We start from the raw sequence: 56,404 nt of genomic DNA, 5'->3' as shown, positions 1-56,404 counted from the left end.
CCCGGCGGACCGGCCGGACGGCGCCGGGTCGCGCGCCGGCTGCGTTCCCTCCTCTGGCGGGTGCGCTTCGTGCTCGCCGCCGTCTGCTGCGGCCTCGCGGCCGCAGCCGTCGTGCAGGCGGTGCGACCGGCCCCGGCGCCCACGGTCGACGTCGTCGTCCCCGCCCGGGCGCTCCCGGCGGGCGAGCCCGTGGCCGCCGCGGACCTCACCACCGTCCCCGTGGACGTGGGCCTCGCCCCCGACGGCGTCGCCACGGACCCGGTCGAGCTCGTCGGGCGCACACCGGTGACCACGCTGCCCGCCGGGCTCCCCCTTCACCCGGGGCTGCTGCCCGGCGGCGGCGTGGTCGCGCAGGCCCCACGGGGGACCGTCGTGGTGCCCGTGCGCCTGGAGGACACCGCGGCGGGCTGGCTGCGGCCGGGCGACCGCGTCGACCTGGTCCTTACCGGCGAGGCCGCGCGGGCCGCCGGCACCGACCGTGCGGACGAGGGTGACGCCGAGCGGGACGACGCCTACCTCGCGCGGCGGGCGCTCGTCCTGCCGCGGCCGGACGCCGTCGAGCCGGTCGACGGCGGCCTGCTGGCGGGCGCGACCCCGCCGTCCCAGGAGGCCGACGTCACCCTCGTGGCGGTGAGCAAGGACGAGGCGCCGGGGCTGTCCGCCGCGTCCGGGGGGGGCACCGTCGGCGCGGTGCTCGTGCGATGACCGACCGCGGTCGCCGTTGCAGCCCGCCGCGTCCCCCGCGAGAATCGGCGACCGTCAGCCCACGCCCGGCTCGCCCGGGCCTGCCGCACCACAGGGGGAATCACGTGAAGAGCATGTTCACAGGCTTCAAGGAATTCATCATGCGAGGGAGCGTCGTCGATCTCGCCGTCGGCATCATCATCGGCAGCGCGTTCACCGCCGTCGTGACGGCGATGGTCGATAACATCCTCAACCCGATCATCGGCGCGATCTTCGGCAAGCCCGACCTGACCAACCTCTGGGACATCACGCTGCGCGGCGCGCACGACGGCGTCGGCCCCTCGGTGCTGTCGATCGGCGGCTTCCTCGACGCCGTCCTCAGCTTCCTCATCATTGCGGCCGCGCTGTACTTCGCCATCGTGATGCCGCTGAACAAGCTCGCCGAGCGCCGCGCCCGTGGCCAGGAGGAGGAGCCGGCGCCGCTGGCGCAGGACACGGTCCTGCTGCAGGAGATCCGCGACCTGCTTGCCGCGCAGTCCGGCCGCTCGCAGTACTGACCGCGGTACCGACGCCGCCGGCCGAGCCCGTCGAGACCTGGTCTCCGGGGCCGGCCGGCGGCGTCGTCAGCGTCGGCCCCAGTGCGGCGGCACGTCGCGCAGCAGGCGGTCGTCGTTGTCGTCGTGGCCGCCGCGGTCGTCGGCGGTCTCGCCCGGCACCGTCTCCCGCTCCGTGCCCTGCCGAACCGCACGGCGCCGCGCCCGCTTGCGCGGGGTCGGGTCACCCGTCGGAGTGCCGGACGCCGGGCCGGCCGGTGCGGTGGAGTCGCTCACCCGACCATTGTCGGGCATCGCCCGCGGGTCCGGTCAGGCCTCGGGCCGTGCCTCGCCCTCGTCCCCGGCGGGGGTCCGGGCGTCCGCCTCGTCCGCGGGCGCGACGCCGGCGGCCTCCTCGACGGCGGGGTCGGCAGCGGCGTCCTCGGCAGGGTCGGCGCTCGCGTCGTCGCCGTCCGTGGCGGCAGCCTCCGGCGCGCCCCCGTTCGCGGTCACGTCGTCCTGAACCGCCGCGCCGTCCGCCGGGGCGGCATCGCGGTCCAGGACGGTCGCGGCGTCCATCGCGGCGGTCTCGAGATCGTCGTTCCGCACCGCCGCCGCAGCCACGTCCTCGGCGGCGACCTCGACGACGTCGGGCGCGACGCCGAGGTCGACGGGCGGCTCGTCCTCGTCCGGGAGCACCGGCACGACGACCTCGCGCGGGGGCACGACGCCGCCGGCGGTGCCGATCCGCTCGTCGCGCACGCGCTGCACGAGCCGGCGCACCCGGTCGGCCTCGCCGTCGGGGTCGAGGAACGCGGCGGCGGACCAGACCTGTGTCACGACCCACCCCAGGCGCTCCAGCCGCTCGGCGAGCTGCCGGTCGCGCACTCGCACGGACGGCTCCGCGACGTAGGCGGCGTCGTCGGTCAGCACGGCGACGAGCAGCTCGCCCGGCAGGTCGGGGTGGCCTACGACCAGCGGGATGCGGTCGCCGTCCGTGGCGCCGTAGTCGGTCTCGACGAGGTAGCCGAGCTTCCACAGCCGCTCGCCGAGGTCGACGAGCAGGCGGTCCGGCGCGCGACCCACGTCGACGCCGTTGCCGAGCCGCACCTGGTCGGCGACGCCGGACCGGCGCTCGGCCAGCTCCAGCGTCTCGACGAGCAGCCGGGGGCCGGCGCTGCGCAGGCGCTCGGGGTCGAGCGCGTCGGCGGTGAAGCAGGACACGACGTGCAGCCGCTTGCGGGTGGCGCCCAGCGCGCCGACCAGCATGGCCTCTCCCCCGGCCTCGCCGAGCACGCCGAAGCGGTGCAGCACCCGTCCGTGCGGTGTCCGACCGAAGCCGACGGACAGGAGCACCGTGTCCCGCGACAGCCCGGCCACACCGGTGATGTCCGCGACGACGACCGGCTCGGGTCGCGAGCCCGAGAAGAACGGCGCCAGTGCGGGGTTGGACCGGACCTCCGCGAGCAGCGCCTCGCGCACCCGGTCCGCGTGCGCGGCCGTCACCGTGACGATCGCGAACGTCTCCTCCGGGCGGGTCAGGGCGTGCTCGATCGACACCTCGACCACGCGGTCCACCTCGGCCTGCGTGCTCTCCACGCTGCCCGAGACCGGGTCCGGCATGCCGGTGCCCTCCACGACGTCGAGGTGCACCAGCGGCTCGGCGCGCGGCAGGGGCGCCGGGCGCAGCAGCCCCTCGTACCCGTGCGCGGCGAGCAGGCGGGTCAGCTCCGGGTCGCGGCTGTGCTCGTGCGGCTGCAGCGTCACCGTGGGCAGCAGCGCGGACAGCTCGTGCACGCTGGTGCCGGACGCCGACCGCGGGTCGCCCACCACGACGACCTGCCGTCCGCGCGCGAGGGCGGGCACCACGACCTCCGTGGGCACGTGCTGCACCGCGTCGAGGATCACGACGTCGGCCGTGCGGTGCTCGGGGAGCAGGTGCGGCACCAGGGTGGGCGTCGCGACCAGCGCGGGGCGGAGGCGCCGCAGGACGTCGCCGTGGCGCTCCGCGAGGTCGCGCAGCGTCGTCAGCCGGCCCTCGATGAGCTCCGTGAAGAGGGCCTCCGCGGAGTCCCGGTCCTCGCGCATCGCGGTCCCGAGGTGCGCCCGTGCCGCCACGCGCACCGGCTGGGACAGCGCGGCGAGGTGCTCGCGGTCGAGGTCGCGGAAGCGTCGGGCGAGCGCGTCGAGCCCGACGCCGTCCTGCCCGGCGAGCACCGGGTCGCCGGCGAGCAGCTGCTCGAAGACGGACGACCACCAGGCGAGCTCCAGCTCCGCGGCGACGAGGTCGCCCGGCACGCGCCGGTCGGTGAGGTCGTCCACGAGGTCGCCCACGCCGGCGGTCCGCGCGGCGCGCAGCAGGCTGGTGCGCTCGGGCAGCACGGCCAGCGAGTCGGCGTGGCCCGCCAGCCGCTGCAGCCGCTCCGCGAGGCCGTCCAGGTCGAGGTCCAGGAGGTGGCCGCCCAGGGTGGTCGGCGCCAGCACGGGCTCGAGCGCCTCGAGGTCGATGCGCACGGCCTCGTACGTGTCCTCGATGGACGCGAGCCCCTCGGGGAGGGTCGGCCAGCCGCCGCGCTGCGCGTGCTCGGCCCAGACGTCGCGCTGCTCCTGCACCTGCACCAGCGCCTCGTGCAGGTTCGGGACCCGCACGCCGGGGCGCACCATGTCCTTGGCGCGCTTGTGCAGCCGGCGGCGCGCGAACCAGCCCATCTCGATGCCGTGCTCGGCCCGCCAGCGCCGCGACGCGGTCGCCTGCACGAGGTCGGCCGCCGTCCGCTCGAAGACCATCGGGTGGAACAGGTCGAGCGTGCTGCGCATCCCGCCGAGCATCGCGAGCTGCTCGCCCCAGCCGCGCACCGTCGTCGGTGTCGTCAGGCCCGTGACCTCGCCCGTGTACGCGAGCTGGCGGCGCAGCTGCGGCAGGGTGACGTCGCGCAGCCGCTCCACGCGCACCAGCGCCTGGCGGGCGTCGTCGTCGGTCAGCAGGTGCGCCCCGTACCAGGGCGTCGACGCCGGTCGCAGGGTGAACGCGCCCAGGGCGGCGGCCCGCTCCAGCCCGGTGGCGACCTCGCGGCGGCGCTCCGGCGTCAGCGCGAGCACCGACTCCGAGGCGAGCCGCACGGTGGTCGACGGCGCGGGCCGCTCGGCGGTCAGGCGCGCGAGCGCCTGCAGCGCGTCGTACGCGGACACCTGCCACGGCGAGCGCGGCTGGTGCAGCGCCTCGATGTAGCCGGTGAGCTGGGAGCGCGTGCCGATCAGGGCGTCGCGCACGCGCGCGGTGCCGTCGACGTCGACCTGCTCCGGCTCGCTCGCCATCGCGGACAGCAGCCGGCGCGTCACGTCCTCGCGCCACGTCGGGTGCGGCGGCACGTCGAGCAGCAGGCTCTCCAGGCCGAGGGACTCCAGCCGCAGCGCGAGCCGGTCGGCGGCGCGCCGGTGGCCGGTCACGTAGAGCACGGAGCGGCCCGCGGCGGTCGCCTCGCCGACGACGGCGGCGAGGGTGCCCGCGACGTCCGAGCCGACGGGGGCGTCGACGAACAGGTGCCCGCCCGTGGCCAGCGCGTCCAGGACGGACCGCTGCTGCGGGTCGAGGTCGCCCACGCCCCGCTCGCGCGTCGGGTCCGCGTCGCCCCGGCGCAGGGCCGGCAGCTCCAGCGCGGCCAGCCGCTGCGCCGCGTCGTCCACCCCGGCGAGCGCCGCCACCACCTCGTGCCGGTGCAGCGACGGCGCGAGCTGGTCGAGGTCGTCGACCAGCGCCTGCCCGGGGTGCACGAACGTGCCGACGAGCACGCGGCGGTCGAGCTGGAAGTCGTCCAGGACGGCCTCGCCCAGCGCCGCCACCCGCGCCAGCACGTCCGTCGGGTCGAAGCCGGCGAGCGTGAACGTCGCCTTGGCGAGCGCCGCCGGGTCGAGCAGCGCCCCGTGCGCGCGCAGCGTGCGCGCCACCACGGGGTTGATCTCGACCGTCGGCTCCAGCGTGAGGTCGTAGTCGGCGCCGCCGTCCCCGCGCGGGGTGAGCGTCACCGGCCGCAGCACGACCGGCGCGTGCACCACGCGGCCGGCGGGCGTCGCGGCGTCGGGGTCCGACGGCGTCGCGCGCGGCGCGGCAGCCGGCTCGCGGGCCGCCATCGACACGACGGGGATCGACGTCGTCAGCGCGGGTCCCTCGGCGTCCTGGTCCTCCGGCGCCGCGGGGCCTTCGGCGGGGCCGGTCGCCGGGGCGCCGTCCTGGTCGCTCGCGGGTGCTGCGCCCGGCTCCGCCCCGTCTCCGTCGCCGGGGTCGGCGTCGTCGGCCGGGTCGCCGTCCGCAGGGGCGGCCGCCGTCGTGCCCGACGACGCGACCCGCGCGAGCGCCGCGACGTCGTGCCGCTGCGGCCCGCCACCTCCGAACGGGACCTCGGGCCCGTCGTCGTGCTCGGTCCAGGTGGCGACGCCGATCGCGAGGTAGGTGGGCGCGACGCCGTACCGGGACGCGTGCTCGGCCGCGCGGGCCGCCACGGCCCGCGCCCGACGCCGCGCGGCGGGCAGCGCCTCGCCCTCGCGCACCAGGTTCGACAGGCGGGTCGGGCGCCCCGCGAACAGCCCGGCGACCCCGTTCGGGTGCGCCTTCGAGAGGTCGACGATCGCCTCGCCGAGGAGGCCGACGTCGGACAGGGACGAGCCGCCCACCATCTCCACCAGGGAGGCGCGCCAGCGGCGCGTCGCGGCCTCGACGGAGGCCGCCGCTGCGGACGACGCGCTCTCGCGGCGGCCGTCGGCGCCGGACGCCCCCGGCGGTCGCGGGGACCGACGGTCGCCGGCCTCGCGCGCGGAGGTGTCGTCGGGATGGTCGGGTCCCGCCGCCGGGCCGCCGTCCGCGCCCGTCCGCAGGGACGGGTCCGGCGCGGCGGGTGCCCCGGCTGAGGGGTCGACCGCGGTCGTGGCGGTGGATCGTCGGGCGGCTCTCACGCCAGCACGGTAGAACGGCCTGCCGCCGCGCCGGTGTCGGCGCGCCGAGGAACCGCCGGAGCACGCGCTTCAGGGGGACCCCGCGCGGGGCGCGAGGGACGGGAGCGTGTTGACGCCCCCTCGGCGGGGGGTCCGAAGGGGCGTCGGGCCGGGCTCGGCCCGGCAAGGGACAGCGCGCACCGCGCAGGGGGCGGGCGATGCGCGCTGTCACCGAGAGTGTGCCGCCAAGCAGGGGCGACGTCAATAAGGGACGAGGGCGAACCCTGCAACCCGTCTGAGGAAAATCAGAGGAGAGGCGCCTGCCCCGGGCACCTAGGCTGGGCGCCCGTGAGAAGAATGGTCGAGGCGGTAGCTCCCGCGCGCATGGGCACCGGGTTCCGGTGGCTGATGTCGGCGTCGTGGGTGAGCAACATCGGCGACGGCGTCGCCCTTGCCGCGGGACCGCTCCTCGTCGCCTCCCAGACGAGCTCCGCCATGCTCGTCGCGCTCGCCGCGATGCTGCAGCGCCTGCCCTGGCTCGTGTTCGGCCTGTGGGCCGGCGTGCTCGCCGACCGCCTCGACCGGCGCCGCCTCGTCATCGTCGCCAACCTGCTGCGCGCCGTCGTCGTCGCCGCGCTCTGCGTGGTGATCGTGACCGGGCACGTCAACATCGGCGTCGTCCTGGCGGCCATGCTGCTCATGGGCGTGGCCGAGGTCTTCGCCGACACCACGTCCCAGACCCTCCTGCCCATGCTGGTGCGGCCCGCCGACCTCGGCACCGGCAACGCGCGCCTGCAGGCCGGGTTCCTCACCGCGAACCAGCTCGTCGGGCCGCCGCTCGGCGCCGCGCTCTTCGCGGCCGGCGCCGCGTGGCCGTTCGCCACGCAGGTGCTGACCGTGCTGCTCGCCGTGCTGCTCGTGAGCAAGGTCGTCCTCACGCCCGTACCCCCGGCCGTCGGCGCCGACCCGGCCACGCCCCGCAAGGTGCGGCACGACATCGCCGAGGGGCTGCGCTGGATCTGGACCAACCCGCCCGTGCGCACGCTCGCGCTGGTGATCCTCGTCTTCAACGCCACGTGGGCGGCGCCGTGGGGCATCCTCGTGAAGTACTCGCTGGACTACCTGCACATGGGCCCCGTCGGGTACGGACTGCTCACCACGGCCGCCGCCGTCGGCGGGCTGATCGGCACGTTCTCGTACGGCTCGCTCGAGCGGCGGTGGTCGCTGTCCGCCCTGATGAAGGTGTGCCTGACGCTCGAGGTGCTGTTCCACCTCGCCCTCGCCCTCGCGACGACCGGCTGGGCCGCGATGACGATCCTGTTCGTCTTCGGCGCCTACTCCTTCGTGTGGGGCACCGTGTCCAACACGGTGCGCCAGCGCGCCACGCCCACCCGCTTCCAGGGCCGCGTCGGCTCGGTCTACATGATGTGCGTGTTCGGCGGCATCGTCGTGGGCAACGCGATCGGCGGCGTGCTCGCCGAGCACTGGGGCCTCACCGCGCCCATGTGGTTCGGCTTCGTCGGCGCCGGCGTCACCCTCGTGCTCGTGTGGCGGCAGCTCGCGCACATCGCGCACGCCCAGGCGGACTGACCGCGAGGTAGTACCGCGCCCCGCGAGGTAGTACGTGCCCCCGCGAGGTAGTACCGCGCCCCGCGAGGTAGTACGTGCCCCCGCGAGGTAGCAGGTGCTACTCCCCCGTCGAGCCGTCCGCCAGCTCCCGCACGACGTCGAGGTGCCCGGCGTGCCGGGCGTACTCCTGCAGCACGTGGAAACAGATCCACAGGAGCGTCGGCACCTCGTCGTCCACGGTGAATCGCCCGCCGACGGCCGCCCGCTCTACGAGGTCGTGGCTCTCCAGGACGTCGCGTGTCCGCGCGCCGCCCGCGTGCAGAGCGGCGACCAGCTCGTCGCGGCTCACGTCGTCGGGCACGTGCCAGGGGCTCTCCGGGGCGTCGTCGACGTTGTCGCCCCACGGGTGCGCGACCTGCTCGCCCAGGAACCCCCAGACGAACCAGCGCCGCTCCATGTGCACCAGGTGCGTCAGCAGCTCCAGCGGGGTCCAGCCCGACGGCAGCCGGCTCTCGCGCAGCTGGGCCTCGGTCAAGCCGTCGAGCTTATGGACCACCACCGCGCGGTAGTGGTCGAGGTAGGCGGCGAACTGCTCCGCCGGGTCGGCGGAGTCCAGGCGCGGTTCGACGTCAGGGGAGGTCACGACGTCAGCGTACGACCGCCCCAAGAACTCCGGCATCACTTCTGACGAAGGGTTCGACCTGGCCATATGAACATCTCTTTACCAAAGTGCGCCTGAGAGGATTCGAACCTCCGACCTACCCTTTAGGAGAGGGTTGCTCTATCCACTGAGCTACAAGCGCATGCCGCTTCGACGAAGAAGGCGACCCACAGCCTAGCGCCCGCGCCCCGAACCACCGGCATCGGTACGCGCCGACGACGCGACGGCCGCGTCAGCCGCTCGCGTCGGCAGTTCGGGTCCGGGTCGGCAGTTCGAACTGCCGACCCGGACCCGAACTGCCGCCCAGACGGAACCCTCGGGGCGACACGATCCGCCCGACGTCAGACCCAGCGCGCCGGGTCCGCGACCACCGACCGCAGCACCTCGCGCGCTCCGCCGGTGAGGGCGGCGTGCGGGCCGGCGGCGGCGGGGCGCACGTCGACGGGTGCGAAGGGCGCAGCGAGAGCACGTTCCTCGACCACCCCTCCGACGACGTGCCCCACCCAGCCGAACAGCTCGGCGTAAGCGCCGCCGAGCACGATGGTGGAGACGTCGACGAGGTTGACGAACGTGGCCAGCGCGGCGCCCAGGGCACGCCCGGCGCGGCGCACGGTGTCGAGGGCGGCGTCGTCGCCGGCGCGCAGCAGGTCGACGATCGCGTGGACCGGCGCCGACGACGGCAGGCCGGAGCCCCGCAGCAGCACCTCCTTGCCGGCGTACTGCTCGAGGCAGCCGGTGGCGCCGCACGAGCAGCGCGGGCCGGCGGGGTCGACGACGACGTGCCCGATCTCGCCGCTCCAGCCCCGCTCCCCCAGGAACAGGTGCCGGTCGACGACGATCCCCGCGCCGACGCCGACGTCGCCGGAGACATAGAGGAAGGACGGCGGCACGTCCCCCGCCAGCTCGGCCAGGGCGGCGAGCTTGGCCTCGTTCGCCACCTCGACGTCGAGCGGGTCGCCGTCACCGGTCCGCAGGTCGAGCTCCGGCACGGGCTCCACGGACGACCAGCCCAGGTTGGGCGCCACCTCCAGCCGCCCCCCGCGCACGTCGACGAGCCCGGGCAGCGCGAGCCGCGCCCCGGCGACGCGCATGCCGGCGGCCTCGACCTCCGCGACCACCTCGGCGGCAAGGGTCCGCAGCCGGGCGAGCACCTCGCGCGGGTCGGAGTCGTGCAGCGAGCCGGTGACGACGCGCTCGGCGACGACGTCCCCGACGAGGTCGAGGGCGCGCGCGCCGAGGTAGTCGACGTTCACCTCGAGCCCGAGCCCGACGACGGACCGTCCGGCGGGCACGAGCGGGACGGCGGGGCGCCCGGCCTTCTGCGCCGCGACCGGCGGCAGCTCGGCGACGAGCCCGCCGGCGACGAGCCGGTCGACGAGGGTCGAGACGGTGGCGCGGGTGAGACCAGTGGCGGCGGCGACGTCGGCGCGCGACGGTGGTGCGGAGGCCTCGAACACGGCCGCGGCGACGAGTCGCAGGTTCCGCTCGCGGAGGGTGTGCTGGCGCGACGCGGCCGCGCCGTCGGGCACGCGAGGAGCAGCTGCGGGCGTCGTCGTCGAGGTGGCTGGCACGTGTTGACTCTAGCCCAGCGACGCGCAATAGTTCAGCCGTACAACAAAACTCGACGAGGAGAGATCCGTGAGCGACATCAAGTACTCGTTCGGCCTGTGGACCGTCGGCTGGCCGGCCGCCGACCCGTTCGGCACCGCGACCCGCCCCGACCTGGACCCGGCGGACTCCATCCGCAAGCTGGCCGACCTCGGCGCGTGGGGCTTCACCTTCCACGACAACGACGTCTTCCCGTTCGGCGCCGAGGGCGCGGAGCGCCAGAAGCACATCGACGCGGTCAAGAAGGCCTCCGAGGAGACCGGTCTCGTCTGCGAGATGGTCACCACCAACACCTTCACGCACCCGATCTTCAAGGACGGCGCGTTCACCTCGAACAACCGCGAGGTGCGCCGCTACGGCCTGCGCAAGGTGCTCCGCAACGCCGACCTGGCCGCCGAGATGGGCGCCTCGACGTTCGTCATGTGGGGCGGCCGCGAGGGCACGGAGTACGACAACTCCAAGGACCTGCACGCCGCGCACGCCCGCTACGCCGAGGGCATCGACACCGTCGCCGCGTACATCAAGGAGAAGGGCTACGACCTGCGCATCGCGCTGGAGCCCAAGCCCAACGAGCCGCGCGGCGACATCTTCCTGCCGAGCATCGGCCACGCCATCGCCCTCATCGACACGCTCGACAACGGCGACATCGTGGGCCTCAACCCGGAGACGGGCCACGAGCAGATGGCCGGCCTCAACTACACGCACGGCCTCGCGCTGGCGCTGTACGCGGGCAAGCTGTTCCACATCGACCTCAACGGCCAGCACGGGCCGAAGTACGACCAGGACCTCGTCTTCGGTCACGGCGACCTGCTGAGCGCGTTCTTCACGGTGGACATGCTCGAGAACGGCTTCCCCAACGGCGGCCCGCGCTACGAGGGCCCTCGCCACTTCGACTACAAGCCCAGCCGCACCGAGTTCCTCGACGGCGTCTGGGAGTCGGCGAAGGCGAACATGGAGACCTACGACATGCTCGCCGCCAAGTCGAAGGCGTACCGCGAGGACGCCGAGGTGCAGAAGGCGTTCGAGCACGCCGGCATCTTCGAGCTGGGCGAGCCGACGCTGGCCGAGGGCGAGTCGTTCGACGCCTTCCTCGCCGACCGCTCCGCCTACGAGGACCTCGACGTCGACGCGGTCGCCGAGCGCGACTACGGTCTGGTGCGGCTGCACCAGCTCGCGCTGCGCCACCTCATCGGCTGACCAACCCACCCCGCCCGAGTGTTGTGGGCGCTCGTCTGGCGCAGTTCGCCCCGCGAACGACGCCAGACGAGCGCCCACAACGCTCTCCGGTACCCGACCCGCCTGAAAGAGACGCAACGATGCCCCTCGTCGCCGGCGTGGACTCGTCCACGCAGTCCTGCAAGATCGTCGTCCGCGACGCCGAGACCGGCGCCCTGGTGCGCTCCGGCACCGCGAAGCACCCCGACGGCACGTCGATCGACCCGCAGCACTGGTGGGACGCGTTCCGGTCCGCGGCGCAGGAGGCCGGCGGCCTCGACGACGTCGCCGCGATCGCCGTCGGCGGCCAGCAGCACGGCCTCGTCGCGCTCGACGCCGAGGGCCGCGTGGTCCGCGACGCCATCCTCTGGAACGACACCCGCTCCGCCGCCGCGGCCGAGGACCTGATCGCCGAGCTCGGCGACGGCGACCGCGAGGCCGGCGCGCAGGCCTGGGCCGACGCCGTCGGGTCCGTGCTCGTCGCGTCCCTCACCGTCACCAAGCTGCGCTGGCTGCGCGACGCCGAGCCCGAGAACGCGGCGCGCGTCGCCGCCGTCGCGCTCCCCCACGACTGGCTGACCTGGCGCATCGCCGGCTACGGCCCCGAGGGCGAGTCGCCGCTCGGGCCGCGGCTCGACGCGCTCGTCACGGACCGCTCCGACGCGTCCGGCACCGGCTACTACGACGCCGAGGCAGAGAACGGCGCGGGCGCGTACCGCCCCGACCTGCTGACGCTCGCCCTGGGGCGCGACGACGTCACGCTCCCCCGCGTGCTCGGCCCCGCAGAGGCGGGCGGCGTGGCGCACGCGTCGGTCGCCGGCGCGGACGTCGAGGGCGGCGCCCTCATCGGGCCCGGCGCCGGCGACAACGCGGCCGCGGCCCTCGCGCTCGGCATGACCCCCGGCGACATCGCGATCTCGATCGGCACGTCGGGCGTCGTGTCCGCGGTGGCGCCGACGCGCACCGCCGACGGCTCCGGCGCCATCAACGGCTTCGCCGACGCCACCGGCAACGCGCTCATGCTCGCGGTCACCCTCAACGCCGCCCGCGTGCTCGACGCCGCCCGCGCGGTGCTCGACGTCGACGTGCACGAGCTCGCCGACCTCGCGCTCGCCGCCCCGCCCGGCGCCGACGGCCTCGTCCTCGTGCCCTACCTCGAGGGCGAGCGCACCCCCAACCGCCCCGACGCCACCGGCACCTTGCACGGCGTCCGCCTCGCGACGTCCACCCGCGAGCACCTCGCGCGCGCCTACGTGGAGGGCATGCTCTGCGGCCTGGCCGACGGCCTCGACGCGCTGCGCGCCCAGGGCGTGCCCATCGAGCGCGTCATGCTCATCGGCGGCGCCGCCCAGTCCCCCGCGGTGCAGCAGGTCGCGACGCAGGTCTTCGGCCTCGCGATCGGCGTGCCCGAGCCGGGCGAGTACGTGGCCGACGGCGCCGCGCGCCAGGCCGCCTGGGTGCTCGCGGCCGCGGCCGACCCGGACGTCGCCGCGCCCGCCTGGTCGACGACGGTCGCCACCACGCTGGACGCCGACCCGCGCCCTGTGGTCCGCGAGCAGTACGCCGCCGTCCGCGACCTGGTCTGAGCCTGGTCCTCGCCGCGCCCCCGACGGGCGCGACGAGGACCCTGGCACGGCGGGAAAGCGATTACTAGGCTGGTGCCATGATCGACCTGCACCCGCTCGTCGAGCGCGCCGTCGCGCACGACATCGCCCTGCACACCCTCGACGTGCGCGTGGGCGACGACCGACGTGTCGCCGCCGTCGCACCCACCCGCGGCCACGACGTCCCGCAGCGGATGTTCTCGGTGTCCAAGACGGTCACCGGCCTGGCCGTCGGGCTGCTCGCCGCCGAGGGGCGGCTGTCCCTCGACGACCCGGTCGTGCGGCACTTCCCCGACCTCGTCGCGGGCCACCCGCCGCACCCGTGGCTCGAGGCCACGACGCTGCGGCACATGCTCGCGATGGTCGGCCCGCACCGCTCGACGACGTACAAGGTGCGCGGCGGAGGCTGGCTGGAGTCGTACTTCCGCGTGGAGCCCACGCACCCGCCGGGCACCCTGTTCACGTACGACACCAGCGCGTCGTACACGCTGGCCGCGCTCGTGGAGCGGACCACGGGCGGCACGCTCGCCGACTACCTGCGCCCGCGGGTGCTCGACCCGCTCGGCATCTCCCCCGGCCTACGTTTCCTGCCCGGCCCGGACGGCTTCAGCCACGGCGGCTCCGGCCTGATCGGCACGCCCGACGACCTGACCCGCCTGGCCCGGCTGCTCAACGACGGCGGCGTGCACGACGGCGCGCGGCTGCTCCCGGCGGAATACCTCGCGGCCGCGACGTCGCCGCAGTCGGACCCCGCCATGCAGACCTGGGGCGGGCCGTTCCGCGCGGCGTACGGGTTCCAGCTGTGGCTGCCGCCTGCCGGCGGCTGGCTGATGTTCGGGATGGGCGGGCAGATCGTCTACGGCGACCCAGAGCCGGGGGTCACCGTGGTCGTCACCGCCGACTCGCAGGCCGCGGCGAGCGGCGACCAGAAGCTGCTGGACCTCGTCCTCGACCACCTCGTCGGGCCCGCGCGCGAGCTGGCGCGGGCGGGCGGGGAGGCCGCCGCGCCACCGGCGGGAGCCGCCGTCACGACGCTCACCTGGCCCACCCCGAGGCACGACGCCGCGCACGCGCGTCCGCTGGCCGGCACCTGGACCGGCCGCACCCCGGGCTCTGGCCCGGCAGACCTGACGCTCGATGTCGACGCCGCCGGGGGCACGATCGCGTCGTCCGACGGCTGGTCCATCGCGCTCGACACGACCGGCCCGCTGACGACCCGGATCGGCGAGGAGCCGGCGGTCGTCACGGCGGGCTGGTCCGCCCCCGGCACCCTCGACGTGCGCGCGGGGACCCACGGCGACGAGCTGGCCACGCTCCGGCTCCGCCTGGCCCTGGCCGACGACGGCGCCCTCGCCGTCCAGTCGCAGGGCTTCGGCGAGACGCTCGACCCGCGGTGGACGTTCCACGCGGCCTACTCCCGCTGACACCACCCGATCGTCGTGGGCGCTCGTTCGGCGCTATTCGTCTCGCGAACAGCGCCGAACAAGCGCCCACCACGATCCCCGGGTCAGCCCTTGACCGAGCCGATCAGCGCGCCCTTGACGAAGAACCGCTGGATGAACGGGTACACCAGCAGCATCGGCAGCGTCGCCACGAAGATCACGGCCATCTTCACCGACTGCGCGGGCGGGACGACGTCGACGGCGCTCTCGTCGGCGTTCATGCCGGACGCGACGATGACGATCTGACGCAGCAGCACCTGGATGGGCCACTTCTCCGAGTCGTTGATGTAGAGGATGGCCGCCTGGTACGTGTTCCAGTAGTACACGGCGTAGAAGAGGCCGATGGTCGCGATCGACGCCAGGGACAGCGGCAGCACGATCCGCAGGAACACCCCGAGGTCCGAGCAGCCGTCGATGCGCGCGGCCTCCTCCAGGCTGTCCGGGATGCCCTGGAAGAAGCTGCGCATGATGACGAAGTTGAACGCGTTGATCAGCACCGGGAGGATCAGCGACCACAGCGAGTCGATGAGCCCCAGCTTCTGCACCACGATGAACGTGGGGATCATGCCGCCGCTGAACAGCATCGTGAACACGACGAGGAAGTTGATCACCCGCCGGCCCTTGAGGTAGCGCTTGGACAGCGCGTACGCCATGAGCGCCGTGACCAGCAGGCTGAGGAAGGTCCCGCCCACGGTGACGATGACGGAGACCCCCATCGCCTGGAAGATCGTCGACGTCGACAGGATGTACCGGTACGCGTCGAGCGTGAACGTGTGCGGGATCAGGATGAACGGCCGGGTCGCGATCTCGCCCGGGGTGGCGAGCGAGCTGCCCAGCACGTTGAGGAACGGGATCAGGCACAGCAGCGCGAAGCCCGTGAGGACGACCACGTTGACGACCTGGAAGACGCGCACCCCGACCGAGGGCTTGCGGGTCCGGCCCGTGGGGCGGAGGGGCCGTGCGGCGGGCGCTGCCGCGGCGATCTTGCTCATCTGGAACTCCCGGTTCGGGGCTGGTCGGAATGCTGGTCGGTCGTGCGCAGGGCGAAGAGCCCTGCGGTGACGAAGAACCCGAAGGCGATCGGGTACAGCAGGAGCTGGCTGCCGAGGAGGCAGGCGAGCCCGGCGGCGAGGAACCACCACCCGGTCGTGCGTCGGGCGGGGCGGCGGCGCGCGAGCGCGAAGCCGACGACGGTGAGCCCGAGCACCACCGGCACGGTGAGGCTGAACCACGCCGCGAGCGTGCGCGTGGCCTCGTAGGCGGCGTCGACCGGGACGCCCGCCGCGCCGGCGACCCCGCCGTCGGCGAGCAACGGGTAGAGCGTGTCGGCGAACGTCGCCTCGTCGACGCCGTTCACCACGAGGGTGAACGCGCCGAGGGAGAGCGTCGTCAAGGCCGCCGCCACCCCGGCCACCCAGAGCTCGACGGTGCGCCGGACGACGACCGCCGGACCGGCGGGCTCGGGCGCGGCGTCGCCGGCGGCGCGGCGGGCGGGCGTGTCGGTCATGGCCATGTCAGCCGTTCACCTCGGCGTAGGCGGCCGTGAGCTCCTGCTCGATGTCGCCCAGACCCTGCCCGCGGAGCTTCTCGATGGCGGCCTCGTAGTCCGCCATCTCGATCTGGCCCACGACGTACTTGTTGTAGGCGTCCTTGGCCGCGTCGTGGACCGTGGTCCACTGCCGGTCGTAGGCCTCGGAGGACAGCGACTGCGTCGGGTTGACGACGGCGTACTGCTCGTTCTCGAGCATCTTCTCGTTGCCCTCGTCGACGTACGGCTCGGTGCTCTTGTAGGTCACGACCTTCTCGGACAGCCGCGACGACGAGTAGGGCTGGACCTCCTGCTCCCAGGCGGTCTGGTCCTCGATCGTCACCACGCCGTCGGCGTCCTGCGAGTAGTGCGTGCCCTCGACGCCGTTGGTCATGAGGCCGAACGCCTCTTCGTCCAGCAGCTTGTCGGCGAACCCGAGCACCCGCTGGAGCTCGGCCTCGTCCTTCACCTCCGACTTCGGGAAGGACAGCCAGCCGCCGAGCCCGCCGGCCGTGTCGGTGAGGATCCTGCGTGGCACGTCGCCCGAGGTCATGTCGTTGACCAGCGCCCACGTCATGGGCGTCTCGGGGTCCGCGTCCTGCGCGAGCGCGAGGTAGCCCTTGGCCTCGAACAGGCCCGTGACCACGATGCCGCCCTTGCCGCGCGCGATGGCGTCCTGCTGGTTCGTCTTCTGCATCGTCACGAACTCCTGGTTGACCGCGCCCTGCTCGTACACGCCGCGGTACCACTCCATCGCCTGCTTGAAGGCGTCGCCGTCGAGCGTCGAGCGCACCTGGCCGGCGTCGTCCACCTCGAAGTCGTCGCCGGCGCCGAAGTACCCCGACAGGGACCGGAAGCCCAGGTCGAAGCTCTCCTCGCGGTCGATGAACCCGGTGGTGTCGTCCTTGCCGTTGCCGTCCGGGTCGTCCTTCGTGAACGCGACGGCGACCTTCTCCAGGTCCTCGATCGTGTGCGGCACCTCCAGGCCCAGGTGGTCCAGCCAGTCCTGGCGGACCACCACGCCGTAGCGCGCCTTGATCTTCTGGAACGGCACCCCGTAGAGCTTGCCGTCCAGGCGGGCCGCGTCCAGCGTCTGCGGGTCGATCTCGGCGAGGTTCGGGAAGTCCTTCAGGTAGGGCTCCACGTCCCAGAACATCCCCGACGTCAGCGACTGCCGCACGGTCGAGCTGTCGACCGGCGCCATCGACACCATGTCGGCGAGCGCGCCCGACGAGAGCGCCGCGTTGAGCTTCTCGGCCGACGACGCCGCCGGCACCCACTGGACCTTGAAGTCCTCGCCGGTGTGCTCCTCCAGCGCGGTCTGGATCGGGCCGTCCTCGTCCGGCGTCACGGGCGTGTGCAGCGTCGCCATCCACGTGATGGGGCCGCCCGCCGCACCGTCGTCGTCGCCGGACCCGTCGCTGCCGCACGCGGTCAGGGCGAGCGCGGCCACCGCGGCCGCGGCCGCACCCTTGGCGAACAGGTTCTTCCTCATGCGAGGTGCTCCTCTCGTGTCGCCTGCTCCGTCGCAGGCGTGCTCGACGCGCGGGAGACGCCGGTGTCGTCCCGCTCGATCCGGCCGGTCACGTCGGTGAGCCGCAGCGTGGGGCTCGCCTCGGCCGTCACCTCGGGGCCGACCGCCCCGACCACCCGCACCCGGGTGAAGGCGGAGTCGGCCACGTACCCGACACGGATGCCCGCGCGCGCCACCGCCTCGACCCCCGCCGCCATCGCGGGGACGCCCGGCACCGCGTCCTCGGCGAACGAGATCGCCACGTCGTCGAGGGTGATCTCGCTGAGCGGCGCCTCGGGCAGGCCGTACAGGTGCGCCGCCGCGGCATGCACCCCGCGGGCGGTCACGTGGGCCAGGTGGATCCGCCGGAACGCGGGCGTCCGGTCGTCCACCGGGTGCGGCGACCGGTCGCCGACCCACGGCTCCTTGCCGTCGGGTCCGCAGAAGTAGAAGGGGTTGATCACGAACGGGCACAGCACCCCGTCCATGATCACGTTCGCCACGCGCACGTCCTCGACGACGCCGCCACGCCCGCGGCGCGACTTCAGCCGGATCCCGCGGTCGGTGCCGGAGAACACGCAGCCGGTGATGACGACGTTGCGGATGCCGCCGCTCATCTCGCTGCCGAGCACCACGCCGCCGTGGCCGTGCACCATCGTGCAGCCGGTGATCGTGATGTTCTCGCACGGCACGCGCTCGGCGGTGCGCTCGGTGCCCGCCTTGATCGCGATGCAGTCGTCGCCGACGTCGATGTGGCAGTCGCTGATCCGCACGTTCCGGCACGACTCCGGGTTGATGCCGTCCGTGTTGGGCGAGTCGGCGGGGTTGTGGATCCGCACGCCGGACACGCTCACGTCCTCGCACAGCAGCGGGTGGACGGTCCAGGCGGGAGAGTTCGTGAGGGTGACGTCGCGGATCGTCACCCGGGTGCACTCGTGGATCCCGACGAGCGTGGGCCGGGGGTGCACGAGGGACTCCCGGTCGTGGCGGAACGTGTCCCACCAGGCCGCGCCGCCGCCGTCGATCGTGCCGCGGCCGGTGATCGCGACGTCGGTCTCGCCGTGCGCGTAGACGCACGGCTGGTGGATGGTGGAGCTGGCGCCCTCCCAGCGGGCCTCGACCGGCGGGTAGAGCGCGGGATCGGGCACGAACTCGAGCCGCGCGCCCGCCTCGAGGTGCAGCTCGACGTGCGAGCGCAGGCGCAGGGCTCCCGTGCGGTGGGTTCCGGCGGGCACCACCACGGTGCCGCCGCCCGACGCCGCGGCGTCGTCGATCGCGGCCTGCAGGGTCGTCGTCGCGAGGGTCTCGTCGAGGGTGTGCACGTGTGGCCTCTCGGTGGTGCCTGGTGCGGCGGGCGGGCGTCCGGCCTTCTCGGGGCCGGACGCCCGCTCACCGACTCGGGAAGGTCAGCCGTTCACCTTGGCGTAGGCCGCGGTGAACTCCGCCTCGATGTCGTCCAGGCCCTGGCCGCGCAGGTCCTCGACGACCGCCTCGTAGTCGGCCATCTCGATCTGGCCCGTGAGGTAGCGGTTGTAGGCGTCCATCGCCTTGTCCTCGATCGTCGACCACTGCCGGTCGAAGGTCTCCGAGCTCAGCGACTGCGTCGGGTTGATGACGGCGTCCGGCTCCTGCGCGGCCATCTTCTCGTTGGCCTCGTCCACGTAGGGCTTCGTGCTCTTGTAGGTGACGATCTTCTCCGAGGGGCGCGACGACGAGTACGGCTGCACCTCCTGCTCCCAGGCGGTCTGGTCCTCGATCGTCACCACGCCGTCGGCGTCCTGCGAGTAGTGCGTGCCCTCGACACCGTTGGTCATGAGGCCGAACGGCTCCTCGTCCATGAGCTTGTCGAGGAAGCCCAGCACCTTCTTGACCTCGGCCTCGTCCTTCACCTCGGACTTCGGCAGGGCGAGCCAGCCGCCCATGCCGCCGCCGGTGTCGGTGATGATGTGGTGCGGCTGGCCGTCGAGCGTCATGTCGTTGACGAGCGCCCACTTCATGGGCGTCTTCGGGTCGGCGCTCTGCGCGAGGTCCACGTAGTTCTTCGCCTCGAACAGACCCGTGACCACGATGCCACCCTTGCCGCGGGCGATCGCGTCCTGCTGGTTCTGCTTCTGGACCGTGACGAACTCCTGGTTCACCGCGCCCTGCTCGTACACGCCGCGGTACCACTCCATCGCCTGCTTGAACTCGTCGCTGGCGAACGCGGCGTGCACCTGGCCCGAGTCGTCGACGGAGAACTTGTCGCCCGCGCCGAAGTACCCGGTCAGCGAGCGGAAGCCGACGAGGAAGCTCTCCTCGCGGTCGATGAACCCGGTGGTGTCGTCCTTGCCGTTGCCGTCCGGGTCGTCCTTGGTGAACGCGACGGCGACCTTCTCCAGGTCCTCGATCGTGTGCGGCGTCTCCAGGCCCAGGTGGTCCAGCCAGTCCTGGCGGACGACGACCCCGTAGCGCGTCTTGATCTTCTGGAACGGGACCCCGTAGAGCTTGCCGTCCAGTTTGGCGGCCTCGAGGGTGTCGGGGTCGATCTTCGCCAGGTTCGGGAAGTCCTTCAGGAAGGGCTCCACGTCCCAGAACTGCCCGGCCTTGAGCGCCTGACGCACGGTCGTGCTGTCGGTGACCGTCAGCGACACGATGTCGGCGAGCTGGCCGGACGCGAGGGCGGAGTTGATCTTCTCCTCCTTCGACGCGTCCGGGACCCACTGCATCTTGAACTCCTGGCCGGTGTACTCCTCCAGGGCCGTCTGGATCGGGCCGTCCGCGTCCGGCGTCACGGGGGTGTGCAGCATCGACATCCAGGTGATCGGGCTGTCGTCGGCCTTGCCGTCGTCGTCGCCCGAACCGTTGCTGCCGCAAGCGGTGAGCGCGAGCGCGGCCACCGCGGCCGCGGCCGCTCCCTTGGCGAACAGGGTCTTGCGCATGGGTACTGCTCCTCTCATGACACCTGCTCCGTCGCAGGCGAGATCATCGGGTGGTGCAAGGAACGGTGGGTGGAGCCCGGGACCTCCGGGGACTCCTCCAGGGGGCGGAAGACGATGCGGGTGACCAGTCCGACGACGAACGCCGGGAGCCCGGCCCCGAAGAGCAGGAGCAGCGGCGTGGCGTACGTCCACAGCAGCCACCAGGCCGCGCCGACGGCGGCCGCGCCGATGATCGTCCAGTGCAGCGAGCCGAAGCCGATGAGCAGCGCTGCGGCGAACCGGCGCCGCGTGGTGGCGATGTCGGTGGCGGCCATGACGGGGAAGACGTAGGCGGTGGCGACACCGAGCACGACGAGCGCCAGCACGTTGACCGCCTGGAGGATCCACGTCGGGGCGAGGAAGACGTTGGTGACGATCACGCCGCCCGCACCGAGGACGACCGCACCGGCGAGCATCGCCTCGCCTGTCCGCTCGCGGACGTCGGCCACGAACGTGCGGGCGAGCGGGGGCGTCTCGCCGTGCCGCAGCCAGCGGTCCACGGACTTCGCCGTCGCGTACGACGCCGGGCCGAACCCGAGCAGGCCGAGCCCGAGGATCGTCGTCGCCAGCCACAGCACGCTCAGGGCCGCGACCCGGAAGATGCCGCGACAGATCGCGTCGATCCGCACGAAGCCCTCGAAGGAGAACATCAGTAGACGCCCTCCTCGCCGAACCGCTTGGCGAGGCGGTTGGCGAAGACCACGAGGACGAGGCCGACGAGCCCCTTGAACAGGCCGACGGCGGCCGCGTAGCTGAGCTGCCCGTTCTCGATACCCGCCGTGTACACGTAGGTGTCGAAGATGTCGGCGACGTCGCGGTTCAGGGAGTTCATCACGAGGAACATGTGCTCGAAGCCGAGCTCCAGGAAGTCGCCGATGGCGAGGATGAACATCACGATGATGGTGGGCCGGATGGCCGGCAGCGTGATGTGCCAGGCCTGGCGCATCCGGCCCGCGCCGTCGAGCTCGGACGCCTCGTAGAGCTGGACGTCGACCGCGGTCATCGCGGCGAGATAGACGATGGTGCCCCAGCCGGCGCCCTTCCAGATCTCCTGGAAGATGTACATCGGCCGGAGCCAGTCGGGATCGGTGAGGAACGGGACCGGGTCGAAGCCCCACGAGACCAGCAGGTTGTTGACGGACCCGCCGTCGGTCGTGAGCAGCACGTAGAAGATCGAGACGACGATCACCCACGACAGGAAGTGCGGCAGGTAGACGACCGACTGGATGCTGCGCTGGAACCACTTCGTGCGGACCTCGTTGAGCAGCAGCGCCAGGATGACCGGCACCGGGAACGCGAAGATCAGCATCCCCAGCGAGATCATCAGGGTGTTGCGCAGCAGGACGTAGAACGTGTCCTCGGAGAAGAAGCGCACGAAGTGGTCGAAGCCGACCCACGGGCTGCCGCCGATGCCGAGGAACGGCAGGTAGTCCTGGAAGGCGATGACGAGCCCGCCCATGGGCGCGTACTTGAAGAGGATGAAGTACAGGATCCCCGGCACTGCCATGAGGTAGAGCGCCTTGTGCTTCCACAGCGCCGGCACGCGCTTGCGGCGCGGGCGCGCGGGCACGCCGCCACCGGACGTCGTCGGCGTCGTCGGAGCCGCGGTCTTCGCGGCGGTGACCGCGCTCATCGCGCGGTCCCCTCGATCATCACAACCACCATTGGCGTGCCCCTCTGCTCGTCCTCGAGCTGTCCGCGCTCCTGGTGAAACGCGCCGGTAACCGGTTTCTCGGAAAGGTACCGGACAGGTCCCGGAATCGGCAAGCGCCTTCCACCGATCGGTGTCGAGATCGTGATCTGGCGCTCGCCGTGGAAGCACGAGACCGCCGGGTGGCCCCGTCTCGGCGAGGTAGCGGGCCCCGCGCCGAGGTAGTACCGGTCGCGGCGAGGGAGTACCCGGTCACGACGAGGTGGAACCGGGGCACCGGGAACGGGTACTACCTCGGCACGGCTCGAACTACCTCGCAGGGACGGGCGTGTAGGTGCGCACGCGATGGCGCAGGGCGCCCGGGCCGGACGACGTCGCCCACGCGCCGTCGTCGGCGATCTCCCAGGTCAGCGCATCGACGACGGGGGCGAACGCGTCGCCCTCGACCGCCAGGTCGATCTCGGTGACGACGAGCCGGTCGGCGAGCGCCAGGGTCGCGGCGTAGACCTCGCCGCCGCCCATCACCCAGACCTCGTCCCCGCCGGGGGCCGCGGCGGCGAGCGCCAGGGCCTCGTCGATCGACGCGGCGGTGACCGCGCCCTCGTCGGACCAGCCGGGCCGCCGCGTCACGACGACGTTGGTGCGCCCCGGCAGCGGGCGGCGCGGCAGCGACTCCCACGTGCGGCGCCCCATGACGACGGGGTGCCCCGCCGTCGTCATCTTGAAGTGCGCGAAGTCCTCCGGCACGCGCCAGGGGATCTCGCCCGCGGCGCCGATGACGGGCCGGCCCGCGGCGTCGTGCGCCTGGGCCCAGATCAGACCGATCACGTCGTCGCCGGGGTCAGACGGCGACCGGGGCCTTGATGCCCGGGTGGTGCTGGTAGCCGAGCACCTCGATGTCCTCGTACGCGTAGTCGAAGATCGAGTCGCGCGGTGCGAGGCGGAGCGTCGGGTAGGGGTACGGGTCGCGCTCCAGCTGGGTGCGGACCTGCTCGACGTGGTTGTCGTAGACGTGGCAGTCGCCGCCCGTCCAGACGAACTCCCCCACCTCGAGGCCGGTCTGCGCGGCCACCATGTGCGTGAGCAGCGCGTACGAGGCGATGTTGAACGGCACGCCGAGGAACAGGTCGGCGGAGCGCTGGTAGAGCTGGCAGCTCAGCTTCCCGTCCGCCACGTAGAACTGGAACAGCAGGTGGCAGGGCGGCAGCGCCATGTCCGCGAGCTCCGCCACGTTCCACGCGCTCACGATGAGGCGGCGCGAGTCCGGGTCGACCTTGATCTGGTCGATCACGCCCGCGATCTGGTCGACGTGCTGCCCGTCCGGCGTCGGCCACGACCGCCACTGCACGCCGTACACCGGGCCCAGCTCGCCCTCCGGCGACGCCCACTCGTCCCAGATCGTCACGCCGTGCTCCTGCAGCCACCGCACGTTGGAGTCGCCGCGCAGGAACCAGAGCAGCTCGTACGCGATCGACTTGAGGTGCACCCGCTTGGTCGTGATCAGCGGGAACCCCTGCTGCAGGTCGTAGCGGAGCTGCCGCCCGAACACGCTGCGCGTGCCCGTCCCCGTGCGGTCCTCCTTGTGCGTGCCGTGCTCCAGCACGTCGCGCAGGAGGTCCTCGTAGGGGGTGGGGATCGCAGCCATGCGGCAACCCTACGACCCTCGCGACACCGCCGGCGGCGCCGCGACGGCGCGTCGCTGCGGAGCCCGGACCGACCTTCACGGCGGCAGTTCTGTCTCGGGTCGGCAGTTCGAGCTGCCGAACTGAGCCCGAAGTGCCGCGCCGACGTCTCGGACGTCACACCCCGCGGCAGTCACGGAGGAGGGCGCTGCGCGGTCGACGTGGTGAGAGCGCCCGACGGGCGCGGCACAGGAGGCAGTGATGCGACGCATCGTGATCGTCGGTGGCGGCTACGCGGGCTTCACGACGGCCCGGGAGCTGGAGAAGGGCCTGCGGCGGGAGCTGCGGCGCGGGGAGGTGGAGCTGGTGCTCGTCGACCCACGCCCGTACATGACGTACCAGCCGTTCCTGCCGGAGGTGGTGGCCGGGTCCGTCGAGGCGCGGCACGCGGCGGTGGCCCACCGCAGACACCTGCGCCGCACGCGGCTGGTCGACGGGTCGGTGGTGCGCGTGGAGCACGCGGACCGGGTCGTGGTCGTGCGGCCGCGCTCGGGAGAGACGTACCGCCTGCCCTACGACACGGTCATGGTGACGGCGGGCGCGGTGACGCGCGTCTTCCCCGTCCCGGGCGTCGCGGAGCACGCCATCGGGATGAAGCACGTCGAGGAGGCGGTCGCCATCCGCGACCGGCTGCTGACGTCGTTCGACCGGGCGGCGAGCCTGCCGCGCGGCCCGGAGCGGGAGCGGCTGCTCACCGTGACGTTCGTCGGCGGCGGGTTCTCCGGCGTCGAGGGCTTCGGCGAGCTGCTGTCGCTCGCGCACGACCTGCTCCCCCGGTACCCGGAGATCGACGCCACCGAGCTGCGGTTCCACCTCGTGGAGCTCAGCGACCGCATCCTGCCGGAGGTGACGGACCGCCCGGGCCGGTGGGTCGTGGAGCAGCTCGAGCGCCGCGGCGGGCGCGTGCACCTCGGCACGGGCCTGGAGTCCGCGGTCGACGGGGTCGTCCGCCTCTCGACCGGCGAGGAGTTCGCGTCCGGGCTGCTGGTGTGGACGGCGGGCAACGCCGCGAACCCGGTGGTCGCGACGCACACCGACCTGCCGGTGGACCGCCGCGGGTACGTCGTCGTGCGGCCCGACCTGCGGGTCGGCACGGACGACGAGCCCGTCGACGACGCGTGGGCCGCGGGCGACGGCGCCGCCGTGCCCGACCTGGCCGTCGCGCGGCCCGGCGCGCTCGCCGTGCCCAACGCGCAGCACGCCGTCCGGCAGGGCCGGCGTCTGGCGCGCAACCTGGTCGCGAGCCTGCACGGTCGCCCCACGCGCCCGTACGTGCACGGCAGCCTCGGCGTCATCGCCACGCTGGGGCTGGGGTCGGGCATCTTCCAGTCCCGCGGGATCGTGGTGCGCGGCCGGCTCGCGTGGCTCGTCCACCGCGGCTACCACCTGCTCGCCGTCCCGACGTGGGAGCGCAAGGCCCGCGTGCTCGCGGTCTGGCTCACCGCCGCGGCCTTCGGGCGCGACGTCGTCTCCCTCGCGTCGGTGCAGACGCCCCGCGCCGCGTTCGCCGCGGCCACCACGCCCGACGACGCGCCCGACGACGTGAGAGCCGCGCAGGACGACGCTCAGGAGGCCGTGGCGTAGCCCGCCAGCTTGTCGGGGTTGACCTGGACGTACACGTGCTCGACCCGCCCGTCGACGACGTCGAGCGCCAGGAGCGCGAACGGCGCGCCGTCCAGGTCGACCACGACGGCGGGCAGGCCGTTCGCCTCGACGGCGCGCACCGTGCCGGCGTCCCAGAACTTGCGCCACACGTTGTCGAGGAAGAGCGACACCCGCGCGAGGCCGACCAGCTCGACGCGCGACGCGTGCACCCGCCCGCCGCCGTCGGGCCGCGCGACGACGTCGTCGGCCAGGTAGCGCTCGAAACGCGCGAGGTCGCCCTCGTGCGCGGCGGCCACGAGCTCGTCGAGCAGGCGCCGGTGCTCGCCGGGGTCGACGGGCACCGCCTCGCGCGTGCCGAGCCGGTCGCGCGACCGCCGGGCGAGCTGGCGTGCGTTCGCCTCGGTGAGGTCGAGGATCTCCGCGATCCGCCCGTACGGGTAGCCGAACGCCTCCCGCAGCACGTACACGGCGCGTTCCACCGGCGTGAGCCGCTCCATGAGCAGCAGGGTCGCGAGCTCGAGGGCCTCGGCACGCTCCGCTCCCAGCGCGGGGTCGTCGGAGGTGTCGACCGGCTCGGGGAGCCACGGCCCGACGTACGTCTCGCGACGGGCGCGCGCCGACGTCGCCGCGTTGATCGCGAGCCGCGTCGTCACGGTCGTGAGGAAGGCCGCCGGGTTCCGGACCTGGTCGCGGTCCGTGCCCTGCCAGCGGAGCCAGGCGTCCTGCACGACGTCCTCCGCCTCGGCGACGCCCCCGAGCATCCGGTAGGCGATGCCGAACAGCTGCGGCCGGACGGCGAGGAACGCGTCGAGCGCCCCGGCGCCCTCGGTGTCGTCGAGGGGGCCGGGGCGCTCGGGCGCGTCGGGACGCGACGTCATGCGGCCAACGCTACGCCCGCGCCCCGGCGAAGTCCGCGTACGTCACGGCGCCGAGCCGGGCGTCGCCCTGCGGCACGATCGAGTCGTCCGCGAGCACGGCCCCGAAGTACGGCGCGGCCGGGTCTGCCACCACCTCGCGGGCGTCTCCCGACGCCCCGAGCGCGGCGGCGATGAACTCGTCGAACCGCACCCGCTCCGGGCCGGCGACGTCGAGCACGACGTCGCGCGGCTGCCCCGCGGCCGCCTCGGCCACGAACCGCGCCACGTCCGCCGACGCGATCGGCTGGAACCCGACGGGCGGGATGCGCACCACGCCGTCGACCGTGGCGCCGTCGGCGATCCGCGGCGCGAACTCGAAGAACTGCGTGGCGCGCACGACCGTCCACGGGACACCGCCGGAGCGGATCAGCTCCTCCTGCGCCACCTTGGCCCGCAGGTACCCGGAGTCCGGGTTGCGGTCGGCGCCCACGATCGACAGCGCCACGTGGTGCCGCACGCCCGCGCGCTTCTCGGCGTCGAGCAGCGTGCGCGTCGACGTCGTGAAGAAGCGCAGCACGTCGTCGTCCGCGAACGACGGCGAGTTCGACACGTCCACGACGACGTCGGCGCCCGCGAGCGCCGCGTCCACGCCCTCGCCGGTCAGGGTGTCCACGCCCGTGCTGGGCGCGGCGGCGACCGCGTCGTGCCCGGCCTCCGTGAGGTGTGCGATGACCTGCGTCCCGATGAGTCCCGTCCCACCGACGACCACGATCTTCATGAGCCTGTCCTCTCTGCGGTGCTGCTGAGGTGTCCCTGCGGCGGGCGGCCCGGTGGCCGCCCGACACCCTGTCGACCGGGGACCGCGGCGGTCCGTGACAGGCGCGGTCGTGTGACCCCGGCCACACCGGAATCGGACGGGCGGCCCGCACGTTCTCCTCGGGACGTCCCGGACTTCCCCGGACGAGCAGTGGGAGGATCACCTCATGACGGACCAGAGCACCGCGCCCGACACCGCAGCCCCCGTGACGCCGTCGCCCACCGACCCGCTGTGGGTGGAGCGCACCGGCAACCGCACCTACCGCGGGCACACCGCCCGCGGCGCCAGCGTGGAGATCGGCCCCGTGGAGGCGGGCGCCGTCTTCACGCCCGGCGAGCTGCTCAAGATCGCGCTGGCCGCGTGCGCGGGCATGAGCAGCGACACGAAGTTCGCCCGGGTGCTCGGCGAGGCGTACGAGGCCGTGATCCGGGTCGAGGACGCGAAGGACCTGGACGAGGACCGGTACCCGGTGCTCACCGAGCGCTTCGAGATCGACCTGTCGGCGCTCGACGAGGCCACGCGGAACAAGACCCTGCTGCTGGCGCAGCGCTCGATCGACCGGGCCTGCACCGTGGGCCGCACCCTCAAGGCGGGCGCCCTGGTGCCGCCGGCCGTCTTCGAGCAGCCGGCCGGCGACGCGGAGGAAGCCGCGTCGTGACCGGGCGCGGCAGGGGTGGCGAGAGCCCGACGCCGGGCGACGAGGTCGTGCGCGCGGACGTGCCGGGAGACGGGGCGGGCGACGAGGTCACCGAGGTCCGGGACCCGGCCGCGCGCGGCGAGGAGTGGGCCCGGTACCGGCCGACGCCGCTGCTCGACGCGCTGCTCGACAAGGCCGTGACGATCCCGTCCGCCGCGATCCACAAGCACGTGGACCGGCTGCGGGCACGAAACCCCGAGGCCGACCCGGCCGGGATCGTGCGGATCCTGGAGAAGGAGTACCTGACCCTGCTGACGACGGCGGGCGGCGCCGTGGGCGCGGCGGCCGCGGCGCCGTCGGTCGGGACGGCCGCGGCGACGGCGCTCACCACCGGCGACGTGGCCACGTTCTTCGGCGCGTCGGCGGCGTTCGCGCTCGCCGTCGCCGACGTGCACGGCATCGAGATCGACGACGTGCCGCGCCGTCGCGCGCTGCTCCTGGCGACCGTGCTGGGCGACCGGGGTGCGAAGGACGTCGAGAACGCGATCGGCGGCTCCTCCGTGGCGTGGGGCAAGGTGCTGCTCACGTCCATGCCGCAGACGACGATCAAGCGGGTCAACAAGACGCTCGCCCGCCAGTTCCTCAAGCGGCAGGTCGCCAAGCAGGGCTCGCTCGCGCTCGGTCGGCTGCTGCCGTTCGGCGTCGGGTTCGTCGTGGGCATCGCGGGCGGGCGCGCGCTCGGCCACGGCGTCGTCGCGCAGTCGCGGCGCGCGTTCGGCCCGCCGCCCGAGCACTTCCCCCGCGTCGTGGAGCTGGTGCTCGAGCCGGGCGACGACGTCCCGACGCTGCGCGCGCCGGACGCGCCCCGGCGCACGTCGCCGAGCCGGTGGCTGCCGCGCCGCAAGGGGCGCGGCCGCACGCCGGAGGACGACGGCTCGTGACGACGCCCGCCACGCCCCGCGCCCACCACGTCGAGGTGGCACGCGTCGTCCCGGTGGAGGCGTCCGTCGCGTTCGCCTGGGTGGCGGACCTGCGCACCCACCCGCGGTGGATGATCGCCACCAGGCTCGAGGGGACGGCCGGGCCCGGCCCCGAGGTCGGCGACCGCTACACGATGGCGAGCGGCCCGGGCGCGCGGCGCGACCCCGGCGCCGCCCTGGCACGCCTCGTGGTCATCGACCGGATGGTCGTGGAGCAGCTGGAACGCCCCTCCACCGCGGCGGCGCGCGTCGGCCGCACCCGGCTGCGCAAGCTCGGCCCGGTGCTGCTCGGCGAGGCGGGCTTCGACGTCGTCCCGATGGACGCCGGCCGCTGCCGCGTCGTGTGGTGGGAGGAGGCGTACCTCGCCGGCCCGCTCCCCCGCGCCGTCACCGCGCCGCTGGTCGGGATCGCCCTGCGGGGCTTCATGCGCCTCTCGCTGGGCCGGCTCGCGCGGGCGCTCGACCGCCGGCGCTGACCGGTCGCGGCGACCGGCGCCCCGCCGTCGTGGGACGCCCTGCCGCCGCCGACCCACGGCCGGTATGGTCCGTGGGGTGAGCACCGAGGGTTCCACCGCGCCGTCGTCCACCACCCCGACCGCCCAGGCCGCCGACCTCGCCGAGAGGCTCGGGGACCTGCGCCGCGAGTACGCGGACCTGCAGGCCCGCGGCCTGAGGCTCGACCTCACGCGGGGCAAGCCGTCCGCCGAGCAGCTCGACCTCGCCGAGGCGCTGCTGGCTCTGCCGGGCGAGGGCCACCACACGGCCGAGGACGGCACGGACACGCGCAACTACGGCGGGCTCGCCGGGCTGCCCGAGCTGCGCGCCATCTTCGCCGAGCTGCTCGGCGTGCCCGTCGACCAGCTCCTCGCGCAGGGGAACGCCTCGCTGACGCTGATGTACGACACGATCGTGCAGGCGCTGCTGTTCGGCGTGCCGGGCTCCGAGCGCCCCTGGTCGCGCGAGGAGCAGATCACGTTCGTCTGCCCCGTGCCCGGGTACGACCGGCACTTCGCGATCTGCGAGGAGCTGGGCATCCGCATGGTCACCGTGCCGATGACGCCCGACGGCCCCGACGCCGAGGCCGTCGCCGCGCTCGTCGCCGACGACCCGACGATCAAGGGCCTGTGGGTCGTGCCGACGTACGCCAACCCGGACGGCTCGGTCGTCTCGGAGGCCGTCGCCCGGCGCCTCGTGTCGATGCCCGCCGCCGCCCCCGACTTCCGCATCTTCTGGGACAACGCCTACGCGGTGCACCACCTCACGGAGCACGAGGCGAAGTCCGCGAACGCGATCGGCCTCGCCGCCGAGGCCGGCAACCCCGACCGCGTGCTCCTGTACGCGTCGACGTCGAAGATCTCCCTGGCGGGCTCCGGCGTCGCGTTCTTCGCGTCGTCGCCCGCCAACGTCGCCTGGTTCACGAAGCACCTGGGCATCCGCTCCATCGGCCCGGACAAGGTCAACCACCTGCGGCACGCGCAGTTCTTCGGCGACGCCGCCGGCGTGCGCGCCCACATGCGCAAGCACCGCGAGATCCTCGCGCCCAAGTTCCGCGCCGTGGTCGACATCCTCGACGCGCGGCTCGGCGACGCCGGCGTCGCCACCTGGACCCGGCCCGACGGCGGCTACTTCGTCTCCGTCGACGTCGTCCCGGGCACCGCGGCGCGCGTGGTGCAGCTCGCCAAGGAGGCCGGCATCGCGCTCACCCCGGCCGGCGCCACCTTCCCGTACCACCAGGACCCGAACGACCGGAACCTGCGCCTCGCGCCGACCATGCCGCCGCTGGACGAGGTGCGCGTCGCGATGGACGGCGTCGCCACCTGCATCCTGCTCGCCGCGGCGGAGGCCGCCGCCGCGTCCTGACGGTCACCCACCCGGAGTGTTGTGAGCGGACGATTGGCCCTGTCGTGAGGCCATGACGGGGCCAATCGTCCGCTCACAACACTCCGGGCCTGCGGGATCACAGGATCTTCGCGCTTCCTCTCGGGGCGGGTCACGACGGCCCGCTGCGACCTGCACACGCCCGGCCTAGGCTGCTGGGGACGCCCGCGGCAGACGCCGAAGCCCGCGGCGCGCGGCCTTCGTGCCGGCGGGTGCGGCGGGCGTCGGACAGACGACCCCGACCTGGACCCGACGCTCCGTGACCTCCTCCCCCCGCAACTCCGCCCCGGGCGCCCCCGTCGACGACCCGCACGACGACGCGAAGGACGCCCCCGCCAAGACCCGGCTCTCGCTCACCCAGGTGGTGGCGAGCGCCCTCGCCGCGGTCAGCGCCACGGTGCTGATGTCCTTCTTCGGCGTCGCCGGGACGATCATCGGCGCCGGCCTCGCGAGCGTCATCACGGTCATCGGCAACTTCCTCTACACGCGCTCGATCGAGAAGACGCACGAGCAGCTCAAGCCCGTCGTCACCAAGGTGGTGGCGCGCACCGGCCCCAGCGCCGGGCGCTCGCGCACCGCCGCGATCCGCGTCAGCGGCACCGCCACGACGGCGCGCGGCACGGTGGTCAGCACGTCGGACGCCGCGGACACCCTGGCCGACGGCACCGTCGCCGGGGCGCAGCCGCTCGACGCCACCGCGCCGCTCGACTCGACGCAGGTGCTCGGGGAGACCCGGCCCCTCGGCCCGGTCGGCGCGGTCGGCACCGAGCTCGCGGCCGACGACGGCGCGGGGCCCGACGGCGGGACGGCCGCCGGCGACGACGCGCCCGAGGGCGAGGAGACGGAGCCGCGCAACGCCTGGCTGCGCTTCGTGGAGAAGCACGGCACGAAGAAGGTGCTGGCCCTGTCGGCGGCGGCCCTGTTCGTCGTCGTCATGGGCGTGGTGCTGGTCGTCGAGCTCGTCATCGGCAAGCCGCTGTCCGACGCCGTGCGCGGTCAGGAGGGGTCCGGCACCAGCATCAGCCGCACCTCGAACGGCTCCGACGACTCGACCACCGTGCCCACCCCGACGAGCCCCGCCGAGGACCCGACGAACGTGCCCGAGGACGACTCCGGCACGGGCACCGGCGACCAGGGGTCCGACGAGTCCACCACCGGCACCACCGACGGGACCACGGACCAGCCGACCGACGAGCCGACCGACGGCACCAACGGCGGGACCACGGACCAGCCGACCGACGAGCCGACGGACGGCACCGAGACCGACACCCCGACCGACGAGCCCACGGGCGGCACCGACACCGACGAGCCGGCGGAGGGCGCCGGTGACGGGTCCGACTCGTCGGACGGCAGCACGGACACCGGCACGGACACCGGCGCCGGCACGGGGACCGGGGGTACCGTCCCCGACGCCGAGCAGGACCCCGCCGCGACGCCGACCCCCACCCCGGCGTCCTGACACGGGCCCCGAGACGCCGAACAGGCGGTTGCTCCCGTCCTGACGCGCCGTGACGCGCGAGAACGGGAGCGACCGCCTGTTCGGAGCCCGGGAGGGTCAGTTCCCGAGCACGGCCTTGAGGAACTCCTGGGTGCGCTCGTGCCCGGGGTTCGTGAACATCGTCTCCGGGTCGGCCTCCTCGACGATCTTGCCGTGGTCGAACATCAGCACGCGGTTGGAGACGTCGCGGGCGAACTGCATCTCGTGGGTCACGAGCAGCATCGTGATGTCCGTGGTGCGGGCGATCTCGCGGAGCACGCCGAGCACGTCGGCCACGATCTCAGGGTCGAGCGCCGAGGTCACCTCGTCGAGCAGCAGGATCTCCGGGTCCATGGCGAGGGCCCGTGCGATGGCGACGCGCTGCTGCTGACCACCCGAGAGCTGGTTCGTCTTGAAGTCCCGCTTGTCGGTCATGCCGACCTGCTCGAGCAGCTCCTCCGCCCGCTGGACGGCCTCGGCCTTGCTCTTGCCGAGCACGTGGATCGGCGCCTCGATGATGTTCTCCAGCACGGTCATGTTGGGGAACAGGTTGAACTGCTGGAAGACCATCCCCACGCGCTTGCGCACCTCACGGCGGCGCTTCTCCGGGATGTCGACCCACTTGTCGCCCTTGTACTCGTGCGTGTAGGGGTCGCCGTCGATGAGGATGAGCCCGCCGTTCGCCTCCTCGAGGGTCATCAGCAGGCGCAGGATCGTCGTCTTGCCCGATCCTGACGGGCCGATCAGCGTCACGCGGTCGCCCTTCGCGACGCTGAAGTTCAGCTTGTCCAGCACGACGTTGTCGCCGAAGCGCTTGACGACGTCCTTGAACTCGATGGCGGGGGTGCCGTTCGAGGCGTTGGTCATGTTCTGGCTCCCAGGGGAGGTCGTGGTCGTCGGGTCAGGCAAGGCGCGCCTCCATCCGGCGGACGAGCAGCGACGTCGGGTAGCTCACCAGCAGGAAGAGCACCCCGACCAGGGTCAGCGGCTCGATGTAGGAGAAGTTCAGGGCACCGTACTGCTGGGCGGCCTGGTACATCTCCACGACCGTGATGGCGAAGAGGTACGGCGTCTCCTTGAACATGGAGACCGCGTAGTTGCCCAGCCCGGGCAAGGTGTTCCGGATCGCCTGCGGGAGGATGACGGCGCGCCAGGTGCGCCCCTTGGGCAGGTTCAGCGCGGTGGCCGCCTCCCACTGGCCGCGCGGCACCGCCTCGATGCCCGCCCGGTACACCTCGGACATGTACGTGGCGTAGTGCACGCCGAGCACGCCGAACCCGATGACGAGCGGCGGGACGTCCACGAGCAGCAGCCACACGAAGACGAGCTGCACCAGCAGCGGCGTCATGCGGATGAAGTCGACGACGAACCGCAACGGCGCGCGCACCCACCGCGTCGGCGCACGCATGGCCAGGGCGATGAGCAGCCCCAGGATCGAGGCGATCACCATGCCCACGACCGTCGCCTCGATGGTGACGACCAGGCCGCGCAGGAGTGCCGGCAGGACATCCCATGCCGTGTCCCAGTTCCAGATGGCGTCGTCGTTCATGCCACACCCCCCTTCACGCGGGCGATCTCCGTCGGGACGCCCGGCTTGAGGCCGAAGACGTCACGCAGGCGTGGGCGAGTGCCGCGGCCGAGCCGGCGCTTGGCCCGCTCCTCGGCCCAGTTCATCCCCCACGTGAGGATGTACGCGATCACGAAGTAGATGACGAGGCCGACGCCGTAGCTGAAGAAGGTGTCCCTCGTGTCCCGCTGCAGCTCGTCGATCCACCAGTACACGTCGTGCAGGGTGATGTAGAACGCCAGGGCCGAGCCCTTGAGCAGCTGGATCAGCAGGTTGGCGAGCTGCGGGATCATCAGGGCCCACGCCTGCGGGAAGATCACGCGACGCACCTTGTGGAACGTGCCGATGTTGAGCGCCGTCGCGGCCTCCCACTGGCCCGTCGGGACGGACTCGATGGAACCGCGCACGACCTCCGCGGCATAGGCGCCATAGTTGAGCCCGAGCGCGACGATCGCGACGGCGAGCGCCTCCATCTTGAACCCGAAGACCGGGAGCACGTAGAAGAGCCAGAAGATCTGGACCACCAGCGAGGTGCCCCGGAAGAACTCGATGACGACGCGGGACGGCCCGCGCACCCAGAGGGAGCGGGTACGCGAGCCGAACCCCAGCACCAGTGCGACGAGCATGGCGAGTGCGGCACCACCGATCGTCATCTCGAGCGTGACGACGACGGCGCTGCCCAGATTGGGAAGACTGTCGATCAGTGCCTGGAGATCGTCCGACATGTGGTCAGGAATCCAGCCCCAGCTCGTCGGAGATCTTCGCGAGGTCGCCCTCGCACAGCATGTCCGCGGTCAGGCCGGGCGGAGGGTACTCCGCCTCGGTGAAGCCGAACGGCTCCATGATCTCGAGCCACTGCTCCTTGTCCTCCAGGATGGGCTTGAGCTTCTCGTTGTACGCCTCGAGCAGCTCGGTGTCGCCCTTGCGGAAGACCTCGGCACCCGCGCCGATCTGCGGCACGTCGTCGATGGTCGCGACGAAGGCGTCGGTGGCCTCGACCGGCTCGTCCGTGCTGTCGGCGAGCGCTCGGATCGAGATGCCCGTCAGCGCGAAGGCGTCGGCACGGCCCGAGACGACGGCGTTGAGGCCGTCGGTCGAGTCGCCCACCGTGATCGTCTTGACCCCGGTCTTCTGGGCGTAGCCGTCCTCGATCGCGCCGCTCGTCACGGCGACGGTGAGGCCGGAGTCCTCCACCGACTGCCAGTCGGTGAGGTTGTCGGGGTTGCCCTCCGGCACCAGGAACGCCGTGGTGTACATGATGGTGGGCTCCGCGAACGCCGCCTGCTCGCAGCGCTCCGGCAGGATCGACATGCCCGCGCTCACGGTGTCGTAGCGCCCGGCGTTGAGACCCGGGATGAGCGAGTTCCACTCGGTCTGGGTGCCCTCGACCTCGTCGACCCCGAGTTCGCCGAAGACCTTCTTGTCCAGCGCGATCGTCGCGCCGGTGAGCTCGCCGCCGTCGTCGTAGCTGTACGGCTTCTCGCCGTTGTACGCGACGTTGACGGTGCCGGCGTCCTGGATCGTCTGGAGCGCCGAGCCCCCGTCGTCCCCCGATCCGCCGTCGACGCTCGAGCAGGCGGCCAGCGCGGTCATGGTGAGCACGGAACCGGCAGCGAGGATCGCCCGGCGGCGCTTCGTGGTCCTGGTGGACGACACGGTGTCTCCCTTCGTCGCCCGGCGGGAGTCCGCGCCGAGCCGTTGGTCTGAACGGTGCGACACGGTAGCCGCGATGCCGACGGTACGACAATCTATGTATCCACATGTCGGATTGTCTACAATCAGCGAGGGCGGGTCGCCAGGACGCGCTCCGTTCGGCGTCGTCGCAGGTCAGAGCGGCGTCGCCGCGACGAACGATCGTCGTGAACGAGACCGACATGCCCGAAAACGCCGGTCATGCCATGGTCACAAGAGGGTCACGATCTGGGCCGGGGCCGCGGCGCGGGATGATATGTCCCGGTCGGACGGTCCCCGGCCGCCCTGAAAGGAGAGCAGATGACCCCATCGTCGTCGCCGGCCCCCGTCGGCAGCGCGCCGTTCCTGACGCCGGTGACGCGCCCGTCGACGGTCGACCTCATCACCGTCGAGCTGCGCAACGCCGTCTACTCGGGCGCCCTGGCGGTGGGGTCGCCGATCCGCGAGGTCGAGATGTCGAGCCAGCTCGGCGTCAGCCGCGGGCCGTTCCGCGAGGCCGCGCAGCGCCTGGTGCAGGAGGGCCTGCTGCGCTCGGTGCCCGGCCGCGGGCTGAGCGTGGTCCGCATCGGGGCCGACCGGGTGCGCGCGCTGTACGAGGCGCGCACGACGGTCGAGACGTCGGCCGCGCCCCTCGCCGTCGAGCGCGCCACCCCGGCCCAGGTCGCGGCCGTCCGCGCCGCGCACGACGCCCTCGTCGACGCGGAGCGCAGCGAGGACGCCCGCCGCGTGGGCGACGCCGACCTCAACGTGCACTGGTCGCTCGTCGCGGCCGGCGGCAATCCGTGGCTGCTGCGCTGGATGACGACGCTCATCGTGGAGGTCCGCATCGCGAGCTTCACGCTCAGCGAGGACTACGCCGTGCGCAAGGACGCCGCCGAGTCGCACGTCGAGCTGGTCGAGCGCTTCGAGGCCCGCGACGCCGACGGCCTCGTCGCCGCGATCCGGACCAACCTCGAGGACGCCGTCGCCCGCCTGCTCGAGCCGGAGACCGTCGAGGTCGAGACGTTCGACGAGCCCCGCCCGTCCCCGGCGCCGCGCCTCGACCCGATCACCCCGACGTTCCCCGAGCCGTGATCGGTGCTCACGCCCCGTGCCGGGCGGCGAGCTGCGCGCGGCGCTCGCTCTCGTAGTCCTCGGCACGCCACGAGGTGACCCCGGCGACGACGATCCCCGCCGGCCGGCCGTCGTCGCCGGGCAGCACCTCGACCGGCTCCCCCGGCGCCCCGAACCCCGGTTCGACGGGCAGCCGCAGGGCGTCGCCGTCGACGACCAGGCGCTCGGCGCCGGCGAGCGGGTCCTCGCGCCGCGGGTCGATCAGCCACACGTCCCGGCCCAGCCGGAGGAGGTCCGTCAGGCCCCACAGGTTGGCGAACCGGCCCGTGCTGCGGCCCAGGACGGCGGCCTCCTCGGCCGTGGGTGCGCCGGCGTCGAGGGCGGTCGCGACCAGCGCGAACAGGCCGGTCGCGATCGCGTCGGCCGGGCCGTCGACCGCGTTCGTCAGCACGGACACGACGACGCCCCCGGCCGGGTCGGCCCAGGTGCGGCTGAGCTGGCCCGGGAACGCGCCGCCGTGCCCGACGACGCGACGGCCCTCGATCTCGCGCGCCTCGAAGCCCAGCCCGTAGCGCCGCGGCCGGGCGTGCGGGCGGTCGATCGCCGACTCGTCCCGCTGCAGCAGGCGACGCGTCTCCGGCCGCAGCAGGCCGGAGCCTTCGGCGTGCGCCGCGAACCACTGCGTGAGGTCGGCCGCCGTCGAGCAGAACCCCGTCGCCGCGGCCAGCGCGCCCGTGCGCACGGGCGCGACCGGCAGCCGCCCGTCGTCGGCGACGCCCAGGGCGGAGTGCCCGACGACGGCGGGCGCGGCGTCGTCGAGCTCGGGCGTGGTGCGCCCCAGCCCGAGCGGGGCGAGGAGGTCGTCGCGCACGTGCCGCGCGAACGCCGTCCCCGTGACCGCCTCGACCACCAGCCCGAGCAACCCGTAGGCGAGGTTCGAGTACTTGAAGCCCTCGCCGCGGCCGAGGACCGGCCCGTCGGCCCGCACCGCCGCCACCAGGGCGACCCGGTCCGGGAACGGCGCGCCGAGCTGCCAGAAGTCGGCGTCGGTGCCGTCGCGCCGCACGCCGCCGGTGTGGCCGAGCGCCTCGCGCAGGGTGACCCGCCCGACGGCGGTGCCCGCGAGGTCGGGCAGGTGCGCGTCGAACGGGTCGTCGAGGCGGAGCGCGCCGCGGTCCGCGAGCCGGGCCACCGCCGTCGCCGTGAACGTCTTGGAGTGCGACGCCACCCGGAACACGTGGTCCGTGCGCAGCGGCTCGCCGGTCGCGACGTCGGCGACGCCCCAGGCGCCCTCGAGCACGACGTCGTCCCCGACGCGGACCGCGTACTGCGCGCCCGGCACGCGCGCGAAGCCCGCCTGCGTGCCGACCCACGCGGCGAGGTGGTCGGGGTCGAACAGGTGGCGGGTCGCGGGCTCGGTGGTCATCGGCTCCGTGGTCATGGGCGACACCCTGCCACGGCCGCCGCGCCGCTCCTCGTCCGTCGCCGATGAGTTCGGCGTCGGCGGTCCGTCCTAGCCTGGGACGTGACGCACGTCACCGACATCACGGGAGATCCCATGTCCGCGTCAGACCCCGGTCCCCCGCGCGACGACCTCGCCGTCGACGCCCGCGGGCTCGTCAAGCACTTCACCACCCGCAAGCAGGTCACCAAGGCCGTGGACGGCGTCGACCTGCGGATCCCGACCGGCAGCGTCTTCGGGCTGCTCGGGCCGAACGGCGCCGGCAAGACCACGGTCGTGCGCATGCTCGCCACGCTGCTGCGCCCCGACGCCGGCACCGCGCGCGTGCTGGGGCACGACGTCGTGGCCGACGCCGACGCCGTCCGCTCCGCCGTCGGGCTCACCGGCCAGTACGCGTCCGTCGACGAGGACCTGACCGGCACCGAGAACCTGCTCATGCTGGCCCGCCTGTACGGGTTCACCGGGGCGGCGGCGCGGCGCCGCGTCGAGGGACTGCTCGACGCCTTCAGCCTGTCGGACGCCGGCCCCCGGCAGGTCAAGACGTACTCCGGCGGCATGCGGCGCCGCATCGACCTCGCCGCCTCGCTCGTGCTGGCGCCGCGCGTGCTCTTCCTCGACGAGCCCACCACCGGGCTCGACCCCCGCAGCCGCAACCAGGTGTGGGACATCGTGCGGGTGCTCGTCGCCGACGGCGCCACCGTGCTCCTCACCACCCAGTACCTCGAGGAGGCGGACCAGCTGGCCGACCGCATCGCCGTCATCGACCACGGCACCGTCATCGCGGAGGGCACCTCGACCGAGCTCAAGCGCTCCGTGGGCCAGGGGGCGGTGTCGATCCGGCTGGCCGACGCCGGCCAGCGGTCCGCCGCGGCGAGCGTCGTCGAGAAGGTGCTGGGCACCGAGCCCACCCTGCCCACCGATCCCTACGCGCTGTCGGCCCGCGTCCCCGACGACGGCGCCGACTCGGTGGCGCAGCTGCTGCCCGCGCTCGGGGAGGCGGGCATCGCCGTGCCGGAGTTCACGCTCGGCCAGCCGAGCCTCGACGAGGTGTTCCTCACCCTGACGGGCAAGCCGCTGCCGGCCGACGACGAGGCCGAGCCCGCCGACGCCCAGGAGGTGTCCCGATGACCGCGTCCGCCGAACCCACCGAGATCGCGACCACCACGCTGCGCCAGGCCGTCGCGCTCACCGAGCCGCCCTCGCGACCGTCCGCGCTCTCCATGACCCTGACGTTCGGGTGGCGCGCGCTGCTGAAGATCAAGCACGTGCCCGAGCAGCTGTTCGACGTGCTGGTCTCCCCCGTGATCTTCACGCTGATGTTCACGTACCTGTTCGGCGGCGCGCTCGCCGGGTCCACGTCCGCCTACATCCAATTCCTGCTGCCCGGCATCCTGGTGCAGACCATCGTCATCGTCACCGTGTACACGGGCTACACGCTCAACACGGACATCACCAAGGGCGTCTTCGACCGGTTCCGCTCGCTGCCGATCTGGCGGCCGGCGCCCATCGTCGGCGCCCTGCTGGGCGACACCGTGCGCTACTCCATCGCGTCGGTCATGACGATCGGGCTCGGCCTGATCCTCGGGTTCCGCCCCGACGGCGGGGTGGTCGGCGTCGTGCTCGGCGTGCTCCTGCTGCTCGTCTTCGCCTTCTCGCTGAGCTGGATCTTCACGATCCTCGGCCTGCTGCTGCGCACCCCGAACGCCGTGATGGGCGTGTCGATGATGGTGTTGATGCCGCTGACGTTCGCGTCGAACATCTTCGTGGACCCCTCGACGATGCCCGCCGCCCTGCAGCGATTCGTCGAGATCAACCCGGTCACGCACCTCGTCACCGCCGTGCGCGGGCTGATGGCCGGCACCCCCGACGGCGGCGAGATCGTCTGGGTGCTCGTCGCCTCCGTCGTCCTCACCGCCGTCTTCGGCCCCATCACCATGCACCTGTACCGCACCCGCCACTGACCCCGCCCGACTGTTGTGAGCGGGCGTTTGGCCCTGATTCGCGACCGAATCAGGGCCAAACGCCCGCTCACAACGGAAACCTGTGGATGACGCACCCCTGACTCCGTCTCCGCTCGCCACGCTGTGCCGATGGATGACCTCGTCGGCGACAGCGCGTCCCCGTTCACCGTGGCCGACGCCCTGCGAGCGGGCCTCAGCCGCAAGCAGCTCCGCGCCGGACGGCGGTGGGACGCACCCTTCACAGGCGTGCGGCTCCCTGCCGGGTCCGTCACAGAGCTGCACGACCGGTGCCGGGCCCTGCGCCTCACGCTCGACGACGACGTCGCGTTCAGCCACACGACCGCCCTCGACCTGCTCCGCGTCGAGCGCCCGTGGACCCACGCGGACGACACGCGCCTGCACGTGGTCACCATGCGCAGCGAGGACAGGACCGAACGCCCCGGCGTCGTCGCGCACTGGACCCGGCAGTCGTTCCTCGACACCGTGGAGATCGACGGGCTCCTCGTGACGTCGCCCGCACAGACGTTCACTCACGTCGCCTGCGAGCTCCGCCTGGCGGACGATGTGGTCGTCCTCGGCGACGCGATGATGCGGCGCAAGCACCGGCTGACGTCGCCGGCCGAGCTGCTCGACATCAGCGCGCGGACGCACAAGGTCAAAGGCATCGTCCAGGTCCGGGACGCGATCCCCCGGCTGCGGCCGAACACCGATTCGTCGACCGAGACACGCACGAGGCTGCTGCTCGTGGACGCCGGCCTCCCGTGTCCCCGCGTGAACGATGTCGTGTTCGCGCCCGACGGGACCTACGTCAAGCGGGTCGACCTGCTCTACCCGGAACAGAAGGTCGCGATCGAGTACGACGGTGACCACCACCGCACCGATCGCGAGCAGTGGCAGGAGGACATCAGACGCCGCCGGCTCCTGGAGGCGCTCGGCTGGACCGTCATCGTCGTCGTCGCGGAGGACCTCCGCCGGCCTCAGCAGCTCGTCGCCCGGGTCCGCGGCGCCCTGCGCGCCAAGTCGCTCGTGTGAGCGGGCGTTTGGCCCCGATTCGGTCACGAATCGGGGCCAAACGCCCGCTCACAGCGTCAGGCGGCGGAGGCGGAGTCCGTGCCGTCCTGGTCGAGCTCCTCGTCGCACTTGCGCGTCACGACCAGCACCGGGCAGGCGGAGTGGTGCAGCACCGCCTGGCTGGTGGACCCGAGCAGCAGACCGCGGAAGCCCCCGCGTCCGCGGGAGCCGACCACGACGAGGTCGGCGCCCGTGGAGAACTCGGTGAGCAGCTCGGCGCCCGTGCCGTCGAGCACGTGCCGCTTGATCGTCACGCCCGGGTTCGCCGCCTGGGCTCGGTCCACGGTCACGTCGAGGCCGGCCTTGACGTCGGCAAGGACGGTCTCGTGGTCGATCTGCGACGGCAGCCAGGCCAGGATCCCCGCCCCGCCCCCGAGCGGCACGCCGGCGACGGCGACGAGCTCCGCGTCCCACGCCCTCGCCTGCGCGACGGCGTGCTTCAGCGCGACCTCGGCCGACGGCGACCCGTCGACACCCACGACGATGCGGCGCACCTCGTGCACCGCGTCGCCGTCGCGACGCTCCGCGGCGTCGGTGCTGCCGCCGCCGTCGCCGCGGTAGGGCACCACCACCGTGGGGCAGTGCGCGTGCGCCGGCAGGGCCGACGAGACGGTGCCGAGCAACCGCTCGGTGAACCCGCCCTTGCCCCGGGTACCGACGACGGCGAGCGCGTGCTCGCGCGACATCTCGACGAGCACGCCGGCGGCGTCTCCCGTCGCCACGGTGCCGGTCACCGGGACCTCGCTGGCGGCGACGCGCTCCTCCGCCTCGGCGAGGACCGCCTTGGCGCCCTCCTGGATCGCGGTGTCGTCCAGGGCGGCGTACCCGCCGTCGAGCGACGCGGCCGTGAACGACGGCAACGAGTAGGAACAGACGACGTGGAGCCCCCATCCCACACGCCGCGCGTACGCGGCAGCCCAGTCGAGGGCGTGCAGGCTGGCTGCAGACCCGTCGACACCTACCAGGACGACCTCAGGCCGTGTCATCTCGCGCCTCCTGTCCGCTGGCGAGGAGCTCACCCTCGTCGTCGAGGGCGCCTGGTTCAAGCGTAGCGAAAGGATGGCGCAAGGCACAGCAAAGCGGCGCCCAGACACGTCGACCCCCGTGCTCGGGAGCACGAGGGTCGACGAGGTCCGGGTGCGGCTGGCCGCGTGGCGTCAGAACACGCGCAGGGCGACGGCCTCCGACTCGGACTGCCACATCTTGTGGTAGCCGGTCTCCCAGTTGATCGGGCGGGAGGCCTCGACGACCATCCCGTCGCCCGCGTAGATGCCGATGTGGCCCGGGCTCCAGATGAGGTCGCCCGGCTGCAGCTCGGAGAAGGGGATCTCCGTGCCGGCGTAGCGCTGGTCGGACGAGGTCCGGGGCAGGTCGATGCCGAGCTGGCCGTAGACGTAGGACGTGAGGCCCGAGCAGTCGAAGCCGGACGGGCTGGCGCCGCCGACGACGTAGGGCGTCCCGATGTAGCGCATCGCGATCGAGACGGCCTGCTGGCCGAGCGACGAGCTGGACGAGGTCTCGGCTGCCGCCGGCGCCTCGGTGCGCTCCGCGGTGCGGGAGACGGTCTGGGTGGAGCGCTCGGTGCTCTCCTCCTCGACGACCGGCTCGGGCTCGGGCTCCGGCTCGGGGGCCGGGGTGATCTCCGACTTGGAGATCGCCTTCTTGCTGATGGTCTCGACGTCGACCTTGGCCTTGGCCTCGACCGTGACGACCGGGGCGGCCTCGAGCGCCTCGCGGGCCTGGTCGCTCAGGGCGCCCAGGTCGACGGTGCTGAGCTTCTTCGCCGAGTCGGTGTCGACCGGGGCCGCCTGGGCGGCGCTCGCGCTGGCGAAGGTCGAGACGAGCAGGCCGCCGGCAGCTGCGGCGACGACGGCCCGACGACCGGTCACCGAGGAGCTGACGCTCTGGACCAGCCCGCCGAGCGGACGGCGCGCGGCACGGTGCCGGGCGCGCGTGGTACGTGCGTTCACGTGTTCCCTCTCCTGTCGCCTACGAGGTCAGCTGTCGGGTTCGGGTGGGAGAAACACCCGGCCTCACGGACCAGGTCCGTGCGACTTCACCCCAAGGACGCCGTGGAACAGCGCCCGAAATTGGGTCCCCCGCCCCTGCGTGCGGTCAAGGTCCCCGACCGGCTGCAGGGCTCGGCGTTCCGGTCGAGACCCGGCGGATCACCCGCCGAGTGGTTGACACCGTAGCGGACCCGGGAGTCGATGTCACGTTTCGGTCACAGCACCTGTGGACACCGTGCCGTAGGTCACATCCACCCAGGTCGAACCGGTTACCCGCGCACGACGAAGCCCCGCCGCGCACAGGGCGCGACGGGGCTCCGGGAGCGTGTCGGACGGACTCAGCCGACGCGGATGAAGGTGGGGTTGGACTGCCAGATGGCGCGGTACTTCACGACGTCGCCCGGCTTCGGGGCGTCGATCTGCATGCCGTCGCCGGCGTAGATCGCGACGTGACCCGGGGTCCAGACCAGGTCGCCCGGCTTCGCCTCGGAGGCGGAGACGACGGTACCGGCGTTGCGCTGGGCGGACGAGGTGCGCGGCAGGTTGATGCCGACCTGCGCGTAGACGTACTGGGTGAGGCCGGAGCAGTCGAAGCCGGACGGGCTGCTGCCGCCGGAGACGTACGGGACGCCCACGTAGCGCATCGCGATGGAGACGATCGCGGAGCCGTTGGCGGACGCCGGCGCCTCGACGGCCTCGCGCTCGTCGGAGCGGGACGCCGTCTCCGAGGACCGGGACGCGTCGTCGGTGGACGACGTGTCGGCGACCTGCTCGACGACGGGCTCCGGCTCGGGCTCGGGCGCCGGGGTGATCTCGGCCTCGGCCGCGATCTTGGCGGTGACCTTCTCGACGTCGACCTTGGCCTTGGCGTCGACGGTGACGACCGGCGCGGCCTCGAGGGCCTCGCGGGCCTGGTCGGTCAGGGCACCGAGGTCGACGGTGCTGAGCTTCTTGGCGGCGTCGGTGTCGACCGGGGCGGCCTGCGCGGCACCCGCGCTGGCGAAGGTCGAGACCAGGAGGCCACCGGCGGCGGCAGCCACGGCCACACGGCGGCCTGCGGCGCCGGACGGGGCGAGGGCGATCGGACGACGGGCGGCGCGGTGCCGGCCGTGGTTCGTGCGTGCGCTCACGTGTCTACCTCTCCTGTCGCCTGCGAGGTCAGCTGTCGGGTTCGGGTGGGAGAAACACCCGGCCGTCCGTTCCCGTGACCGGGCCCGTCCGGCTTCACCCCGAGGACGTCGTCTCCGACGCCCGAAGTGGGTCCCCCGCTCCTGCCGTGCGGATGTCCGTGGAGCTCGGCCGGTGGCAGGGTTCGGCGGTCCGGTCGAGCGCCCGCAGGATGAACTCCGGCGAGCGCCCCGACCGTACCGGACAACCCCGGGCGATGTCACGCTGCGGTCACGATGTGGCGTGCCGGCCCGGCGCAGGAGCCGGAACGCAGGTCAGCGGCTCGCGACGAACAGGTGCTTCGCCAGCTCCTCGGGCAGGTCGAGCACGATGCCGGACCCCTCGACCTCCACCGCGACGTCCTCGCCCGCGGTGCGCGCGACGATCTGCGCGCCCGGCACGAGGCCGGACTCGGCGAGACGCGCCAGCAGCTCGATGTCCACCTGGAGCGGCTCGGCGATCCGCTGGAGCACCAGCTCGATGCCGTCGCCGTCCGTCAGGCCCTTCGCCCGGCGCGCCTCGAGCACGCCCGGCAGGGACTGCACGCCCTCCAGGAACGGCACGTCCTGGTACTGCTCCCCCAGCTCGGACAGCCCCGGGATCGGGTTGCCGTACGGGTCGACGTGGGGGTGGTCGAGCAGGGTGACGAGCCGCTTCTCGACGAGGTCGCTCATCACGTGCTCCCAGCGGCACGCCTCGGTGTGCACGTGCTCCCAGTCGAGCTTGATGACGTCGGTGAGGAGCCGCTCGGCGAGGCGGTGTTTGCGCATCACGCGGGTCGCCTTGGCCTGCCCGGCCTCGGTGAGCTCCAGGTGCCGGTCGCCCGTCACGACGACGAGACCGTCGCGTTCCATGCGCGCCACCGTCTGCGACACCGTCGGCCCGGAGTGCCCCAGTCGCTCCGCGATGCGGGCGCGGAGCGGCGGGATGCCCTCCTCACCGAGCTCGTAGATCGTCTTGAGGTACATCTCGGTGGTGTCGATCAGGTCGGTCACGTCCACTCCCGTCTTTCGGCGCGGCCTAGTCTATTCGCACGCGTGGGCGCAGGACGGGTCGCGCGGCGCCGTCGTGCGCGCTCCCGACGAGACATCCTGCCCTGCCCCACCCACGACCGCTCCCACTCGCCCGGAACCGGAGACACCATGCCCGCTGCGTCGAGCCACCCGAGCCGTTCGAGCCACCCGAGCGTGGTCATCCCCGCGTCGCTGCTCCCGTCCGACGGCAGGTTCGGTTCCGGCCCGTCCAAGGTGCGCCCCGCCCAGGTGGCCGCGCTGGCCGCGGCGGGCGACCCGGCGGCCCCGGTGCTGGGGACGTCGCACCGGCAGCCGGCGGTGAAGGACCTCGTGCGGCGCGTCCGCGCAGGCCTCGGCGAGCTGTTCGCCCTGCCCGACGGGTACGAGGTGGCGCTCGGGAACGGCGGCTCGTCGGCGTTCTGGGAGGTCGCCGCCGCGTGCCTCGTCGAGCGCCGCGCGCAGCACGCCGTGTTCGGGGAGTTCGGCGGGAAGTTCGCCGCGGCGACGACGCGCGCGCCCTTCCTCGCCGACCCGGACGTGGTGTCGGCCGAGCCCGGCACCGTGGCGCACCTCACGCCGGTCGACGGCGTCGACGTGTACGCGACGCCGCACAACGAGACCTCCACGGGGGCGATGGCGCCGGTGCGCCAGGTGCCCGGCGCGCGCGCCGACGGGGCCCTGCTGCTCGTGGACGCGACGTCGGGCGCGGGCGCGCTGCCCGTCGACGTCGCCGACACCGACGTCTACTACTTCGGCCCGCAGAAGGTCTTCGCGGCCGACGGCGGCCTGTGGCTCGCCGCCTGCTCGCCCGCCGCGGTCGAGCGCGCCGAGCGCGTGGAGGCGTCCGCCGGGACGGCCACCGGGCGGTGGGTGCCGGAGTTCCTGTCGCTGACGACCGCGCTCGCGAACTCTCGCCTCGATCAGACGCTGAACACGCCGGCGGTCGCGACGCTGGTGCTGCTCGCCGAGCAGGTCGAGTGGCTCCTGGAGCAGGGCGGCCTCGCGTGGTCGAGCGCGCGCACGGCAGAGTCCGCCGGCGTGCTCTACGACTGGGCGGACGCGCGCGACTGGGCGACGCCTTTCGTCGCCGACCCGGCCGAGCGGTCCACGGTCGTGGCGACGATCGACCTGGACGACGCGATCGACGCCACCGCCGTCGTGCGCGCCCTGCGGGAGAACGGCGTCGTGGACGTGTTCCCGTACCGCAAGCTCGGCCGCAACCAGCTGCGCGTGGGCGTCTTCCCCGCCGTCGAACCCGACGACGTCCGTGCCCTCACGGCGTGCGTCGACCACGTGGTGGCGCACCTCGGCTGACGCTTCCGCCGGCGGCCCCACCCGGACACGCCTTGCATCGCCCCCGGTCAGCGGACGTTTTTCACCCACCAGGTCACGGGCTGATAACGTGCCGCCTCGTCACAGACAGGCGATGTATCCGGGAGACCCCGCATGCCGGAGATGCACCATTTCACCTACGGGCTGATCACCCCGCTGCTCGCGTACGTCGCGTCGTGCCTCGGCGCGGCGACCGGCTTGTCCGCGACGGCGCGCGCCCGCGCCGCGACGGACACGACGACGCGCGCGGCATGGCTGCTGGTGGCCTCCGTCGCGATCGGCGGCACGGGCGTCTGGGTCATGCACTTCATCGCCATGCTCGGCTTCACGGTCACGGACATGCCGATCAACTACGACGTGCCGCAGACGATCCTCAGCGCCCTCGTGGCCGTGGTCGTCGTCGCGCTCGGGCTGTTCCTCGTCGGCTTCGCGGGCGACCGGCCCCTGTGGCTGGTCTCCGGCGGCATCGTCGCCGGGCTCGGCGTGGCCGCGATGCACTACATGGGCATCGCCGCCATGCGCATGACCGGCCACATGGAGTTCTCGCTGCCCGTGGTGGGCCTGTCGGTGCTCATCGCGATCGTCGCGGCGACGGCGGCCCTCTGGCTCAGCGTGAACGTGCGCGGACGCGCCGCGACACTCGGTGCGGCCCTCATCATGGGCGTCGCCGTCAGCGGCATGCACTACACCGGCATGGCCGCGCTGACGATCACCGGGACGCCGGGGGTGCCGACGACCGGCACCACCGCCATCGACCTGCTCGGCCCGCTCATCCTCGGGATCGCGGCGCTCACGGTCGCGCTCATCTTCGTCGTCCTGATGTGGCCGAACGAGGAGGAGATGCGCGACCAGCAGGAGTTCGAGGCGCGGATGCAGCGGCGTGCCCACGGGATCACCCCGCCGCCGCGTCGCTCCTCCCGCCACGAGCCGGCCGCGCACCGGCACTGAGCGGTCGTCCGGGCGCCGTCCGAGCGGGTCAGGCCGTCGTCGGCACCCGCTCGGCGTCGGCGCGGCTCAGCTCGCGCCGCACACCGTCGCGCGTGGTGACGCCGTCGAGCACCTCGCGGTCGAGGTAGACGACCTCGAGGTGGGGCCGGGACAGCACCCGGTAGCGCACCCGCAGGTGCCAGCGCCGCACCGCCCAGACGGTCGCGCCGGCGGCGACGAGGAACGTGGCGATCGAGCCCACGAGGATCGACCAGCGAGGGCCCCACGCCTCGCCGATCCAGCCGACGATCGGCGACCCGATCGGCGTCGCGCCCTGGAAGATCATGATGTAGAGCGCCATCACCCGGCCGCGCATCACGGGGTCGGTCGAGACCTGCAGCGCGCTGTTGGCCGCCGTCATCATCGTCAGCGACGCCAGCCCCACGGGGATGCACGCCAGCACGAACGACGAGTAGGTCGGCATGAGCCCGAGCACCGCCGTCGTGACCGCGAAGGCGAACGCCGAGCCGATCACCAGGCGCACCCGCGGGCGGTCCCGGCGGGCGGCGAGCAGCGCCCCCGCGAGGGAGCCGATCGCCAGCACCGAGCCGAGGATGCCGTACTCGCTCGCCCCGCGGCCGAACTCGACGCGCGCCATGAGCGCCGAGGTGAGCTGGAAGTTCAGGCCGAACGTCGAGACGACGAACATCACGACCATGATCACGACGATGTCGGACCGCTGGCGCACGTAGCGCACGCCCTCGCGGATCTGCCCCTTGGCGCGCGGCGCCGCCGCCTGCGGCCGCAGCTCCCGGACCCGCATGAGGGCCAGGGCCGCGATCGTCGCCCCGAAGGTGACGCCGTTGATCATGAACACCCAGCCTGCGCCGACGGCGGCGATGAGCAGCCCGGCGACGCCCGGCCCGATGAGGCGCGCGGCGTTGAACGACGCGCTGTTCAGGCCGACGGCGTTGGGCAGCTTGGAGGCCGGCACCATGTCGGCGACGAAGGTCTGTCGCGCGGGGTTGTCCAGCGCGGACACGACGCCGAGCAGGAGCGCGAAGACGTAGACGTGCCACAGCTCCGCCCGCCCGGACAGCACGAGGACGCCCAGCGCGAGGGCCAGCACGCCCATCCCGCCCTGGGTGGCCATGAGGAGACGACGGCGCGGCAGCCGGTCGGCGAGCACGCCCGCCCACGGGGACAGCAGGAGGAACGGCACGAACTGGAGGGCCGTGGTGAGGCCGACGGCGATGCCGGAGTCGTCGCTGAGGTCGGTGAGGACGATCCAGTCCTGGGCGATGCGCTGCATCCACGTGCCGACGTTGGCGACGAGGGCGGCTGCGAACCAAATGCGGTAGTTCGTGTACCTGAGGGAGGAGAAGGTGGCGCTCATCGGTCGAGCTCCCCGGCTTGTTCGTCGCTCGCGGGGGCCACGGATCTCCTTCTCCTCGGGGTGTCGTCGACCGTGGCAACAGACTATCGAATCGTTCTATTCCCCGCCCGGGGAGTGACGCGTCCCACGCCTCCCGCCCTGTCCAGTACGGTATGCGCCGTGCGCACCGAGATGTCCCTTGCGGAGACCCTGAACGAACTCGGCCTCCTGGGAGGCCGGACCCTGCCCCGCTTCGTCACGTCCGTCGGCGGCGCCGGTGACGAGCTCGAGGTCGTCGCCGACGCACGGGGGGTGAAGAACCTGCCCGGCCCGCTCAAGCTCGCGACCCGCCTGGTGCCCGCCGTCCGGTCGCGGCTGCGTGTCGAGGGCTTCGACGGCGGGGTCGCCGTGCTCTCGGTCGACGCCAGCGCCGGCGGCCTGCCCGCGCACAAGCTGCTGGGGCTCGCGAAGAACCGCATCGAGTCCGTGCTGGCCGCGAAAGGCCTGCCCGCTGGGTCGGTGCAGATCCGCCCCGACGCCCGCATCGCGCTGGACGTGCAGCGGCTGCTCGCCGCCCGCTACCCGGGCACCGTCGTGCAGGGCATGACGTTCGCCGACGGCCGCGTGGCCGTCGACACCGCCGCCTGAGCCTTCCGCACCTTCCCGCTGTGGGCGGGCGTTTGGCCCTGTTTCCTGGCGAAACAGGGCCAAACGCCCGCCCACAACCCTCCGGGGGACGCCGTGCGGCTACTTGACGGTGGCGGGGAGCACCTCGAGGTCGTCGGCGTGCTCCTTGACGTAGCTGCCCGCCTCGTCCTTCGCGATCGCCTTCATCAGCGGGTCGAACCGCTCGCGGTCGAGGACGACGATCGACTGCCCGTCGTCGCTGCGGCCGGTGCCGGAGTACGGCGCGGTCATGAAGTCGACGTCGTTGGTGGCCAGCCCGCGCGCGCTCATGTAGAGGTTGCGCATCCGGTCGATGGTGAACCCGTCGTCCGCGGCGACCGACTTGCTCACCGTGGTGAAGAACTGGCTCATCATGCCGACGTCGTTCCGGTTGTTGTTGACCTTGGCGAGGATGGCGCGCATCCAGTTCTGCTGCCGCTGGACGCGGCCGAAGTCGCCGTTGTTCAGCCCGTGGCGCTGGCGCGTGTACTTCAGCGCCTCCTCGCCCGACATCATGTGGACGCCCTTGGAGAAGAAGACCTGCTTGCCGTCGCCGATGTCCTCCGGGACGCGGATGCGCACGCCGTCGAGCGCGTCCGTCATCGACGTGAAGGACTCGAAGTCGGTGACCACGAAGTGGTCGATCTTCACGCCCGTGAGGTCCTGGACCGTCTGGATCATCAGCGACGGGCCGCCGTAGGAGAAGGCCGCGTTGACCTTGGCCTCGCCGTACCCGGGGATCGGCACCCAGGAGTCGCGCGGGATCGAGACCACCTGGGCGCTCTTCCGGTTCGCCGGGAGGTGCACCAGCATGATCGCGTCGGTGCGCTGGGCGCCGGCTTTCCACTGCGACGGGTCGCCGGCGGAGATCCGGCTGTCCGAGCCCAGCACGAGCAGGTTGACCGCCTCGGTCTCCTCCTCCGCCTCCGGCGGGGACGAGACCTCGGCGAACGGGTCGCCGATCCGCTCGATGTTGCCGTCCAGGCTGTGCTGGAACCACCACGCCGCGCCGAAGCCGCCGGCGGCGAGCAGGAGCACCAGCACCCCGACGACGGCCAGCGCGCGATGGCTGCGGCGCGCCTCGGTGCGGGCGTGGCGGTACGGGGCGTCGGCTCGGCTCACAGGGCGGGATCCTACGGGCCCGGTCACGGAGAAGTTGTGTTCCGCTCGTGAGACTTCCCGCCGTACCATTCGCCGGGTGCGCCGCCGCAGAGCCGCGGGCACGGCGAGCGAGACGAGAGGCAGCACCATGCACGGCACCGGGGCGACGTCGTCGTCGAAGCGCTCCCGCGTGCTGCTGGTCACGCACCACTACCCGCCGGAACACGGCGCCCCGCAGCGGCGGTGGGACACGTTGACGCCGCGCCTCATGGACGCGGGCGTCGACGTCGCGGTCCTCGCCCCTCCCCCGCACTACCCGAGCGGGCGGCTGCAGGACGCGGCCGCCGACCACCGGCCGGGGTCGGTCTCCTTGGGCCGGCACGGCGAGCGCGTGGTCCGCACCCGGTTCCGCCCGCACGCCGCCGACCTGTTGTCACGCACGGTGGACCAGGCTGTGGCGGCCGCGAGCGCCGTCGTACTGGGCCTGCGGCACTTCCGGCAGCGGGCCGAGCGGCCCGACGTCGTGGTCGGCACCGTGCCCGGCATCCCGTCGATGTTCGCCGCGTGGCTGCTGGCACGGCTCCTGCACGCCCGCCTCGTGATCGAGATGCGCGACGCGTGGCCCGACCTCATCGAGCCCAGCGGCGTGCTCGACGCTCGACGCTCCGCCACCTCCCGCGCCCTCGCGGGGGCGCGCGCCCTCGTGCATCGCGCGGTGACGCGGCTCCAGGCGCGCGCGGACGCCGTCGTCACGACCACCGAGACGTTCGCGCAGGTGCTGCTCGAGCGGGGCGTGCGCCGCGTCGCCGTCGTGCGCAACGGCACGTCGTTCCAGCCCCTGACCACCGACGACGCCGCGGGCCTGTCCGACGACGGCGGGGCCCCGCCAGCCCGGCCGCTGCGCGTCGTGTACGCGGGCACGGTGGGGCGCGCCCAGGACCTGCAGTCGGTGGTGCGCGCCGCGGCCCAGGTGACCCGGCGCGGCCTGCGGCTCGACGTCCGCATCGTCGGTGCGGGGGCGCGCGTGCCGTTCCTCGAGGACCTGGTGGCCGAGCTGGACGCGCCGGTGACATTCGTGGGGTCCGTGCCGCACGACGAGATCCGCCGCTACTACGCCTGGGCGGACACTGTGGTCGTGTCGCTGCGCGCCTGGAAGCCGCTGGAGTGGACGGTGCCGTCGAAGCTCTACGAGGTGATGGCGTCGGGCGCGTACGCCACCGCGTGCGTGGCCGGCGAGGCCGCCGCCCTGGTGCAGCGCTCCGGCGCCGGTTCCGTGGTGCCGCCCGGCGACGTCGACGCGCTCACCGGGCTGTGGTCGGGCTGGGCGGCGTCCGGCGACGTACCCGTCGCCGACCCGCGCGCAGCGGAGTGGGTGGCACAGAACGCGGACGACGACACGCTCGCCGCGCGGTACCTCGACCTGCTGCACGAGCTCACCGGCCCGGACGCCCGATGACGCGCGTGCGCGAGCTGGCCCGCAACGCGCGCTTCGCGGCGTCCTTCGTGGGCGGTGCGCTGCGCACCGACCCGGCGTGGCTGGTGCTCCAGGCGGCGCGGCGCACCCCGGCCCGGGTGAGCGCCGTCGTCGTGCCGTGGGTGGAGCGGGCGCTGGGCGACGGCACCTCCGGGGAGGCCGGTCGACTGCGTGCCGCGTGGCAGGACGGCGATGTGGCCGCTCTGCGCGCGGCCGCCGCGACGACGCGTGCCGGGCGCCGTGTCCGGGCGTCCCTGCTGGGGCAGGTGGCGGACCTCGAGACCGTCTCCGACCCCGATTCGTCTCGGGATGCGGACGGTTTCCCGGGGCGAGCGGGTGAAAAATTGCCGCGAACCGGACCGGGTGAAATCTCGGCCGGTTCCCACGCCCCCGTCGCGGTGCACCACCACCTCACCAACTCGCTGCCGCACACGCAGAGCGGGTACACGCTGCGCACCCACGCCATCCTCACCGCGCAGCGCGCCGCGGGTCACCCCGTCACCGCGACCACCCGCGCGGGCTACCCGCTGATGATCGGCGCGCTCGGCGCCCGCGGCGCGGACGTCGTCGACGGGGTGACGTACCGCCGCCTGGTGCCGCGGTCGCTGCCCGCCGACCACCGGCGCCGCGCCGCGGACGGCGTCGACCTGCTGGCGCGTACCCTCGACGCCGCGCGCCCCGCCGTCGTGCACGCCACCACGCCGTGGACCACGGGCGACGCCGCCCGCGCCGCCGCCGCGCGGGTCGGCCTGCCCTGGGTCTACGAGGTGCGCGGGCTGCCGGAGGAGACGTGGGCCGCGTCGCACCCCACGCCCGAGGGCCGCGAGCGCGCTGCCGCCTCGGAGCGGTTCGCGCTGCTGCGCGCCCGCGAGACGGACCTCGCGCTCACCGCCGACCACGTCGTCACCCTCAGCGGCACGATGCGCGACGAGCTCGTCGGACGTGGCGTGCCTGCCGAGCGCATCACCGTGGTGCCGAACGCCGTCGACGCCGCGCTGCTGGGCCCCGCACCGTCGACCGCCGAGGCGCGCTCCGCACTGGGCCTGCGCACCGCGCCGTTCGTCGTCGGCACCGTGAGCAGCGTCGTCGGCTACGAGGGCCTGGACACCGTGCTGCGCACGGTCGCCCTGCTGCGCTCGCGCGGAGTCGACGTGTCCGCGCTGATCGTGGGCGACGGCGTCGACCGGCCGCGGCTCCTGCGGCTCGCCGGCGAGCTGGGGCTGGGCGAGCACGCCCACCTGCCCGGCCGGGTGCCGCGGGACGTGGCGCGCACCTACCTCGCCGCCCTGGACGTCGTGCTGGTGCCGCGCCGCCCCGACCGCGTCACGCGCCTCGTCACGCCGCTCAAGCCCGTCGAGGCGATGGCCCTCGGGCGGCCGGTCGTCGCCAGCGACCTGCCCGCGCTCGACGAGGTGCTCTCGCCGCTCGAGCCCTCGCGGGTGAGCGGCGGCGCGCCCGCCGGCGTGCTCGTGGCCCCCGACGACGTCGAGGCCTGGGCCGACGCCGTCGCGCGCGTGCTCGACGACGCCGACCACCGCGCCGCGCTCGTCGACGCCGGCCGGCACGTCGCCGCCGAGCGGACCTGGGAGCGGCTCGTCGGCCGTTACGCCGACGTCTACGCGCGGATCACGGCACACTCGTAGGGACCGCACCGACGGAGGGACTGGCAACGATGCGCGGAATCATCCTGGCCGGCGGGAGCGGCACGCGGCTGCACCCGATCACCCTCGGGGTGAGCAAGCAGCTGGTGCCGGTCTTCGACAAGCCGATGATCTACTACCCGCTGTCGACGCTGCTGCTCGCGGGCATCCGCGACGTGCTGGTGATCACGACGCCGCACGACGCCGAGCAGTTCCGTCGGCTGCTGGGCGACGGGTCGCAGTTCGGCATCTCGATCTCCTACACGGTGCAGCAGGTGCCGAACGGGCTGGCGCAGGCGTTCGTGCTGGGCGAGGAGTTCATCGGGTCGGACGCCGCGGCGCTGGTGCTGGGCGACAACATCTTCTACGGGCAGGGGCTGGGCGACCAGCTGCAGAAGTACACGTCCGTCGACGGCGGCGCCGTGTTCGCCTACCGGGTCGCGGACCCGACGGCGTACGGCGTGGTCGAGTTCGACGCCGACGGGCGCGCCGTGTCGCTGGAGGAGAAGCCGGCGCAGCCGAAGTCGAGCTACGCCGTGCCCGGCCTCTACTTCTACGACAACGACGTGGTCGAGATCGCCAAGGGCCTGGAACCGTCGCCGCGCGGCGAGTACGAGATCACCGACGTCAACCGCGCCTACCTCGAGCGCGGGGACCTGCACGTGGAGGTGCTGCCGCGCGGCACGGCCTGGCTCGACACCGGCACGTTCGACTCCCTGCTGGAGGCGTCCGACTTCGTCCGCACGATCGAGCGCCGCCAGGGGCTCAAGGTGGGCGCGCCCGAGGAGGTCGCGTGGCGGCGCGGCTTCCTGTCGGACGACGAGCTCCGCGAGCGCGCCGAGAAGCTCACCAAGTCCGGCTACGGCACGTATCTGCTCGGGTTGCTCGAGCAGTAGCCCGCCGACGCCCGGAAAGGCTCAGGCCAGCACCTCGGCCGCGGCGGCGTCCCAGCGCTCCGCCCAGTCGCCGATGGGCGCGACGCCGGCGGCCGCCAGGGCGCCGTGGCCGAGCACGGAGAACCCCGGCCGCGGTGCGGGGCGGACGAACGCGTCGGACGTCGTGGGCTCCAGCGGGGTCGTCAGGCCCGCGGACGCGAGGATGCGGCGGGTGAACCCGAACCACGACGTCCGGCCCGACGCCGTGCCGTGGTACGTCCCCGCCGGGGCGTCCGCCTCGACGAGCCGGACGATCAGGTCGGCCAGGTCACGGGTCCAGGTGGGTTGGCCGACCTGGTCGTCCACGACCGCGAGGCGGTCGTTCTCGGCCCCCAGGCGCGCCATCGTCCTGGGGAAGCAGCCCCCGTGCGCCCCGTACAGCCAGGCCGTGCGCACGGTCAGGTGGTCCGGCGCCTCCGCGCGCACGGCCCACTCCCCCGCGGCCTTGGTGCGCCCGTACGCCGACACCGGCGCGAGCGGCGCGTCCTCGGCGTAGGGCGCGGTCGCGGCGCCGTCGAACACGTAGTCGGTGGACACCTGCACGAGGCGAGCACCCTCCTGGTGCGCGGCCCGCGCGAGGTGCGCCGCCCCGGTCGCGTTGACGCGGAACGCGTCGTCCTCGTGGGCCTCGGCGTCGTCGACCGCCGTCCACGCCGCGCAGTTGACCACGACGTCGGACCCGCGCACCGCGGCCAGGACGGCGTCGGCGTCCGTGACGTCGAGGTCTGCCCGGCCCAGCCCGACGACGTCCGCGCCGCCGTCCCGGAGGCGAGCCAGGAGGTCGGTGCCCAGCATGCCCGCGGCGCCGACGACCAGCCAGCGTCGGGACGCGGGGGTGGCTGGCGGCACCGTCGTGGTCTCGGTCACCATAGGATCCTACGGGCCACCCCATCCTCGACACCCGGCCGAGACCCGCGAAGGAGCGCCCCGTGCAGATCCGCGAGCTGGCCGTCCCCGGCGCCTACGAGATCACCCCGCAGCAGCACGGCGACCCTCGCGGCGTCTTCCTCGAGTGGTTCAAGGCCGGGCCGTTCGCGGACGCCGTCGGCCACCCGCTCGACCTGCAGCAGGCCAACGCCTCGGTGTCCGCCGCCGGCGTGCTGCGCGGCATCCACTTCGCCGACGTCCCGCCCGGCCAGGCGAAGTACGTCACCTGCGCGAAGGGCGCCGTCCTCGACGTCGTCGTCGACGTCCGCGTCGGCTCGCCCACCTTCGGGCGGTGGGACTCCGTCCTGCTCGACGACGTCGACCGCCGCGCCATCTACCTGGGCGAGGGTCTCGGGCACGCGTTCATGTCCCTGGAGGACGACTCGACCGTGCTCTACCTGTGCTCCGCCGGCTACGACCCCGGCCACGAGCACGGCATCCACCCCCTGGACCCCGAGGTCGGCATCGAGTGGCCCACGACGGCGCGCGACGGGTCGCCCCTCCTGGCTCAGCTGTCCGACAAGGACACCGCCGCCCCCCGCCTCGCCGAGGCGAGGGCCCAGGGTCTGCTGCCCACCCTCGACGGCGTCCAGCACTACCTCGCGTCGCTGCGCGCCTGACGCCGCGCGGCTCCTACTGGCCGCTGCGGGCGTACTTCGCCTCCACGGCCGCCTTGGCGGGGCGCCACCAGGCCTCGTTCGCCCGGTACCAGGCGACCGTCGCGGCCAGGCCGGAGCGGAAGTCGGTGAACTGCGGGGTCCAGCCGAGCTCGGTGCGCAGCTTCGTGGCGTCGATGGCGTAGCGCAGGTCGTGCCCGGGCCGGTCGGCGACGTGGTCGAAGTCGTCCGCGTCGCGCCCGAACAGCTCGTTCAGGGTGCGGACCACCTCGAGGTTGTTCGTCTCGCCGTCGGCGCCGATGAGGTACGTCTCCCCGACGCGGCCGCGGTCGATGATCGCCCACACGGCGGTGTTGTGGTCGTGGACGTGGATCCAGTCGCGCACGTTCAGCCCCGCCCCGTACAGGCGGGGCCGGATCCCGTCGATGAGGTTGGTGACCTGCCGCGGGATGAACTTCTCCACGTGCTGGTACGGGCCGTAGTTGTTCGAGCAGTTCGAGATCGTCGCCTCGATGCCGAACGAGCGCACCCAGGCGCGCACCAGCAGGTCGGAGCCGGCCTTCGTCGACGAGTACGGGCTCGAAGGGTTGT

At 73.3% G+C, this 56,404-nt stretch carries 51 protein-coding genes, 1 tRNA gene and 2 riboswitches (2 of these 54 only partly in view); of the genes, 23 read left to right on the top strand and 29 right to left on the bottom strand.

Going from position 1 to position 56,404, the window contains the following annotated elements:
• Together ACQP6G_RS11150 and mscL are read left to right on the top strand one after the other, a co-directional pair.
• Positions 1-705 carry the 3' portion of an SAF domain-containing protein gene (locus ACQP6G_RS11150; protein ID WP_429764392.1) on the top strand. The gene continues 81 nt to the left of window position 1, outside the view, so only the last 705 of its 786 coding nucleotides appear in the window; its start codon lies beyond the left edge, outside the window; its stop codon occupies positions 703-705.
• Positions 706-845: 140 nt separating this feature from the next.
• A complete protein-coding gene (gene mscL, locus ACQP6G_RS11145) occupies positions 846-1,241 on the top strand; it encodes a large conductance mechanosensitive channel protein MscL (RefSeq protein WP_429764391.1) in 396 nt (131 codons plus the stop codon).
• 66 nt (positions 1,242-1,307) lie between these two features.
• Here the strand turns inward: mscL and ACQP6G_RS11140 are convergent, their stop codons facing one another.
• Together ACQP6G_RS11140 and ACQP6G_RS11135 are read right to left on the bottom strand one after the other, a co-directional pair.
• Positions 1,308-1,514, bottom strand: coding sequence for a hypothetical protein (locus tag ACQP6G_RS11140; protein ID WP_429764390.1), 207 nt, complete (start codon positions 1,512-1,514; stop codon positions 1,308-1,310).
• 33 nt (positions 1,515-1,547) lie between these two features.
• Entirely contained in the window at positions 1,548-6,164 is a 4,617-nt protein-coding gene (locus ACQP6G_RS11135) for a hypothetical protein (RefSeq protein ID WP_429764389.1), read from the bottom strand.
• Positions 6,165-6,500: 336 nt separating this feature from the next.
• Between ACQP6G_RS11135 and ACQP6G_RS11130 the strand changes: the two genes are divergently transcribed.
• Complete coding sequence (locus ACQP6G_RS11130) at positions 6,501-7,733, top strand: MFS transporter (RefSeq protein ID WP_429764645.1); 1,233 nt, start codon at positions 6,501-6,503, stop codon at positions 7,731-7,733.
• A 97-nt stretch (positions 7,734-7,830) separates the two neighbouring features.
• Here ACQP6G_RS11130 and ACQP6G_RS11125 read toward each other — a convergent pair whose 3' ends face one another.
• The 3 genes from ACQP6G_RS11125 to ACQP6G_RS11115 all read right to left on the bottom strand — a co-directional run bounded on the left by ACQP6G_RS11125 (position 7,831) and on the right by ACQP6G_RS11115 (position 9,944).
• Complete coding sequence (locus ACQP6G_RS11125; protein WP_429764388.1) at positions 7,831-8,355, bottom strand: DinB family protein; 525 nt, start codon at positions 8,353-8,355, stop codon at positions 7,831-7,833.
• An 87-nt stretch (positions 8,356-8,442) separates the two neighbouring features.
• Positions 8,443-8,515 (bottom strand) — tRNA-Arg (locus ACQP6G_RS11120).
• A gap of 199 nt (positions 8,516-8,714) precedes the next feature.
• Positions 8,715-9,944, bottom strand: a complete 1,230-nt coding sequence (locus ACQP6G_RS11115; protein WP_429764387.1) for an ROK family protein — start codon at positions 9,942-9,944, stop codon at positions 8,715-8,717.
• A 67-nt stretch (positions 9,945-10,011) separates the two neighbouring features.
• Between ACQP6G_RS11115 and xylA the strand changes: the two genes are divergently transcribed.
• The 3 genes from xylA to ACQP6G_RS11100 all read left to right on the top strand — a co-directional run bounded on the left by xylA (position 10,012) and on the right by ACQP6G_RS11100 (position 14,224).
• Complete coding sequence (gene xylA, locus ACQP6G_RS11110) at positions 10,012-11,178, top strand: xylose isomerase (RefSeq protein ID WP_429764386.1); 1,167 nt, start codon at positions 10,012-10,014, stop codon at positions 11,176-11,178.
• A gap of 119 nt (positions 11,179-11,297) precedes the next feature.
• Positions 11,298-12,782: a xylulokinase gene (gene xylB / locus ACQP6G_RS11105; protein ID WP_429764385.1), complete on the top strand. Its 1,485-nt coding sequence runs from the start codon at positions 11,298-11,300 to the stop codon at positions 12,780-12,782.
• Positions 12,783-12,859: 77 nt separating this feature from the next.
• Complete coding sequence (locus ACQP6G_RS11100) at positions 12,860-14,224, top strand: serine hydrolase domain-containing protein (protein ID WP_429764384.1); 1,365 nt, start codon at positions 12,860-12,862, stop codon at positions 14,222-14,224.
• Between the two features lie 83 nt (positions 14,225-14,307).
• Here ACQP6G_RS11100 and ACQP6G_RS11095 read toward each other — a convergent pair whose 3' ends face one another.
• The 9 genes from ACQP6G_RS11095 to ACQP6G_RS11055 all read right to left on the bottom strand — a co-directional run bounded on the left by ACQP6G_RS11095 (position 14,308) and on the right by ACQP6G_RS11055 (position 23,536).
• Complete coding sequence (locus tag ACQP6G_RS11095; RefSeq protein WP_429764383.1) at positions 14,308-15,234, bottom strand: carbohydrate ABC transporter permease; 927 nt, start codon at positions 15,232-15,234, stop codon at positions 14,308-14,310.
• Positions 15,231-15,749: a hypothetical protein gene (locus ACQP6G_RS11090; protein ID WP_429764382.1), complete on the bottom strand. Its 519-nt coding sequence runs from the start codon at positions 15,747-15,749 to the stop codon at positions 15,231-15,233. The genes ACQP6G_RS11095 and ACQP6G_RS11090 overlap by 4 nt, the downstream gene beginning before the upstream one ends.
• 7 nt (positions 15,750-15,756) lie before the next feature.
• Positions 15,757-17,265, bottom strand: a complete 1,509-nt coding sequence (locus ACQP6G_RS11085; RefSeq protein WP_429764381.1) for an extracellular solute-binding protein — start codon at positions 17,263-17,265, stop codon at positions 15,757-15,759.
• Positions 17,262-18,605 carry a glycoside hydrolase family 28 protein gene (locus tag ACQP6G_RS11080; RefSeq protein ID WP_429764380.1) on the bottom strand — a complete coding sequence of 448 codons (1,344 nt, stop codon included), beginning with the start codon at positions 18,603-18,605 and terminating at the stop codon, positions 17,262-17,264. The genes ACQP6G_RS11085 and ACQP6G_RS11080 overlap by 4 nt, the downstream gene beginning before the upstream one ends.
• A gap of 84 nt (positions 18,606-18,689) precedes the next feature.
• A complete protein-coding gene (locus ACQP6G_RS11075) occupies positions 18,690-20,201 on the bottom strand; it encodes an extracellular solute-binding protein (RefSeq protein WP_429764379.1) in 1,512 nt (503 codons plus the stop codon).
• A 14-nt stretch (positions 20,202-20,215) separates the two neighbouring features.
• Entirely contained in the window at positions 20,216-20,890 is a 675-nt protein-coding gene (locus ACQP6G_RS11070; RefSeq protein WP_429764378.1) for a YesL family protein, read from the bottom strand.
• Entirely contained in the window at positions 20,890-21,873 is a 984-nt protein-coding gene (locus tag ACQP6G_RS11065) for an ABC transporter permease (RefSeq protein WP_429764377.1), read from the bottom strand. Before ACQP6G_RS11065 ends, ACQP6G_RS11070 begins: the two co-directional genes overlap by 1 nt.
• A gap of 327 nt (positions 21,874-22,200) precedes the next feature.
• Positions 22,201-22,719: a dihydrofolate reductase gene (locus tag ACQP6G_RS11060; protein WP_429764376.1), complete on the bottom strand. Its 519-nt coding sequence runs from the start codon at positions 22,717-22,719 to the stop codon at positions 22,201-22,203.
• A gap of 13 nt (positions 22,720-22,732) precedes the next feature.
• Positions 22,733-23,536 (bottom strand): thymidylate synthase, encoded by an 804-nt coding sequence (locus tag ACQP6G_RS11055; protein ID WP_429764375.1) that lies wholly within the window; start codon positions 23,534-23,536, stop codon positions 22,733-22,735.
• 238 nt (positions 23,537-23,774) lie between these two features.
• On the opposite strand from ACQP6G_RS11055, the gene ACQP6G_RS11050 reads away from it, so the two are divergent.
• The gene (locus ACQP6G_RS11050; RefSeq protein ID WP_429764374.1) at positions 23,775-25,157 is read left to right on the top strand and encodes an NAD(P)/FAD-dependent oxidoreductase; all 1,383 of its coding nucleotides are present in this window, start codon (positions 23,775-23,777) and stop codon (positions 25,155-25,157) included.
• Here the strand turns inward: ACQP6G_RS11050 and sigJ are convergent.
• Both sigJ and ACQP6G_RS11040 read right to left on the bottom strand, forming a co-directional pair.
• The gene (sigJ, locus tag ACQP6G_RS11045) at positions 25,139-26,056 is read right to left on the bottom strand and encodes an RNA polymerase sigma factor SigJ (RefSeq protein ID WP_429764373.1); all 918 of its coding nucleotides are present in this window, start codon (positions 26,054-26,056) and stop codon (positions 25,139-25,141) included. The genes ACQP6G_RS11050 and sigJ overlap by 19 nt on opposite strands.
• Positions 26,057-26,066: 10 nt before the next feature.
• Positions 26,067-26,813: an SDR family oxidoreductase gene (locus ACQP6G_RS11040; protein WP_429764372.1), complete on the bottom strand. Its 747-nt coding sequence runs from the start codon at positions 26,811-26,813 to the stop codon at positions 26,067-26,069.
• Between the two features lie 205 nt (positions 26,814-27,018).
• On the opposite strand from ACQP6G_RS11040, the gene ACQP6G_RS11035 reads away from it, so the two are divergent.
• The 5 genes from ACQP6G_RS11035 to ACQP6G_RS11015 all read left to right on the top strand — a co-directional run bounded on the left by ACQP6G_RS11035 (position 27,019) and on the right by ACQP6G_RS11015 (position 31,806).
• Entirely contained in the window at positions 27,019-27,510 is a 492-nt protein-coding gene (locus tag ACQP6G_RS11035; protein WP_429764371.1) for an OsmC family protein, read from the top strand.
• Positions 27,507-28,430: a hypothetical protein gene (locus ACQP6G_RS11030; RefSeq protein WP_429764370.1), complete on the top strand. Its 924-nt coding sequence runs from the start codon at positions 27,507-27,509 to the stop codon at positions 28,428-28,430. The genes ACQP6G_RS11035 and ACQP6G_RS11030 overlap by 4 nt, the downstream gene beginning before the upstream one ends.
• The gene (locus ACQP6G_RS11025) at positions 28,427-28,945 is read left to right on the top strand and encodes an SRPBCC family protein (RefSeq protein WP_429764369.1); all 519 of its coding nucleotides are present in this window, start codon (positions 28,427-28,429) and stop codon (positions 28,943-28,945) included. Before ACQP6G_RS11030 ends, ACQP6G_RS11025 begins: the two co-directional genes overlap by 4 nt.
• 76 nt (positions 28,946-29,021) lie before the next feature.
• Positions 29,022-30,329, top strand: a complete 1,308-nt coding sequence (locus tag ACQP6G_RS11020; protein ID WP_486606402.1) for an aspartate aminotransferase type Ic — start codon at positions 29,022-29,024, stop codon at positions 30,327-30,329.
• A 277-nt stretch (positions 30,330-30,606) separates the two neighbouring features.
• On the top strand, positions 30,607-31,806 hold the full coding sequence (locus ACQP6G_RS11015; protein WP_429764367.1) for a hypothetical protein: 1,200 nt from the start codon (positions 30,607-30,609) through the stop codon (positions 31,804-31,806).
• A 96-nt stretch (positions 31,807-31,902) separates the two neighbouring features.
• Here the strand turns inward: ACQP6G_RS11015 and ehuA are convergent, their stop codons facing one another.
• The 4 genes from ehuA to ACQP6G_RS10995 are packed head-to-tail and all read right to left on the bottom strand — an operon-like array spanning position 31,903 to position 35,047.
• Positions 31,903-32,691, bottom strand: coding sequence for an ectoine/hydroxyectoine ABC transporter ATP-binding protein EhuA (gene ehuA / locus ACQP6G_RS11010; protein WP_429764366.1), 789 nt, complete (start codon positions 32,689-32,691; stop codon positions 31,903-31,905).
• A gap of 34 nt (positions 32,692-32,725) precedes the next feature.
• Positions 32,726-33,373, bottom strand: a complete 648-nt coding sequence (gene ehuD / locus ACQP6G_RS11005; RefSeq protein ID WP_429764365.1) for an ectoine/hydroxyectoine ABC transporter permease subunit EhuD — start codon at positions 33,371-33,373, stop codon at positions 32,726-32,728.
• Positions 33,370-34,116, bottom strand: a complete 747-nt coding sequence (locus tag ACQP6G_RS11000; protein ID WP_429764364.1) for an amino acid ABC transporter permease — start codon at positions 34,114-34,116, stop codon at positions 33,370-33,372. Before ACQP6G_RS11000 ends, ehuD begins: the two co-directional genes overlap by 4 nt.
• Positions 34,117-34,120: 4 nt before the next feature.
• Positions 34,121-35,047 carry a transporter substrate-binding domain-containing protein gene (locus ACQP6G_RS10995; protein ID WP_429764363.1) on the bottom strand — a complete coding sequence of 309 codons (927 nt, stop codon included), beginning with the start codon at positions 35,045-35,047 and terminating at the stop codon, positions 34,121-34,123.
• Between the two features lie 336 nt (positions 35,048-35,383).
• Here ACQP6G_RS10995 and ACQP6G_RS10990 point away from each other — a divergent pair, with 336 nt between their 5' ends.
• Positions 35,384-36,157, top strand: coding sequence for a GntR family transcriptional regulator (locus ACQP6G_RS10990; RefSeq protein ID WP_429764362.1), 774 nt, complete (start codon positions 35,384-35,386; stop codon positions 36,155-36,157).
• Positions 36,158-36,164: 7 nt separating this feature from the next.
• On the opposite strand, the gene ACQP6G_RS10985 is transcribed toward ACQP6G_RS10990, so the two are convergent.
• Positions 36,165-37,577 carry a serine hydrolase domain-containing protein gene (locus ACQP6G_RS10985; RefSeq protein ID WP_429764361.1) on the bottom strand — a complete coding sequence of 471 codons (1,413 nt, stop codon included), beginning with the start codon at positions 37,575-37,577 and terminating at the stop codon, positions 36,165-36,167.
• A gap of 117 nt (positions 37,578-37,694) precedes the next feature.
• On the opposite strand from ACQP6G_RS10985, the gene ACQP6G_RS10980 reads away from it, so the two are divergent.
• From ACQP6G_RS10980 to ACQP6G_RS10970, 3 genes are all read left to right on the top strand, one after another.
• Positions 37,695-38,726, top strand: a complete 1,032-nt coding sequence (locus ACQP6G_RS10980) for an ATP-binding cassette domain-containing protein (RefSeq protein WP_429764644.1) — start codon at positions 37,695-37,697, stop codon at positions 38,724-38,726.
• Positions 38,723-39,559 (top strand): ABC transporter permease, encoded by an 837-nt coding sequence (locus tag ACQP6G_RS10975; protein ID WP_429764360.1) that lies wholly within the window; start codon positions 38,723-38,725, stop codon positions 39,557-39,559. Before ACQP6G_RS10980 ends, ACQP6G_RS10975 begins: the two co-directional genes overlap by 4 nt.
• A 129-nt stretch (positions 39,560-39,688) precedes the next feature.
• Positions 39,689-40,591, top strand: a complete 903-nt coding sequence (locus ACQP6G_RS10970) for an endonuclease domain-containing protein (protein ID WP_429764359.1) — start codon at positions 39,689-39,691, stop codon at positions 40,589-40,591.
• 56 nt (positions 40,592-40,647) lie between these two features.
• On the opposite strand, the gene ACQP6G_RS10965 is transcribed toward ACQP6G_RS10970, so the two are convergent.
• From ACQP6G_RS10965 to ACQP6G_RS10950, 4 genes are all read right to left on the bottom strand, one after another.
• Complete coding sequence (locus ACQP6G_RS10965; RefSeq protein ID WP_429764358.1) at positions 40,648-41,616, bottom strand: universal stress protein; 969 nt, start codon at positions 41,614-41,616, stop codon at positions 40,648-40,650.
• 171 nt (positions 41,617-41,787) lie between these two features.
• Positions 41,788-42,600: a C40 family peptidase gene (locus ACQP6G_RS10960; protein WP_429764357.1), complete on the bottom strand. Its 813-nt coding sequence runs from the start codon at positions 42,598-42,600 to the stop codon at positions 41,788-41,790.
• A riboswitch (cyclic di-AMP (ydaO/yuaA leader) is annotated at positions 42,601-42,787 on the bottom strand.
• A 190-nt stretch (positions 42,788-42,977) separates the two neighbouring features.
• Entirely contained in the window at positions 42,978-43,769 is a 792-nt protein-coding gene (locus ACQP6G_RS10955) for a C40 family peptidase (protein ID WP_429764356.1), read from the bottom strand.
• Positions 43,770-43,772: 3 nt separating this feature from the next.
• A riboswitch (cyclic di-AMP (ydaO/yuaA leader) is annotated at positions 43,773-43,950 on the bottom strand.
• A 131-nt stretch (positions 43,951-44,081) separates the two neighbouring features.
• Positions 44,082-44,801, bottom strand: coding sequence for an iron-dependent transcriptional repressor DtxR (locus ACQP6G_RS10950; protein WP_429764355.1), 720 nt, complete (start codon positions 44,799-44,801; stop codon positions 44,082-44,084).
• Positions 44,802-44,948: 147 nt separating this feature from the next.
• On the opposite strand from ACQP6G_RS10950, the gene serC reads away from it, so the two are divergent.
• Positions 44,949-46,133 (top strand): phosphoserine transaminase, encoded by a 1,185-nt coding sequence (serC, locus tag ACQP6G_RS10945; RefSeq protein ID WP_429764354.1) that lies wholly within the window; start codon positions 44,949-44,951, stop codon positions 46,131-46,133.
• 132 nt (positions 46,134-46,265) lie between these two features.
• Positions 46,266-47,099: an MHYT domain-containing protein gene (locus tag ACQP6G_RS10940; RefSeq protein WP_429764353.1), complete on the top strand. Its 834-nt coding sequence runs from the start codon at positions 46,266-46,268 to the stop codon at positions 47,097-47,099.
• 28 nt (positions 47,100-47,127) lie between these two features.
• On the opposite strand, the gene ACQP6G_RS10935 is transcribed toward ACQP6G_RS10940, so the two are convergent.
• Positions 47,128-48,474 carry an MFS transporter gene (locus tag ACQP6G_RS10935; RefSeq protein WP_429764352.1) on the bottom strand — a complete coding sequence of 449 codons (1,347 nt, stop codon included), beginning with the start codon at positions 48,472-48,474 and terminating at the stop codon, positions 47,128-47,130.
• 159 nt (positions 48,475-48,633) lie between these two features.
• Here ACQP6G_RS10935 and ACQP6G_RS10930 point away from each other — a divergent pair, with 159 nt between their 5' ends.
• Complete coding sequence (locus ACQP6G_RS10930; RefSeq protein ID WP_429764351.1) at positions 48,634-49,101, top strand: hypothetical protein; 468 nt, start codon at positions 48,634-48,636, stop codon at positions 49,099-49,101.
• 99 nt (positions 49,102-49,200) lie between these two features.
• Here the strand turns inward: ACQP6G_RS10930 and ACQP6G_RS10925 are convergent, their stop codons facing one another.
• Positions 49,201-50,241 (bottom strand): LCP family protein, encoded by a 1,041-nt coding sequence (locus tag ACQP6G_RS10925; RefSeq protein ID WP_429764350.1) that lies wholly within the window; start codon positions 50,239-50,241, stop codon positions 49,201-49,203.
• A 76-nt stretch (positions 50,242-50,317) separates the two neighbouring features.
• Between ACQP6G_RS10925 and ACQP6G_RS10920 the strand changes: the two genes are divergently transcribed.
• From ACQP6G_RS10920 to rfbA, 3 genes are read left to right on the top strand one after another with little or no spacing between them, the layout of a single operon-like run.
• Complete coding sequence (locus ACQP6G_RS10920; RefSeq protein WP_429764349.1) at positions 50,318-51,676, top strand: glycosyltransferase family 4 protein; 1,359 nt, start codon at positions 50,318-50,320, stop codon at positions 51,674-51,676.
• Complete coding sequence (locus ACQP6G_RS10915) at positions 51,673-53,337, top strand: glycosyltransferase family 4 protein (RefSeq protein WP_429764348.1); 1,665 nt, start codon at positions 51,673-51,675, stop codon at positions 53,335-53,337. The genes ACQP6G_RS10920 and ACQP6G_RS10915 overlap by 4 nt, the downstream gene beginning before the upstream one ends.
• 29 nt (positions 53,338-53,366) lie before the next feature.
• Complete coding sequence (gene rfbA / locus ACQP6G_RS10910) at positions 53,367-54,230, top strand: glucose-1-phosphate thymidylyltransferase RfbA (RefSeq protein ID WP_429764347.1); 864 nt, start codon at positions 53,367-53,369, stop codon at positions 54,228-54,230.
• Between the two features lie 21 nt (positions 54,231-54,251).
• Here the strand turns inward: rfbA and rfbD are convergent, their stop codons facing one another.
• Positions 54,252-55,136 (bottom strand): dTDP-4-dehydrorhamnose reductase, encoded by an 885-nt coding sequence (rfbD, locus tag ACQP6G_RS10905; protein WP_429764346.1) that lies wholly within the window; start codon positions 55,134-55,136, stop codon positions 54,252-54,254.
• Positions 55,137-55,198: 62 nt separating this feature from the next.
• Here rfbD and ACQP6G_RS10900 point away from each other — a divergent pair, with 62 nt between their 5' ends.
• Positions 55,199-55,816, top strand: a complete 618-nt coding sequence (locus tag ACQP6G_RS10900) for a dTDP-4-dehydrorhamnose 3,5-epimerase family protein (RefSeq protein WP_429764345.1) — start codon at positions 55,199-55,201, stop codon at positions 55,814-55,816.
• Between the two features lie 13 nt (positions 55,817-55,829).
• Here ACQP6G_RS10900 and rfbB read toward each other — a convergent pair whose 3' ends face one another.
• A protein-coding gene (gene rfbB / locus ACQP6G_RS10895; protein ID WP_429764344.1) for a dTDP-glucose 4,6-dehydratase crosses the window boundary here: on the bottom strand, positions 55,830-56,404 show its 3' portion. It continues 421 nt past the right edge of the window; 575 of the gene's 996 nt are visible here — the last part of the coding sequence; its start codon lies beyond the right edge, outside the window; its stop codon occupies positions 55,830-55,832.

It is taken from the genome of Isoptericola nanjingensis (genome assembly GCF_050311635.1).
Lineage (GTDB): Bacteria > Actinomycetota > Actinomycetes > Actinomycetales > Cellulomonadaceae > Isoptericola > Isoptericola nanjingensis.
This window is presented reverse-complemented; position numbering and strand designations above follow the sequence as displayed.

What these genes read in the sequence shown, in the direction of transcription:
- mscL (WP_429764391.1), top strand. Translation starts at nt 846, where the DNA reads ATGCGAGGGAGCGTCGTCGATCTCGCCGTCGGCATCATCATCGGCAGC.
- ACQP6G_RS11130 (WP_429764645.1), top strand. Translation starts at nt 6,501, where the DNA reads ATGGTCGAGGCGGTAGCTCCCGCGCGCATGGGCACCGGGTTCCGGTGG.
- xylB (WP_429764385.1), top strand. Translation starts at nt 11,298, where the DNA reads ATGCCCCTCGTCGCCGGCGTGGACTCGTCCACGCAGTCCTGCAAGATC.
- ACQP6G_RS11100 (WP_429764384.1), top strand. Translation starts at nt 12,860, where the DNA reads ATGATCGACCTGCACCCGCTCGTCGAGCGCGCCGTCGCGCACGACATC.
- ACQP6G_RS11095 (WP_429764383.1), bottom strand. Translation starts at nt 15,234, where the DNA reads ATGAGCAAGATCGCCGCGGCAGCGCCCGCCGCACGGCCCCTCCGCCCC.
- ACQP6G_RS11090 (WP_429764382.1), bottom strand. Translation starts at nt 15,749, where the DNA reads ATGACCGACACGCCCGCCCGCCGCGCCGCCGGCGACGCCGCGCCCGAG.
- ACQP6G_RS11085 (WP_429764381.1), bottom strand. Translation starts at nt 17,265, where the DNA reads ATGAGGAAGAACCTGTTCGCCAAGGGTGCGGCCGCGGCCGCGGTGGCC.
- ACQP6G_RS11075 (WP_429764379.1), bottom strand. Translation starts at nt 20,201, where the DNA reads ATGCGCAAGACCCTGTTCGCCAAGGGAGCGGCCGCGGCCGCGGTGGCC.
- ACQP6G_RS11070 (WP_429764378.1), bottom strand. Translation starts at nt 20,890, where the DNA reads ATGTTCTCCTTCGAGGGCTTCGTGCGGATCGACGCGATCTGTCGCGGC.
- ACQP6G_RS11065 (WP_429764377.1), bottom strand. Translation starts at nt 21,873, where the DNA reads ATGAGCGCGGTCACCGCCGCGAAGACCGCGGCTCCGACGACGCCGACG.
- ACQP6G_RS11055 (WP_429764375.1), bottom strand. Translation starts at nt 23,536, where the DNA reads ATGGCTGCGATCCCCACCCCCTACGAGGACCTCCTGCGCGACGTGCTG.
- ACQP6G_RS11050 (WP_429764374.1), top strand. Translation starts at nt 23,775, where the DNA reads ATGCGACGCATCGTGATCGTCGGTGGCGGCTACGCGGGCTTCACGACG.
- sigJ (WP_429764373.1), bottom strand. Translation starts at nt 26,056, where the DNA reads ATGACGTCGCGTCCCGACGCGCCCGAGCGCCCCGGCCCCCTCGACGAC.
- ACQP6G_RS11040 (WP_429764372.1), bottom strand. Translation starts at nt 26,813, where the DNA reads ATGAAGATCGTGGTCGTCGGTGGGACGGGACTCATCGGGACGCAGGTC.
- ACQP6G_RS11035 (WP_429764371.1), top strand. Translation starts at nt 27,019, where the DNA reads ATGACGGACCAGAGCACCGCGCCCGACACCGCAGCCCCCGTGACGCCG.
- ehuA (WP_429764366.1), bottom strand. Translation starts at nt 32,691, where the DNA reads ATGACCAACGCCTCGAACGGCACCCCCGCCATCGAGTTCAAGGACGTC.
- ehuD (WP_429764365.1), bottom strand. Translation starts at nt 33,373, where the DNA reads ATGAACGACGACGCCATCTGGAACTGGGACACGGCATGGGATGTCCTG.
- ACQP6G_RS11000 (WP_429764364.1), bottom strand. Translation starts at nt 34,116, where the DNA reads ATGTCGGACGATCTCCAGGCACTGATCGACAGTCTTCCCAATCTGGGC.
- ACQP6G_RS10990 (WP_429764362.1), top strand. Translation starts at nt 35,384, where the DNA reads ATGACCCCATCGTCGTCGCCGGCCCCCGTCGGCAGCGCGCCGTTCCTG.
- ACQP6G_RS10985 (WP_429764361.1), bottom strand. Translation starts at nt 37,577, where the DNA reads ATGACCACGGAGCCGATGACCACCGAGCCCGCGACCCGCCACCTGTTC.
- ACQP6G_RS10980 (WP_429764644.1), top strand. Translation starts at nt 37,695, where the DNA reads ATGTCCGCGTCAGACCCCGGTCCCCCGCGCGACGACCTCGCCGTCGAC.
- ACQP6G_RS10975 (WP_429764360.1), top strand. Translation starts at nt 38,723, where the DNA reads ATGACCGCGTCCGCCGAACCCACCGAGATCGCGACCACCACGCTGCGC.
- ACQP6G_RS10970 (WP_429764359.1), top strand. Translation starts at nt 39,689, where the DNA reads ATGGATGACCTCGTCGGCGACAGCGCGTCCCCGTTCACCGTGGCCGAC.
- ACQP6G_RS10965 (WP_429764358.1), bottom strand. Translation starts at nt 41,616, where the DNA reads ATGACACGGCCTGAGGTCGTCCTGGTAGGTGTCGACGGGTCTGCAGCC.
- serC (WP_429764354.1), top strand. Translation starts at nt 44,949, where the DNA reads ATGCCCGCTGCGTCGAGCCACCCGAGCCGTTCGAGCCACCCGAGCGTG.
- ACQP6G_RS10940 (WP_429764353.1), top strand. Translation starts at nt 46,266, where the DNA reads ATGCCGGAGATGCACCATTTCACCTACGGGCTGATCACCCCGCTGCTC.
- ACQP6G_RS10935 (WP_429764352.1), bottom strand. Translation starts at nt 48,474, where the DNA reads ATGAGCGCCACCTTCTCCTCCCTCAGGTACACGAACTACCGCATTTGG.
- ACQP6G_RS10915 (WP_429764348.1), top strand. Translation starts at nt 51,673, where the DNA reads ATGACGCGCGTGCGCGAGCTGGCCCGCAACGCGCGCTTCGCGGCGTCC.
- rfbA (WP_429764347.1), top strand. Translation starts at nt 53,367, where the DNA reads ATGCGCGGAATCATCCTGGCCGGCGGGAGCGGCACGCGGCTGCACCCG.